The following is a 56325-nucleotide window of genomic DNA, read 5'->3' on the forward strand; positions in this document are numbered from 1 at the left end:
CGCGTCTCACCGTGCTCTCCCATGTCGTACGCCGCGTACGGCTCGCTGAACTCAAGGCGTAGCAACTCGCCAGACCCATGCGCCATGAGCGGCGGCACTCCCTGAAAGTGCAGCCAAAAGTGCACCAAACTCTCCACGTCACCATCACGTTGGCCCTCGTGCCAGTGTCGAGCCTCCGTTACCGCGACGAGGTTACGACCGATGACCTGCTCAATCAGCTCACCCATGTCCCAGCACGCTACTGGTCAGGCTTGACCTGCCTACCAGGCACGGAGAGCCCTGCCTCCCTCCCGAAGCGCGCGGTTGCCATCCCGTCTGCCGTCGGCCCGCCCTCCTGGGGAGCGGGCCTCCGCCCGGCCCGCCACGTCAAACCGTGACCCCGCCGCGGCGGACCCGGCGTGCCCTACCCCTACGCCGCGTCGCTCCGGCGCGGCGCGGCCGACTGCCGGCGACGAACCCCCACCACTTCCACACCCGACTCGTCTACGGCGGCCCCGGGCTCCCCGCTCCCGTGCCAGCCGCCGGGCATCAGGCGGGACGGCCGCAGAGCGACAGCGGCAACGGCTGGCACGCGCCCAGGCGGCGGCGCGTGCGGTCCGTTGCGGGCCACCTTGATCGATGTAAGGAAGGTTCTCACACTCGGCCGGCGGCCGGCCGGGCCTTGCCCTGCGAAGATGGCGGCATGGACCGCTTCGAAGGCCGGTGCTGGCTGGACTGGTGGGCGAACTCCTCCACCCTGCTTGGCAGCGTCGAGGTGGACGTCGTAATTGCCGCCGTCACCGGCGGGTGGGAGGCCGACGGTCGTCTGGTCAGCGAGAGCGACGAGGACCCAGAGGCTGTTGCATTCCTGTGCGAACTCGACCCCGTCTTCACGCTGCGATTCGAAGACGAGAGTGTTGTCGCCGTGACCATTCATCCCACGGATGGGCATCGCCGCTTTAGCCTCACCGAGTACACCGGTCCGGTCCAGCGATCGGTCGTCAACCGCACCGCCCTGTAGGCACCGCCGGACCTAACTGGCTCGACAGCAGTTTCACGGCACGTTGATGTGTCGGTACCCGGTGCGAGTCTGGCCTTCGTCGAGCACGCCAGCGCGGCCTTCCCGGCAGATCGCTGGACTCGACGTCGGAGATACTGAACGGCCTTCCTGTCGCTGATGCGGGCCACGTCCCGCTGGCTCTCGATCGCACCGGCCCCCATGCTGGTCCTCTGAATCCGCTGAGCGACCCAGCAAGGCCTTTCCTACCGTCCACGATGGCTTCGAATTCGCACCTTTCCACGGGTGGGGCTAGCCTGCGGCGACCCCCCGATCCGCCTCACCGGCACCATCGCCGCCGTCGACCGGAACACCGGCCGCATTACCGGCCAGCTGCACACCGATGAGCTGCCCGACCGGATGCTGTACAAGGCGTGCGGCAACTGCCGCGGATCGGCGTGCCCGGACTGCACCTGGGTCTACCAGGGCGACGCCTACCAAGTCGTCTGTCGCGGCCTGACCGGCGGCAAGGGCGTCCCCGCCTCGGTCGACCGGCACCCGGTCGTCTTCGCCACCTTCACCACCCCGTCGTTCGGCCCGGTCCACCACCGGCGTCTCGCGCCACACCTGCCGCAGCCGGCAACGTTGCGACTGCCGCCCCGCGCCCTGCCGCGCCCGCAGCAGCGCCGGCACGTGCGAGCACGGACGTGGCGACGCACCAAAATCGAACGCCGCCTCGCCCCGCGCTGCCGTCAACGCGGCATCCCCAAGGTCGGCTGCGCCACCCACTCGAAAACCCTTGTCTAAGACAAGAGTTATTGCTAGTATTTCCTTGACAGAAACAAGGGGATGGGGTGAGACTGGATGAGTAATCGGATGGACCAGATCGTCGCAGCGGCGGCGCGGCAGGGCTTCAGCGTCCGCCAAACGCGCACCGGGACATGGATCTTCAGCAAAGGGATCACGACCCTGACGTTCGAGCACGCGCCACACACTTCTAAATAGTGGATGGACCTGCTCCACACGCTACGCGGCCCCCACCCCATCCGGATCCGACAGGAACAAGGGGATGGAGGAATCCAGTATGACACCCCAGCAGTGGCACGCCGCCGTAACCATTCGCCGCTGGAACGCGCAGCCCAGCGACGACCAACTCGCCGAGATCACCCGCGTCCTGCCTGGCTACGGCATCATCGTTGACACCGGCGTTGACCGGGTACGCCTGGAGATGACCATCGAGGCGAGCACCGTCCGCCAGGCCGCCGACGCGGCCGTCCGCGCGGCCCGGACCGCGCACAGCCAGGCAATCAGCAGTGCACCCGAGGTCACCGCCCTACGCGTCATCACCGCCGAGGACCACGAACGGGAGATCTCCCGACCACACCCGATGAGCCTCGTTGGCAACGCCGAGATCGCCCGCATCCTCAACGTGTCACGGCAGCGGGTCGAACAGCTCGCCCGGGAGAACGAGGCGTTCCCGGCCCCGGTCGCCCGGCTGGCCGCTGGCCCCGTATACACCCGGGGCAGCATCGACGCGTTCAACACCGGCTGGCAGCGCAAACCGGGCCGACCGAAGACGACCTAGACACCACAACGCCCCGCCCGGCTCTGAGGCCAGGCGGGGTGCGGGCAATAGGAGCCCGTCCTAGCCATGGTCAGTTCGGGACTGCGGCGGCAAACTCCGCTGGGGCGGTGGCGGTCAGGCTGGCGACCGCCCAGCGGTCGCCCTCCACCACAACCGCCCCGAACTGCCGCATGGAGTCAACCCACCCGGATTGGGCGGCACCCGGGGCGAACACGGCAACCGTCACCTCATCGCCGCCGCCCATCGTGCAGGTGCCCATCTCGTACCGCCCCGGATCAAGTGCGATCTGCGCTCCGCCGCCGCATCCGGCGGACCACATGAGCGCTACCACACCAAACACTGTGCTCTGTGCTGCCGGGGTCGGCGCGTGACCCCACGTAACGGGGTCCGGAGTCCGGTTGCCGCCCTGGGCGGTGGCTAGGACTAGCCAACTGAGCGCCAAGCCGACAAGGACGCCAATCAAGGATGCGATTAGGTCCCGGCGCACCGTCGGTCCCCTCGTCGGCGGGCTACCGCCACAGTAGTGATCACGATCGGTGTGCAGTTCACTACCGGACCCTACGCCGGGTTGTCAAACCAGGCCGCTGTGACACGCGCCGACCGGGGGCGCACCAGTCGGGACGACAACACGGCGCGGCCCCGCCCTCCCGACCTGGGAAGAGCGGGGCCACCTGCTTTGGTGGGCTTACCTTGGTGGGTCGAGGGTCCAGGTGTGTGGTCCGTTGGGTGTGTCGATCCAGAGGGTGTGGGTGCCGTTGGAGTAGATGGTGAGGCCCAGGTGGTCGTGGGTGGGGCGGCCGGCGTCGGCCCACCGGCGGCATGCGCTGGTTACCGCGTCCCAGATCCTGCGTGGTCCGCCTTGCGCGACGGTGACGGTCGTGCCCTGGGTGTGGATTCGGGCCCAGGAGCCGGTGTCGGCGTCGACGAGGCAGTGGACCTTTTCCCCGTCGGGGAGCAGGGTGCAGTGGTAGATGCTTGGTTCGGCGAGGCGCCACCAGAACTCACCGTGTGGGTCGCCGAACAGCGCGACATCGCGGTGGTGGCCCGGTGATGTGGTGCCGGTGCTACCCATGCACAGTGACACCATGTCTGCCACGGTCGGTCCGACGGGTCCGTCGGCGGGTCGGGCCTCGATGAACGCGGCTACCTGCGGTAGGAACCGGCCGTGACCCGTGCCGGTGTCGTCGACTCGCAGTGGTATGACGCCGTAGGACAGGTTGGCCAGGACCAGCCCGCCGGGTTTGATTTGTCGTAGCCAGGCGGCTGGTACTCGGCGTACGGAGCAGGTGGCGATCAGTCGGTCGTAGGGTGCCCGCGCTGGGTATCCGGCCAGGCCGTCCGCGGTGACCACGGTCGGCTGGTAGCCGGCGTCGGTGAGGGCGGTGGTGGCGGTGGCAACCAGGTGCGGGTCGATGTCAAGGGAGGTGACCGCCGCGTCCCCGAGTAGGTGGGCCAGGAGGGCGGCGTTGTAGCCGGTGCCGGTGCCGATCTCCAACACGGTCATGCCGGGTTGCAGGTCGAGGGCTTCCAGCATCACCGCCATGACTCCGGGCTGGGTGGATGAGCTGGTCGGCCGCCCGTCCGCGCTGATTTGGGTGACGATGGCTTCGTCGCCGTATACGGCGGCGAGGTAGGCGTCCTGGTGCTCCGGTCGGGTGGCGTGTAGCACATCACCGACCTGCCCGTGGGAGTTCACGTCGTAGACGGCGGGGGCGAACGGGTGGCGGGCGACCGACGCGAACGCTCCCGCTACGGTGGGGCTGGTCAGATGTCCTGTGGTGTGCAGGTTGGCGACGAGGTGTTGTCGTCGTTGCCGGTAGCCGGCGTCGGTGAGGGTCACGGCATCTCCAGGTACTCGGCGATCGCGGCGGCGATGGGTAGCCCCGTCTCGGCTTCGATCCAGGCCCACTGGCCGCCCGGGTTCACCTCTAGAAACACGTAGTCGCCGGTCGGGGTGACGATCAGGTCGATTGCGGCGAACGCGAGGCCCAAGGCATTGGTCAGGGACAGGAGCTGGTCGGTGAGGGTGTCGGGCAGTGTGACCGGTGTGTAGGTGAGATTGTCGTAGTCGGTGCGCCAGTCGATGCGGGCGGCGTCGGAGTGCGCGTCGATGCGGGCGGCGAACACGTGCCGTCCGATGGTGGTGACGCGTAGCTCGTGGTCTTTCGGTATCTGGTGTTGGAGCAGGTGCGCGGTGCCGGTGACCGCGTCGGTGATCTGCTCGGCGGTGACTGGGGTGGTGGCCAGTGCCATCAGGTGTCCGGTGTCGGTGTCGAGGTAGGGGCGCACGTGCAGCGGTTTGTAGATCGCCCCGTTGGGGGCGGCGGCGACGAAGGCCCGCGCTGCCGGCGCCTCGTTGGTGATCAGCGTGTGGGGGGTGGTCAGGCCGCAGCGGGCTGCGACCGCGAGTTGCACGGGTTTGTAGTCGGCTGCCGCCATGTGGTGGGGGTGGTTGACCCATCGCACTGGCAGCGCCGCCACCAGGCCGCCGAATCCCATGCGGGCTTCCTGGGTGGCCCACCGCCGTTCGTAGTCGTTGAGGCCATCGGCTAGCCGGAACGGGCCGGGCCGCCGGTAGTAGACCGCGGTGACATTCTCCAGCCGGGTTTGCCGGTGAGCGTCGGTGAGGACGCCGGACCAGCCGCCCTGGCCGCCGTTCTCCGCGGCCAGGGTGAGGAGTTGGGGGAAGTCGCCGGTGTCGACGCGATGTACCTGCGCGTCCCGGGTGTGCAGCGCGGTGATGACCAGGTCGGCGGTCACGTCGCGGGGTTCGGTCAGCACCAGGATCGTCACGGGTGTCAGTCCTGGTAGGTGTCCGGGGTGGAGTCGTTGAAGTTTTGGTGATCGTAGGAGGTCTTGCTGTTCGTGGCGACCTTCTGCGTGGTCTGCGGCTTACCCAAGGTGGTGCCGTCGACACCGATCACGGTCTGCGTCACCGGGTCCAGGTGGGCGTCGGTCAGGTCAACCACCGGAACCTCAGCACCAACCTGCGTGGACAGCGTCAACCCGAACGGGCGAGCCGGGCTCACCCGTCCCTGCTCGGTACGGCTGTCGTAGAGCGGCAGCAGGCAGCGGTCCGGGGCGAACGTCGTCATAGCGACCTCCATCATTGAGGGGTTTACCTTGCGATTCGTGGTGCTCCGAGCAGGTCCCGCCACCACCGGCGGACGGTCGCGTCGGCCGGCGTCAACGCCGGCTCCCGGCGCGTTGCGGGGGCGCCCACCCGTCCTGCCCGAGTGTGGCTAGGTAGTCGTATGCGGTTTCGGTGGGCGGGCACGGCCATGCGGATCGGCAGATCGGGCACCGGTCGACGCGCGGCCAGTGTTCGGTGATGATCCGCCGAGCGGACAGGATCATCCGGTTGCGTAGCTGGACCGTCGACAGGCTGCCGGAGCGCGGCCGGGCGTGGGTGGCCATCACCGGCGGCGGTTGGCCCGTTGCCGGGCGAGCGGGGTCAGTAGTGGCCGGCTGTCGAAGATGACTGTCGGCTGGTTGTGCAGCGGGGAGTAGGCGCCGGCCCGCGCCACGTACCGGGTGGCGGGGCCGACCGCGTCCAGCCGTGCGGGCCGGCGGCGGAGTCGGCGGAGTAGCCGGATCATGCGCGTGCTCCCCTCGATCAGGTCGAGGCGGCAACGGCATCAGTGTCACCACCCAGGATGATCCTGCGGTGACGCGGTGCTACTTGTCAGGATGGGCGCTGTCCGTTACCGGGTAGCGGACAGGCGGCGGACAGCCTCGGTGACCTGCCCAGCCAGCGCCCGTGACGCGGTGGCGTCAGCGATGGCGCGAGCCTCGTCTAGGACCTGCCGGGCGGTGCTGGTGTCCCCGGCCTGCGTGTGCGCCACCGCGAGGTGCACTAGGTGCCGGCCGTGCCAGTCCGACCCGCGGGCGTCCTCACTCGCCCCGGCGACCCCGGCGGTCAGCAGCCGCAGGGCTCGATCGTTGGCCCGGTCGTCCCGGGCGCCCAGGTACCGCCACACAATCCCCTGCTGCACGGAGAAAAACGCGGGCGTGTACCAGTAACCCCACGGCGACAAGGGCTGGCCGGTGGCCTGCTCAGCAAGATCGGCAGCCTCACTCAGGAGGCCGATCACCTCGCGTGGGTGGGCGTCGGCCATAGCTAGGCCGCGGGCGCCCTGCCCGGCGGAGTACGCGCGTAGCGCGGTGTGGACCGCATCGTCTCGCCGGGCCGCCCCGGACAGGCCGATCATGGACGGCAGATCCCCGCACCCCTCGGCTTGATGGCCTTGAAATGAGAGCACAGCGGCGATCAGGTCCCGGTTTCCGGCCTCGGTGGCCCATTGCAGCGCACGCCTGAGCCACATTGTTGCGGCGCGGTCATCACCGGTGGCAATCCCTAGCCACCCGGCGAATTGGGCCCATTGCGCGGCCATATCCACAACCGCCGGCCGGACCTGATGGCCGGCGTCTCGCAGCAGAGACACAACGGTGTCGAGCTGCACGCGGACCGGGTCGACAACCAGCGTCGACCCGATGCTGTCCTCCAAGCGCCGGTAGCTGGCGAGCAGGTCGGCCAGGGCATCCACTGCGCCGTGATCGACCCGGCGGGGATGCTGGGCCGCGTATAGGGCGCGCTCGCTGGGGGTGGGCATGTCAGCTACGAGAGCGGCCAGGGCCCCGCCCGCAGCTAGGGCGTCGTCCAATCGCGTGGCGACATCCACCGTTGGCCTGGTGCGGCCGGTCTCTAACTGGTGCAACAAACTCTTGCCGTAGCTGACCGCCACGCCCAACTGCCGCAATGTGAGACCGCGTGCTTCGCGCCGCTGACGCAGCTCAGCGCCGAATCGCGGGTCCACGATGGTGCGCGTCGGTGCCGGCATCGGTTCTCCCAGGTAGCGGTCTGGGGTGGCGGGCGCCGACCGCTACAACCGGCGCCCTGCCGCCATCGACGGTACTCCCTGCCCGCACGTCACGCCGTCACCTGTCCGTATGGATGTTCCGGCGCGTCACGGCGTACGCCCTACCACGAAATGGTGGTTCCGAACAGGTTCGAGCTGTCCGCTACTTCATTGCGGACATTCAAAACGTCATTAGGGCGTCAAAAAACATTCGTCGATATGACTTGTCGACTGTGGATATGCTATTAAACTCGTTCGGGCTGATCAGTGATCACGAGCAACGGTGACGGGGGCTTCCGTACGGGGGTGTGGCCCTCGGTCGCGCACCATCGCCGCCCAGGTGCGGGCGGTGATCCATCGACACACCCACGAGCAGTCTTTCCATTCACTCGTACGTGTGTTCGACTAGCACGCTCCTCATCGGCACTCACCCGGAGGTCTTCGACAGCGCCATGAACTACCCCTCCCGCCCCCACCGTCGCCCCGCCATGCCACTGGTCACCCGCGTGGCGAACGCCGCCACCGCCGCCTACCAGCGCGCAATGACCAGCAAGCGCAAACGCCTGTACCAGCAGGAGATATACCGACTCCGCCAGGAGGTGCAGCGGCTTCGGGGCGAGGTCCGGGCCTGCTCCGATGTCATTGACACGATGGGCCACGACATGGAGGCGCGGCGCCGGGAATTCGTCCTGGGCGAACTCTCCCGAGTAGACGCCCACAGGCGCACGGTGGTCGTCGATCAACGGCGCCTGTTGGAGGTGCACCTTCGCGAACAGCTTGCCGCCGAACTAGAGGATGCGCTGCTGTCGGGCTTCGAGACCGGCTACAAGGCTGGACTCGCAGACGGTCCGCCGCCAGGGGCGCAACAGCGTCGACTCACAGGCGACTCATGATCTCTACCACCGGATAGTAAGAGGGCCGGTTGGAGTTCTCCAACCTGCCCTCTTACCTGCAAATATTCAACGTGGGCGATACTGGGATCGAACCAGTGACCTCTTCGGTGTGAACAAGGTCAACATCTGCCGCGTACGTAGACGTTTGGCTATCAACCCTGGTCAGGCTCTTGGTGTTCGTTGGTCTGGCGAGGTGCGCAAGGCGGCTAGCTGGAAGATCATCTCCCCGGTTTCTCCCAGGGCTAGGCATGTGCTGCCGTGTCGCCCGGTACGCGCTGGGCTACTGCTCGTCGGTTCGCTGGGTCGGCCGCTTCTCGGCGATCCACGCCACTACCGCATCCCGCTCCCAGATCCGCCCGGTCGCCAAGGTGTCCAGCGGTGCCGGGAATCCGGGGCGCGCCACGATCTCCGATGCACGCTGCCGGCTGACACCGCCCAACAGTTGTTGGATTTCCGACATGCCCGCGAGCCGCATAGATCCGACCGTACGGACTTGCCGAGCAGCAGCCCTGTCAAGTTGACGGGCTTGACACCTGTAAGGTGGACGGCAGCCGCTGTGCCGGTGGTGGAGGACCCGAACCCGCCGCCGGTACGGCGAACGCCCTGCCCGGTCGGTACCTCCGAACCCTGCCGGGCAGGGCATCCTTCAAGAAGAGGAGCTCGTATGCCTGCCGAGGAGCACGGCCACACACGGCTGCAACCACGTCCACCGGAGCCTGGCCACGAAGTGTGGATCACCCGTGACGCCTCGGTGCAGTTCGCGCGACAGTCGAGCTTCGTGTTCCGGGTGATCTCAGTGTGTCCGCAGCCCACGTACCCGGGTTGGGTGTGGCTGACCGGCTACCAGCTCGACGGCCAGGGCCACGCTGTCGCCCGCCGGGAGATCTACGTCCGGCTCGCCGGTCTACGCCGGGTTTCTCGCTCTGACGCGCGGCTGAGGTCGTAGTCGGCCGCGTGTCACGAGCCCGGCACCCCGCGGCCGCTGCCACAGTGGCGCAGTTGACCTCAACCGCACCCTCCGGCGGGCTCGGCTCCTGGAGGGTTTACCTGGTCCACGACGGTCACCTCCTCCCTCCCAGGTGCCATGTTTTGACCTCAACCGCACCCAACGGCGGGCTCGGCTCCTGGAGGGTTTACCCGGTGCGCGACGGGCGCCGCCCCCTTGCCAGGTTTCTTGCGAGTGTTCTCCGGTCAGTGATCACTAGAGCTGTACTGCGACGGGGCTGGGCAGTAACTCCGTGGGCGCGACTGTGCTGTGGGAGAGGAAGGGGGCGGGGTGTCCCCCCCGTCCCCTGGTGGCCTATCGGGCGATGCGGTCCAGCTCGTTGATGACCCGCTGGGTGGCGTGCTCTCCGCCTGCGAGCAGGAGCCGCAGGATTGGTCCGGTGCTGTCTTGGTCGAGTCGTACGGCCCGGTAGATCTGGGCGCGGAGGGCGGCGAGTTCCTGGGCGGTGGCCGTGGTGTTCATGGGGTCCTCCTGGTTTCGGTGGTTGTTGACGGGTCCCCTGAATCGGTTCTGCCCCGGGGTGACAAGGTGGAGCGCCCTACGGACGAACGACCTTGTCGCCCCGGGGCAGAACCGATACACCGAAGGCGGCAGCAACCGGCGGGACCAGGAGGACCCCAACCCGGCCCAGTCGCAGCCTGGACGGGTTGACGGGTTGCACCGGCAGCTCCGACCACGCCGCGTGCGCCGGGACGTGACCGGCCGCCAGGCCGCACGCGCGGCCCGGCGCTGACGCGGCGGCGGGCCGAAGGCCCGCCCTTGACCATGCAAAACTACCGGCGTCACATTGAGGAGCATTTGCTTCCGACGTTCGAGCACACGGCTATGGCTGACATCCTTCCGGCGGACGTCACGATGTGGGAGAAGAAGGAGCGGGCGGCCGGCTACGCCGAGTCAAGTATCAAGACCTGGCGGGCGACGCTGCACCTGATCCTGGCCGACGCGGTTGAGGAGGGGATCCGGGACTCCAATCCGGCGTCCCGGCGCCGTGGCAGGGGCAAGCGGGCGGGGCGGTCTCGTAGTCGCGGTCCGGAGAAGGCGGTAACCACAGCGCTCGGTGTTCTGTTGATCGCAGAACGCGCGGCATTGCTGTCGGGCCGTGACGATGAGTTCGTTGCCATAGTCACGAAGGGGTTCACCGGCATGCGCTGGGGTGAACTGGTGGGGCTGGAAGCCGGCTACGTTCGTCCGGCGGAGATCCGGGTTGAGTGGCAGCTCTACGAGCTTGACTCCGGCGAGTTGCACCGCTGCCCACCCAAGGATGACTCGCATCGCACAATCGACCTACCGGCCTGGCTGGATCGGCTGCTGGCGGAGCATGCGGCTCGCACCCGAAGGAAGGCATGCGGGTGTCATCAACGCGCATATGTCTTCAGCGGTCATCGTCCCCCGAAGGGCATGGCTCGTACGTCGGGACCGACCTTAGTGGATGTTGCTCGCCGGGCGGGTGTCTCGTCGGCCACCGCGTCGGCCGCCCTGAATCATCCTGAGGTAGTGCATGGGGCGACTCGCGAGCGGATCACCGCGGCTATCGCGGATCTCGGCTACGTCCGTGGCGGCGCTTCTGGGGAGTTGGCTGCGCACTGGCGTCGGACGAACTTCGCCACCTGGTTGTTTCAGCCGGCGGTGACTGGCTGGTATCCGACGAAGGGACGGCTGAAGGTTCGGCCGGTTCCGGTGCTCGGGGAGCCGTGGCCAGGCATTCCGGTTCGGGGACGCAACGCGGCGGGCCGCGCTGACGCGTGCTGGCTGCCGGTCGCTCCGGGGCTGACCCCGCACGGGCTACGGCACACGCACAAGACGCTCATGGAGGAACTGGGCACACCGGCGAAGCTGGCGGATGAACGGATGGGCCACGCGGACGGCTCCGTTCAGGCCCGCTACACGCATGTCACGGCGGTGATGCGAGCCCGGCTGCTCGACGGCCTGACGCAACTGTGGGAGACGGCAGTAGCCGAGCGGCGAGCAATGGCACCCCGGTCCCCCGTGGCCGTCCTGAACCGACTGCTGACCGAGGAAACTGAGTCGGCCGTAAAGATCGTCTCCCAGACTTCTCCCAAGCGCCGGTGAGAGAAACGAAAGAGGCCAGCTCCCCGATTCGGGAACTGGCCTCTTACCTGCAAATATTCAACGTGGGCGATACTGGGATCGAACCAGTGACCTCTTCGGTGTGAACGAAGCGCTCTCCCGCTGAGCTAATCGCCCGTTGGCTTGGATGACTCTACCTGATCGCCGATGTCGACCCCAAACCGAGGCTCAGCTCGCCTTGAGGCGATCCAGCACCCAGGCCACCACGTCGATGCCGACGCTGTACTTGAGCGATAGCCACACGACGGTCGACACGAAAACGAGACCGACTGCGCCGATCACAAACCGTACCGGGAGTGACTGCCGCGTAACCCAGTTGGTCCAGCTGTAGACATGTCGGCGGGTGAAGGTGAGCAACCGCCGCGCCCAGTGGAACTCCACCGCCCAGATCCCGAGGCCGGCGATCACCAGCAACCAGCCGGGGCCCGGCAGCGGGATCAGCGCGATTCCGACGGTCACGACGATGGCACCTGTGATCGCGACAAAGACCTTCAGGGCAAGTCGGCCGGTGGGGTTGGCCCGAATCAATGCGAGGGTGGTCGAGACTCGTTGGCGCCACCGCGGCCGTTCTCGCTGGTCGTCAACTAGCGCCGCCCCCGCTGCCGGTGCACCCAAATCCGAGCCGGGTCGGACCGGCTTACTCCGCTGTTCGTTCGACACCCCGCACCCCCGCCGTTCGGCCGCCTGGGTCACGATGATCGGCCGACCCGACGGCGTGACACGATCCACTGAGGATCACTCTGTCACTTTTCCTCCCCCCAGTGTGGCGCGCGCCCGTCACTGCGACCGTGGACTGGACGTTACCGGAGTAGTCGACGACTGAAGCACCTGATGCCAAGCGGCACCGCGGACGGGCGGAACCGGAAAATCCTACAGGAACTTTCACATTCTGGGGAACACTCCGAAGACCTTCCCACCACTGGGTGAAGTCAGCGTATGGCGGAGCGTAGCTAGGGGCAGCACCTGAGTATGGGAAAAGCGGGACACGCGCGTTCCGCAGCGGTGCCGGGGGGAGAACGTCCATGAGTGTCATCCGACCGACGACCGTAGAGGTCGAGACGTCGCTAAGGCTCGTCGCACCTGACGCCACGGCCTTGCCGGTGCGCGCCAGTCTGCGCTACGACCCTGCTGACCCGTATGCGGTCCACGTCCTGTTCCATGCGGAATCGGCCGGTGGCGAGGCGGTCAGCTGGTCGTTCGCACGGGAACTGCTGGTGACCGGCCTCGATGAGCCGGCCGGCATTGGCGATGTGCGGGTCTGGCCCTGGGCCACCCCGCGCGGGGACTTCGTCGCCCTGGCGTTGTCGTCCCCGGACGGCAACGCCCTGTTTGAGGTGCCGCGGAGCGTCTTGGTGCGCTTCCTGCGGCGGACCTACGTCGTCGTCGCGCGCGGCCGCGAGGCCGAGCACCTGGACGTCGACACGGCGGTGAACCGGCTGCTCGCCGGACGCTGAGATCGAAAGGACCGGAATCTGGAACGGAGAACCGGAATCTGGTGATCGGTTGGCCGGGGCCGCGCGGAGCTGCCGAGTCCGCGCGACCCCGGCCACCTCAGTCGGTACGCGAGACGGCCCACCACCGGATCGAGCCCAGCTCAGCCGTGAGTGGTGATGCCGCCGTCAACCGGGATGACCGCGCCGGTCAGGTATGCGCCGGCCCGCGACGATAGGTAGATCGCGGTGCCCGCCATGTCCTCCGGCCGGCCGATGCGGCCCAGCGGCACCTGCTTCTCAATGGCGGCCCGAGAAGCAGGGTCGTCCAGGGCAAACGCCATCATTTTGCTTTCAAACGGGCCCGGGGCGATCGCGTTGACGGTGATGTTTTCAGCGGCGAGTTGGTGGGCGAGGCTGCGGGTCAGCATGTGCACGGCCGCCTTCGTGGCGGAGTACGCGTACACCTCCATCCACGGGACCCGGATCCCGTCCACGGAGCCGATGTTGATGACGCGGGCGGGCTCTTCCGCGGTGCCCGCCGCGCGCAGTACGGGCAGCAGCGCGGTGGTGAGCCGAAAGATGGCCTTGACGTTGACCGCCCAGAGCTTGTCGAATGCGCTCTCCGGGTAGGCCTCAAGTGGTGCGCCCCAGGTGGCACCCGCATTGTTGACCAGTACGTCGAGTCGGTCGTGCCGCTCTCGTACGGCGGCGGCGAGCGCCTCGGCACCGGCGTCGCTGCTGAGGTCGACGGGGACCGCCGTGCACTGGCCCAGCGTCGACAGCTCGGCGGCGACCGCCGTGCAGACGTCCGCCTTCCGGGCAGCAATGATCACCTTGGCGCCGGCCCGTACGAAACCTTCGGCGATCATTCGGCCGATCCCGCGCGAGCCGCCGGTGACCAGGACGGTCTTGCCGGAGACCGAGAATAGATCCGTCATGCCCATCCCTTTCACCATCCATCCCTACCGCTCGGTAACGTAATCGCCTCGCTCAGTCCCCACAACCCTGCCGTCGCCCCGACTCCGCCGTGCCGACGGCAGGGGCGACTCCCTACCGGGAGTCCGTCGATGCTGGGCCCGCTGCACAGCACGGGGGCGCACGGCGAGGACGGTGATGCGGGAATCGGCGTACCGGGCTACCGTCGCAGGTGATGTTCTCTGCTGTTCATCGCTCCCCGGACGCCGCCGTGAACGACGCCGCGGTGAACGCGGCGCTCGGCTTCGGTGACCTGGTGGCCGATCCGGCGTGGCGGCGTCCGATCCTGCTGGCGGAGGACCTGCTCCTGCTGGTCACCGCGGGGCGGGGCCGCGCTGAGGTGGATTTCTACCCCTTTCCCTGCCACCCGGGCACACTGCTGCGGGTCCGGGCGGGCCAGGTGCTTCGGTGTGGGCCATCCAGCCTGGGTGCGATCGTGGTGCGCTGGACGCCGGCGGCGCTGCACGGCTTCGACGCTGACCCCGAGGCGGCCCCGGCCTGGCTTGAGCTGACCGGTGCGGACGGGACGGCCATCAGTACCGGGGTCCATCAGCTCGCGGTGGACTGCGAACAGCATCGCGGGGAGCCCGCCGCGCTGCTCCGCCACCAGCTAGCGGCGCTGCTGCTTCGGCTGGCCCTGCTGTCAGACTCCAGCCGGGGACCGCAGGCGGCGTCGCGCACCGAGACCGGCACCTTCCGACTGCTCTGCCGCGAGTTGGAGCAGGGCTACCAGCGCAGCCGCCGGGTGGAGGACTACGCCGACCGGGTGGGCTGCTCGGTTCGTACCCTGACCCGCGCCTGCCTGGCGGTCACTGGGCGCAGCGCGAAGCAGGTGGTGGACGATCGGGTGGCGTTGCAGGCCCGCCGCCTACTCGCGGCGACGGACGAGCCGGTGGCCCGAATCGGCCAGCGGCTCGGTTTCGCCGAGCCGACCAACTTCGGCCGATTCTTCACCCGAGAGGTCGGAGTCAGCCCGGGTGCGTTCCGCGCCGCCCGGGACGTTCCGCCCCTGGTACGCCCACGCCCGCCCGCCGAAGCTAGCGGCGGTCAGCTACCGGTGCCGGGCCAGCGCGATGACCACGTCACCGCCGAGTCGACCGTGCTCGGGGTCGCGAACGGCGGCGCCGCGCCGCAGTAGCCCGGTGAGCGCCCGCTGCACGTCGACTGACCGGTACGCGGTCGCGGTCAGCGCGTGTCGACGCAGTTCGGTGACGGTACGGGGGCCGGAGCGGGCCAGTTCGGCGAGGAGTTCCTGACCCAGCGACTCGGGGTCGGGTGCGACGTCGAGCAGCTGCCCGCTCGGGTCGGCGGGGTCCCGATAGCGAACGGCGGTGTCGTCGTCCACTGCCCACAGGTTTTCCTTGAACGCCTCCAGGCTCCGGTCGTGGCCGGTGCCGAAGGCGAGCCGCCGCGCGGACGACCCGTCCACCGCGACCAGGTCAACCTGGGTGGTCAGCGGGAAGCCGGCGCCGGCGAGCCCGGCCCGCACCGAGCCGGCAGGGCCAGCAGTCGGGGACGCGGCACCGGCAGGGCCAGCAGCGGTGGCGGCAGCACCGGCAGCCGAAGAGGCAGCAGCCGGGGAGGCGGCAGACGCGGGTTTCGCCTCGGTGACCAGCAGGAGCTCGGCGGGGCGGCCGGCGGCGCTGGCCGCCAGCACACCGGGGTCGGTGGCGCCAGCCCCGTCCAGGTACGACAGCAGCGGCGCTCCCGTCGCGCCGGCCGCCTTCACCGCGACCGGCAGCCGGGCGGGCCCGCCCGGCACCAGGTGTACGGCGATCTCGGCCGGTAGGGTCGCCTCGATCACGCCCAGCCGGGCCGGAAGTTCCTCACTTCCGTCGGCGAGCACCAGCACGGTGAGCTGCCGTCCGCGAAGCTGGCCGGCGTGCTCGGCGAGCACGCCGAGTACCGCTGCGGCGGAGTCGGTGGCCGCGAGCAGGGCCCCCGGACCGTACGCGAGCGCCACGACGCTGGGCCGGCCCCGCGCAACTGCCCGGGGTAACCACGCTTCGAGCTGCCGGCCGAGCAGTTCCCGTACCACCCCGTCCATCACGTCATCGGTTTTACCGTACCGGGATGGGCCGGGGGCGGCGGGGCCAACAAAAGCAGCGCGGCGGCAAACCCAACCGGCGCGGGGCTTGTACATACCGTTGCTGGTTAAGCACGATGGGGCGTGCCTTCTGGCTTCGGTGAACTGACTGATCACGCGCACCATCTGGTGGCTACCGGCGACCTCGCCGGCGCCCAGCGGCTCCTCTCCGACGCGTTGGCCGACGCCGACCCACGGCCGACCAACGCCAGCACCGAGTTGGCCGAGTTGGCGAGCCTGCAGGCGCGGGTGCTGGTGGGGCTCGGCGATCCGCAGGCCGCGCGGAGTTGGGCCGCCTACGCGTACGCGGCCAGCAACCACCTGCACGGCCGTTCGGACGAACGGACTGTCGCGGCTGCCGCCACCCTGGCTGCGGTGCTGCACCGGGTCGGTAGTTGGTCGCGGGCGGCCCGGATCTACCAAGAGGTGATTATCGAGCTGACCGCCTTGGACGGTCCGGAGTCGCTTCGCGTTCTCGCCGCGCACGCCGATCTGGCCACGCTGGAGTACGCCCGCGGTCAGTGCCAGGTGGCCCGCGACCGGCTGGCCGACGCGTGGGAGCTGCACCGCGAGGTGTACGGCGATGGGCATCCCAGCGGCATCAAGATGCTTGCCCGCCTCGGCGCGATGCAGCGCGATTGCGCGTTGGTCGGCCCGGCGCAGGAGAGCCTGGGGCTGGCTGAGGAGTTGTGCCGGCAGCACCTGGCCGCCACGGACCCACTGGCGGTGCAGGTAGCCGCGCTGGGCCGGGCGAGCGCCGACCCGGAGCACCGCTGCGTACCCTACGGGCGGGAGGCCCCGATCGTGCCGGCTGCTCGGATGCCCCCGCCGGGAGACGGGCCACTCCTCGAGGGCCGGCCGCTATCTGGGCACGATCCGCTCCCCGAGGAGAGACCACTGCCCGACAGGTCGCTCTCCGAGGACGGATCACTCCCCGACGACGGACCGCTACCCGACGGCAGGCCGCTGCCTTACGACGGGCTGCTATCCGATCACGCGCCACTGGATGAGGACGGGCCGCAGCATCCAGCGCAGCCCGGGTATCGGCCGACCGACCTGTATTTCCCGCCCGAGCCCGAGCCCGAGCCCGAGCCCGAGCCCGAGCCCGAGCCCGAGCCGGACCGGCCGGTGGCCGAGGAGCACCCGGCGGCTGGGTATGCGCCGCCGCCGACGGTCCCGACGCCCCGGCTACCGCTGGAGGGTTCCGCGTTTCACGAGCCACCCGAGCCCTTCCCGCCGGATTCACCGGTCGGCGAGGACGAATACGACCCGTGGTGGCGCGAGTTGTCGACCGACCAGTGGGGTGGCGCCGTACCCCCCGCGGTGTTGCCCCTGACCCACCTGGAGGAGGCCGATGGGGTCCAGCGGGTCGGACCCCACGGGGTGCCCGACGCCCCGGCGGACCAGCCGTCGCGGCTGTTGCCGGTGCCGGTACCGCGCGCCACACCGCCGTCCCGACACCGGCTGCCGCTCGTGGTGGGTGCGGTGGTGGTGCTGCTGGGGACAGCCGCGGTGATCGCCGGGGTTTCCCGGTTCGAAGGGTCGGCACCGCCGCCGGCGACGGGTCCGGTAGCCGAGGCACCGACTACCCCGGCGGTCACTCCTGGCGCACCGCCCGGTGCGGTGACCCTGACCGACAACCGGGACAACGTTGCCCTGCGCTGGACCTACCCGGAGGGCGGAGCGGGCCCGGTGGTGGTCTCGGGCGGTCAGCCCGGCGAGTCGCAGACCGTCTTCGCCAACCTGCCGGCCGGCAGCACCGAATTCGTCGTGTACGGGCTCAACGGTGGCGTCGACTACTGCTTCGCCGTGGCGGTGGTGTGGTCAACGGAGACGATCGGCCGGTCCGAGGAGGTCTGCACCGACCGCGGTTGACACCACGTCCACCACGTGGCGGCCACGTCCGCCACTCGCACAGGGGGCGCGCGATGCTCACTGGCCGCGGCCGCTACTCGGGGGGTAGCGCCGGCAGCGTTACCCGGACGCGCAGGCCCGGTGGCGGGTCGGCGTCGTCGAGGTCGACCCGACCGTCGGCCCGCCGGACAAGTTCGCGCACGATGGCGAGTCCCAGGCCGGCGCCGCCGGCGTCCCGGTCGCGCGCGACGTCCAGCCGGGTGAACCGACCGAAGACCCGTTCCCGGTCCGCCGCCGGGATGCCGGGCCCGTCGTCGGTCACCGTCACCCGGTGGTACGTGGGCCCGTCCGGCTCGACGCCGAGCAGCACCCGACTGCGGGCGTGCCGTACCGCGTTGTCGACCAGATTGACCAGCACCCGACGTAGCTCGTCCGGCTCACCGACCGCCCAGAGCGGCGCCGCCGACAGTGCCAGGTGGACACTCTCGGCCGGGTAGCGAGCGGCCACCTCGGCCAGCAGGGCACCCAGGTCGACCGGTCCGGTGCCGCGGGCGGGCGGGGCCTCATCGAGGCGGGCGAGCAGCAGCAGGTCGTCGACGAGCCGGCCGAGCCGTTCGGTGTCGGCCAGCAGGTCCACCGAGACGGCCGGCCAGTCGGTCCGCTCCCCCAGCCGCTGCGCGACCTCGAGTTCGGTTCGCAGGTTGGTCAGCGGGCTGCGCAGTTCGTGCGCGGCGTCGGCGACGAACGCCCGCTCCCGGTCCCGGCTGGCGCGCAGCCGATCCAGCATGTCGTTGAGGGTCACCGCGAGCCGGTGGATCTCGTCCTGCGACGCCGGTACGGGTAGCTGGCCGCGCCCGTCCCGATCGGTGATTTCCTCGGCGCCCCGACGCAGCGCCTCCACCGGGCGCAACGTCGCGCCGACAGCGCGCCAGGCCACGAGGGCGAGCAGACCCACCAGCGGCGGGAAGCTGACCAGCAGGATGGTCTGGACGACGTGGATGCTCTGCCGCACGTCCACCAGCGAACGGGCGACCAGCACGGTGAGCGGGTCCGCGTCGGTGCCGGCCGGGACGGCCACCACCCGCATCGGCCCGGTCAGCCCCATCCGTTGTCCCGGCACAGTGATGCCGGCTCTGGCGGTGCGGTCGACCTGGTCCGGCCGGACCATCGGCACCAGCCGGTCGGCGTCGATGGAGGCGGCGCGGACCCGACCCTGCGCGTCGATCACCTGCACCCGTACCTGACTGCCGGCGACGGGCAGGGGGTCGGGCAGGGCGTCCTCGGCGGCCAGCAACGCGATGGCGTCGGCGGTGCGCAACGCCTCCGTGTCAACGTTGCGATGCAGGGTCCAGTTGAGCACTGCCAGTAGCACCAGGCCGCCGACGGCGAGCCCCGCCGACACACCGAGTACGCCGATCGCCATCAGCCGTCCGCGGAGGCCGAGGGGGGTCCAGGGCCGGCCACGCGCCCTTCGCCCCGCGGTAGGTGGGGGGCCGCTGCCGGGGCGGGGACGCTCGGCGGGGGCGGCGGGTCCGGTCATGTGGTGACGAGGCGGTAGCCGGCCCCGCGGACGGTCTCCAGGCGGTCTCGGCCGAGCTTGCGGCGCAGGTAGCCCACGTACACCTCCACCGCGTTCGGTGCGGTCTCGATGCTGGCGTCCCAGACGTGGTCCAGGAGTTCGATTTTGGAGACCACGGTGTCGGGGCGGCGCATCAGGTAGTCGAGCAGGGCGTACTCCCGGCCGGTCAGGGCCACCTCAACGCCGTCTCGGGTCACCCGCCGCCGGGCCGGGTCCAGCCGTAGGTCCCCCACGGCCAGCACCGCCGGCCGCTCCGGCGCGCCGCGGCGCAGCAGTGCGCGCAGCCGGGCTAGCAGCACCACGTACGAGAAGGGCTTGGTGAGGTAGTCGTCGGCCCCGCAGTCCAACCCGTCGGCCTGGTCGTACTCACCGTCCTTGGCGGAGAGCATGAGCACCGGCAGCCAGCACCGCTCGGCCCGCAGCTGGCGGACCACCTCGTAGCCGGAGAGGCCGGGCAGCATCACATCGAGGACCATCGCGTCGTAGTCGCCGTGCCGGGCCGCCGCCAGGCCAGCCGGCCCGGTCGCGGCGATGTCCACCACGAACCCTTCGGCCTGAAGCCCCCGCTGCAGGGCGGCCGCCAGCCGCGCCTCGTCCTCCACCACCAGCAGTCGCACGGGTCAAGGGTGCCACCGGGCCACGCACGTCGGAAGCGCCACTTTCAGAGGACGGGATCGGATGGTGGAGCCGACGGCGGGGAGGTGGATGTGTGCGGAGGTACGTCACAGGTGGTAGATCGCCATGGGATGTCCGCCGAACTCGTCAACGGCGATGTCGAGTCCGTACACCTGCCGTAACACCGCGGTCGTGATGACCTCGGTCGGCTTCCCGGCGACGTGGATGCGCCCGGCACGCATCGCGACGATCCGGTCGGAGTACGCGGCGGCGAAGTTGATGTCGTGCAGGACCAGCACGATGCGTTTGCCGAGATCGTCGGCGGCCCGTCGGAGTAGTCGCATGGTCTGCACACAGTGCCGGAGGTCGAGGCTGTTGAGTGGCTCGTCGAGCAGGAGATACTCGGTGTCCTGCGCCAGCGTCATCGCCAGGAAAGCTCGCTGCCGTTGCCCGCCGGAGAGTTCGTCGAGGAACCGGCCACCCACCGGATCAAGATCGAGATAGTCGATGGCACGGTCGATGGCTTCCCGATCGCTGGGGCCGAGCCGGCCCCGACCGTGCGGAAAGCGGCCGAAGGCGACCAGATCCCGTACGGTGAGTCGGGCGGTGAGGTGGTTGTCCTGCCGCAACACAGCCAGCCGGCGGGCCAGCAGCGCGCCTCGGGTGGTGGTCACGTCCAGTCCGTCGACGGTGATCGTGCCGCTGTCGATCAGCAGGAGGCGTCCGATCATCGACAGCAGGGTGGATTTACCCGCACCGTTGGCACCGATCACGGACGTGATCCCCGGATGCCCAAGCTCGATGCTCACGTCGTCGACGACGGCGGTGTCCGCGTACCGCTTGGTGACCGACTGGAGAACTATCACCGCGTGCCCTTCCTGGTGACAAGGATGAGGAAGAAGATTCCGCCGACGAACTCGATCACAACCGCGAGCACGGTGCCGAGGTCGAATACCCGTTCGAGCAGCAAATGGCCGCCGACCAGGAAGATGACCGCGAGCAGGATGGCTGCGGGGATCGTGTGCCAGTGCCGGTGACTGCCGATGAGGTGATAGGCGAGGTTGGCGACGATGAGCCCGAGGAAGGTGATCGGCCCGACGAGCGCGGTGGAGACCGCCACCAGGACCGACACCAGGGCAAACACGATCGCGACGAGTTGCCGGTGGTGCACGCCGAGCCCGATCGCGTGGGCTCGGCCGAGGACGAGGACGTCAAGCTGCCGGCCGATCAGCACGAGGCCGGCAGCGGCGAACGTGATCGTCACAGCGGAGAGACCGAGGAGACGTTCCGACACGCTGAAGCTCGCGAAGAAGGCGTCCTGCAACACGACGAACTCCGCCGGGTCGATCATCCGTTGCAGCAGGTGGGTCACGCTGCGAAAGAGCACGCCAAAGAGGACACCGACCAGGACCAGCAGGTGGATACTGCGTCCCGCCCCAGTGAAGATCCATTGAAACAGTGCGGTGGCGAACAGGACCAGCACGACGATCTCGACCGTCCATCGCAGCACCGGGTCGGTGGCGGCCAGCGCGCTCGCCCCGAAGAGGTAGACCACCACCGTCTGAATCAACACGTACAGTGCGTCCAGACCCATGATCGCCGGAGTTAGGATGCGGTTCTCCGTAACGGTCTGGAACAGGACCGTCGCGGTGGCTACGGCCACCGCCACGAGCAGCATCGCCGCGAGTTTGCGCGTACGGAGCTGCACGACGTAATCCCAGGAGCCGGTCACGTCGGTGAACAGGTACGCGGTCACGAGGAGAACCGTTACGCCCGTCAGGGCGAGGATCCAGAAGCAGACCCGGTGTCGCCGGACGAAGGGAGCTACCCCGGTGACGGCTTGGCTCAGAGTGTCAGTGGGCATGTTCAGAGCTCCTGAGTAGCAGGTACAGGAACACCGCCGCGCCGACGACGCCGGCCACCACACCGAGCGGGATCTCGTAGGGATATCGCAACACCCGGCCGATCAGGTCGCACACCAGCACGAAGGCCGCCCCGACGACGGCCACCCAGGGAATCGTCCGGCGCGCATTGTCCCCCAGCAGCAGGCTGACGATGTTCGGCACGATGAGCCCGAGGAACGGGATGGCGCCGACGGTCACCACGACGACCGATGCCACGGTGGCCACGATCGTGACGCCCAGGGCGAGCAGCCGCCCGTAGTGCATGCCGAGGTTTGTGGTGAAATCGCGGCCCAGGCCGGCGACGGTCAGGCGGTCGGCCGCGACCCAGGCGGCGGCCGTCGCGGCGAATGCCACCCACAGCAATTCGTACCGGCCACGCAGGACGCCGGAGAAGTCTCCGGTCAGCCAGGTGTCCAGGGTCTGGAGCAGATCCAACCGGTAGGCGAAGAACGTCGTCACCGCTCCGATGACCGAACCCAACATGATGCCGACCAGCGGCACCAGAATGACCGTGCGCACCGGAAGCCGGCGAAGTAGCAGGAGGAACAGGGCGGTGCCGACCAGGGCGAACCCGATGGCCACGGCCATCTTGCCGGTCAGCGGCAGCCCGGGTGCGCTCACCGTGACCACCAGTAGGCCGAGGGCGGCGGCTTCGGTGGTTCCGGTGGTGGACGGCTCGACGAACCGATTGCGGACCAGCATCTGCATGATCAGCCCAGCGATGGCACTGGCTGCTCCAGCAAGCACCAGCGCGATGGTGCGGGGCAGCCGGGTGGCGGCCAGCAGCAGTGCCGCTTCGCCGTCCGGCCCGCCGCGCAGCAGGCTGCCCGGTGTCACGTCGGCGACGCCGACGAAGACGCTGACCAGCGCGAGCGCCGCCGTCAGGGCGACGCCCGCGACCAAAGCCCCGGGCGTCGCCCCGATACGTCGAATCACTTGGCGAGGCCGGTGGTGACCTCGTCAATCATCTGGTTCACGGCGTTCAGCCCACTCATCACGATGTACCACGGCACCGGGTCGAGGTAGACGACCTGCTGCTTGGACCAGGCGGTGGTCCTGGCGACGACCTCGTTGTCGAGAACCTCCTGTGCGGTCTCCGTGCCCTCACCGGTGGCCGCGTCCCGATCGACGACGAAGAGCCAGTCAGGGTTGGTCTCCAGGATGAACTCGAACGAGATGGGGTCACCGTGGGTGGCGGCCTCGACATCGGCGATGGCGGGTGTCACGCCGAATTCGTCGTGCAGCCAGCCGAAGCGGGAACCTGGTCCGAATGCGGTGACCTCGCCGGCGCTGGTGAGCACGATCAGGCCACGGCCCGCGTCGGCGGCGCTCTCCTTGGTCTTGCTGATCTTCGTGCTGACGTCGGCGAGCGCTGCTTTGACCTCATCCTGCTTGTCGAAGATCGTTCCCAGCTTCTCGGTGTTCGTCACGAAGCTCGACGTGAAACTCGTCCAGTCGAGGGTCAGGTCGACGGTGGGGGCGATCTTGCTCAGCTCGTCGTAGGCCTTCGCCGAACGGTTCGCCACGACGATCAGGTCCGGCTCGGCGGCGTTGACGGCTTCAAAGTCGGGCTCGAACAGGGTGCCCGCGTTGACATACTCGTCGCCGTTGTACTTGTCGAGATAGGACGGCAGATTGCCCTTGGCCACCCCTGTCACCGGGACGCCCAGCACGTCGAGTGTGTCCAGGCTCGCCAGGTCGAACGTGATGACCTTCTCGGGGTTGACCGGCACCGTGGTCGAACCCTGCGCGTGTTCGATGGTCACGGTGCGCTCGCCCGCTGCTGTCGAGTCGGCCGGCTCTCCCGCTTCGCCGCCGCAGGCGGTCAACGTCAGAGCGAGAGTGGCGGCGAGACCGACGTTAACGAGGGGGAATCTCATGTGCTTGCTCCGGGATTCTGTGGCTGACACTCGCCAGCGGATTTAGGTGAGGCTAACCTAACCACGATCAACTGCTGGCGCAATCGCCTGCTGTTTTGCTCACATGACCGCATCGGTTCGGCCCTACCGATGCCTGATCACACTCGATCGCCTACTCAGCGTCCGCACAGGTTGTGTCCGGCAGGATGGTCGGCAGGAGGTGCCCGATGTCCGTTCTGACAAGCCGTCCCGCCTTACGGTGGCTGGTCCCGGTGGCCGCCGTCGTGACCGTCATCGGCGGCGGCGCCGCGCTGGGCCGTTTCGCCGCCGAAGCCGAGCCGAGCCTGCCGCCCCGATCCGCCGCCCAGCTTTTGGTCGATCTCCAGACCGCCCGCTTCGAGGGTCTGTCCGGCACCGTCGTGCAGCGGGCCGACCTCGGTCTACCGCCGATCGCCGGGTTACTCGCCGAGGACGGCCCGGCCAGCCTGCTGACCGGCTCCCACACGTTGCGGGTCTGGCACTCCGGGCCGGACCAGCAGCGGATCGCGTTCGTGGACACGCTCGGGCAGCGGGACTACATCCGCAACGGGCGGGACGTGTGGCTGTGGAACAGCCAAACGAACACCGCTATCCACCAGGTGCTGCCCGAGGGCGCAGAGGCGGCGAACCCGCCGGAGATGCCGGCGACGCCGCAGGAGGCTGCCGCGCAGGCCCTCGCCGCGGTTGATCCGACGACTGAGGTGAGCGTCGGACGGTCCGCCACGGTCGCCGGGCGGGACGCCTACGAGCTGGTGCTGGAGCCCCGGGACACCGCCTCCCTGGTGCACCAGGTCCGGATCGCCATCGACGCGACCGAGCACCTGCCGCTACGGTTCGAGGTCTTCGCCGAGGGTGGGGATCCCCCGGCGTTCGAGCTGGCGTTCACCCAGATCGACTACGCCCGGCCGGATGCCGACCAGTTCACCTTCAATCCACCGCCGGGTGTTCAGGTCACCGAGCAGAAGAGCGACTGGGGGCATCCCGAGCAGCGGGAGAAGGCAGGACCGACCAACGACGGCGGGCAGCCCGACCTGCGTACCGTCGGCACGGGCTGGGCCACGGTGGTGGTCGCGGAGGTCGACGAGGGGCAGCATCCCGCCGCCACCGAGGAGGCACCCGACCTGGACCTGCTCGCCGGCCAGTTGCCGGCGGTCCAGGGTGACTGGGGCAGCGGTCGACTGTTCCGCAGCGAGCTGATGACGGCGCTGCTCACCGACGACGGCCGGCTGATCGTGGGGGCGGTCTCCCCGGAGCGGCTGTACGAGGTGGCTCAGGGCTGACGTTTCGTCGCCGACAACCCCGGGGCCCGCACGCGCGGGGGCCCCGGGGTTGTTGTTTGCCCACACCCTCGGGGCGTTGCCCACGCCGGCCGTGCCGCGCCCACGCCTGGCTCTGTCGTGGAATCGCCATGGGCACCACCGACGGTCGTGTTGCCCGGTATCCTGACCAGTTCAGGGAACAAAAAAGAACGGCACTAAGCCGTTCCTACGGGCAAGGGTAGCGAATTGCGAGATGGCTTGTCAAGCAACTCCGGCGTTTCACAGCACTCCGGCGGTCCTGGCGATTCGCCGATGAACGACGACGAGCTTGGCCAGGAGCAGGAGTACGTCTCGATGCTCTACGGCCGGCTGGACGCGCTGCGGGAACAGGCCACCCACCGGCTGGCCGAACAGCTCCGGGCGACCGGTGGCACCCTCCAGGCCCGCTCCCAACGCGACAGCGCGGTACGGATGTACGGCGAGCAGGTGGAGCAGTACTCGGCGGTCGAGCAGGGCCTGTGCTTCGGCCGACTGGACACCGACGACGGCGGCCGGCACTACATCGGCCGGATCGGCATCTTCGACACCGACGGCGACTACGACCCCCTGCTGATCGACTGGCGGGCCCCGGCGGCGCGCGCCTTCTACCTTGCGACCGCCGCCAACCCGCAGGGCGTCCACCGACGGCGGCACCTGCGGACCCGGCAACGCAAGGTGACCGGCCTCAACGACGAGGTGCTCGACCTGGCTGCCGCCTCCCCCACCGCCCACGAGGAGCTGACCGGCGAGGCGGCGCTGCTCGCGGCCCTCACCGCCGGCCGTACCGGCCGGATGCGGGACATCGTCGAGACCATCCAGGCCGAGCAGGACACGGTCATCCGGGCCGAACTGCCGGGCACGCTGGTGGTGCAGGGCGGTCCGGGCACCGGCAAGACCGCGGTGGCGCTACACCGGGCGGCCTACCTGCTCTACACGCACCGGCGGGAACTCGCCACCCGGGGCGTGCTGCTGGTCGGGCCGAACGCGACGTTCCTGCGCTACATCTCTCAGGTGCTGCCCGCCCTCGCCGAGACCGGTGTGCTGCTGCGTACCCAGGCTGACCTCTTCCCCGGGGTCACCGCGCGCCGCACCGAGGTGGCCGAGGCCGCCGCGCTGAAGGGCCGCGGGGTGCTGGTGGATGTGCTCGCCGCCGCGGTCCGGGACCGGCAGTGGGTGCCGGACGAACCGCTGGAGATCGAGCAACCGCAGCGGGAGATCCTGCTGCTGCACCCGGAGACCGTCCGGGACGCCCGGGACCGGGCCCGCCGCTCCGGCCGGCCACACAACCTCGCCCGGGCGGTCTTCGATGTCGAGGTCGTGCACGCGCTCGCCGCGCAGGTCGCCGAGCGCATCGGCGCCGACCCGCTGGGCGGGGAGAACCTGCTCGAGGAGGCCGACCGCGCCGAGATCCGGCGGGAGCTGCGGGACGACCCGGAGGTACGGGCGGCGCTGGACCAGCTGTGGCCGCTGCTCACCCCGCAGCAGCTGCTCGCCGACCTGTACGCCGACCCGGTGCGGATCGCCACCGCCGCGCCCATGCTGACCGAGGCCGAGCAGGCCCTGCTGCACCGCCGGCCGGGGGGTTGGACGCCGGCCGACGTGCCGCTGCTGGACGAGGCGGCCGAACTGCTCGGCGAGGATGACCGCGCCGCCGCGGCCCGCCGGGAGCGACTGCGGACCCTGCAACGGGAGTACGCCGAGGGGGTGCTGGAGATCGCCCGTGGGTCCCGGTCAATCGACGTGGAGGACGAGGCGGACGGGGGCGAGATCCTTGGCGTCACCGACCTGCTCGACGCCGACCGACTGGTGGAACGGCAGGAGGAGGGGGACCGGCTGACCACCGCGCAGCGGGCCGCCGCCGACCGGAGTTGGGCGTTCGGCCACATCATCGTGGATGAGGCGCAGGAGTTGTCGCCGATGGCCTGGCGGCTGCTGATGCGCCGCTGCCCCAGCCGGTCGATGACCATCGTCGGTGATGTGGCGCAGACCGGCGCGTTGGCGGGCACCGCGTCCTGGGCCGACGCCCTCGAACCGTACGTGGCGCGGCGTTGGCGGCTGGCGGAGCTGGCGGTCAGCTACCGCACCCCCGCCGAGATCATGGCGGTCGCCGCGGAGGTGCTTGCCCAGATCGACCCGACGCTGCGCCCACCCCGGTCGGTACGGTCCACCGGGGTGCCGCCGACCGACCGGACGGTGGCACCGCAACGGCTGGCGGCGGAGCTGGTGGATGCGGCGACCGCTATGGCGGCGGCCCGCACCGACGGACGGCTGGGGGTGATCGTGCCGGCCGCCCGCGTCACCGACCTGGGTGCCGCCCTGGCGGATGCCATTCCGGAGGCCACCATCGGTGAGCAGCCCGACCTCAAGAGCCGTACCGTCCTGCTCACCGTGGCCCAGGCCAAGGGGCTGGAGTTCGACGCGGTCCTGGTGGTTGACCCCGACGGGATAGTCGCCGAGTCCCCGCGCGGTCGTAACGACCTGTATGTGGCGCTGACCCGCGCCACCCAACGCCTGACGATTCTGCGCCCCACCTCCTGACCGCCGTCTGGACCCGTCGGATCGGGGCTATCGCGCCCGGCCAGTGACCGGGTACGCCGACGGACCGGGGCTACCGCGCCCGGCTAAACCGGGTACGCCGACGGACCGACGGCCTGGCCCGAACCGGGCCAGGCCGTCGGGGCTGCGGGTCGGCGGGCTGTCAGTCGTCGGAGAGGTTCGCGACGTGCACGCCCGGACCGGCCGCGTCGCTCGTGGAGCCGGCGGTCGGGGTGCTCAGGCCGCCGGTGGTGGCGTCCCCCGTCGTGGTCGGGGCGACCCGGCCCCGGTGCCGTTCCGGTTGCCGGGCCACCCGGCGAACGCTGGCCGGGCCGGCGGTCCCGCCGGTCGTCGTGATCGCGCCCTGGCCCCGGGTCGGACCACCGTCGCGCAGTACCTGCGGGTCGATCCGGCTGTGCGCCGGGTCGCCCGGATCCTCGTCCTGAATGACCCGCTGTACGTCGGTCTGCGGCACGGTCACCTCGTCCAGGACGCCCTCGCCGTACCGGTCGCCGGCGATCCGCTCCTCGGCCCGCCGGGTGGCCTCGTTCCGTGTGTCGTCGGTGCGCACGTCGCATCACCTCGCAGACTCGTCGGAAGTCTCCTTGAGTTCCCGCCCCTGGGCCGGCCAAACCCGCCGGTACGGCGGAGGCGGGGTTACTGCCCCCGACCGGTCGGGTAGACCCAGGGTGCCCCCGCCACGAACCGTGCCGCGGCCGAGACGCGGTAGCGGGGCGAGGGATCTCAGGTACTCATCAAATCCGAGGAGGACCAGATGAGCACAGAGGCTGCATCCACCAGACCGAGGAACCGGCCCCCGGCGGAGGCCCAGAGCCGGGAGCGGATGTCGGAGTTCCAGAGCCGGGACCGCTTGCAGGACGCACCTACCCGGCCGATGCGGGCGATGGACAACGGGCACCGGGAGCAGATGTCGGCTCCGGACACGGAGACGAAGAACTCGTTCCTGACCACCGAGTTCTGGATCTACGCCGGTGCGGTCACCCTGGTAGTGATCTCCGCCTTCTGGCGTGGGTCGGGCACCAACGGGTTGAACATCAACGACCCGATATTGGCGTGGTGGTTCCTCTCCGCCCTGACCGCCGCGTACCTGATCAGTCGGGGGTTGGCGAAGGCCGGCTCGGACCGGCGGCTCACTGGTGAGCGGGGCATGGCCCAGCGTTAGCCGATAGCGACGAAAGGGTGCCCGCTGGGATCTGTGTCCCGCGGGCACCCTTTGTCTGGATGACTGTTCGAGGTCCGGGTTACTCCTCGAAGCCGAAGTCCTCGGCGAAGTCCCCTTCGATCGCGTCCTCAATCATCTCACCGGCGATCATGCCGCCGGCCACACCGAGGGCGGCACCGGCGATCACTCCGCCCATGCCCATCCCCCGCTGGCCGTGCTGCTGCGGAACGCCGAAGCCCTGCGCCCGCAGGCTGCCGTAGCGGGAGGTCGTCTCGCGCAACCACCCGTCCACCACCTGCATCCAGTCCACCCGGTCGGCGTCCTGGTGGGCGACCTGGTAGCGGCCGAAAACATCCTGCCCGGAGGTGAAGAAGCCGCCGCGCTTGTCGCACTCCAGGATCACGTCCACACCGTGGGGGTTGGTGACGAACGTGAGCTCCACCTCGGTGATCGTCTGCGCGTACTGCGGGGCGGCGAAGAACTCGATCTCCTGGTAGAACGGCAGCGTCTGCTGCACCCCGTAGAGGGAACCGCGCTCCAGGTCGGCGTTCTTGAACCGGAAGCCGAGCCGGGTGAACGCCTCCAGGATGCGCTCGTGCACCGGCAGCGGGTGCACGTTGACCTGGTCCAGGTCGCTCTTGTCCACGGCGCGGGCGATCGCCAGCTCGGTCCGCAGACCCATCGTCATCCCGTGCAGGCGCTGGCCGTACACGTCGGTGATCGGGGTCTCCCACGGCACCGGCAGCTGGAACGGGATCGACAGCTGCTGCTTGGGCGCCAGTTGCAGCGGCCCGGAGACCGGCATCCGCTGGAACTCCATGAGCCCCGCGTACTCGGTGTCGTGGCCCTCGATCTCGACCCGGGTGACCAGGCCGACGACAATCTGCTCGATGGCTGCCGGCGAGTCCCCGCCGATCAGGTTGACCTGGCCGTCGAGGGCCAGGCCGGGCCGGGTGTTGGGGTTCGTGAGGACGGTGTCCACGCTGGGTCCGCCTACGCCTAACGCGCTCAACATTTTCTTGAAGACCATCGGAACTCCCGCTGGGTCTGGTGTCGCACTCTCCTGGAGCCGACGGTGACGGTGTGCACCGTACCGGATGCTGTCGAGAGGCCGTCGCAAGTCTCCCACCAGCGCCGGGTCGGCCGCCACCTCCACCGGACGCTCCCGTTGCTGTGGACGCTACCCGGCATCGGCCACCACACCCACGGTCCGGCTCGCCGACGGGCTAGGCGAAGTCGAACTCGCCGTCGCGCACGCCCCCGACGAACGCCGCCCACTCCTCGGCCGTATAGATAATCGTGGCCGCCTCGGGGGCCTTGCTGTGCCGCACCGCCACCCGACCCGACCCGTCAAGCAGCGGCCCCGCCTCGACGCAGTTGCCGCCGTGGTCCGGGCTCTTGGTGCTGATATGCCAAGCAACGTCGGGCATGGTGTCGCTCATGACAACTCCTCCGCAAGTGCAGAAATCAGCCTCGCCGACTCGCGCACGGTGAGCGCGGCCTCCCGGAGGCGATCGTACGCGCGGACATATCGCAACGCCTTGTCCGACTCCATGAAGAGCCGTCCGCCAAGCGTCTCGGCATGCGCGACGTCGGTGTAGGGCGGAGGCATCTTGAAGAGCCAGAACGTGCCGTCCAAACCCGCGTGCAGACCGAGGGCGGCGGACAGGACCCGAATCTCGACCGTCGGCTTCCTCGACGCCTGCACCAGGTGGTCAAACTGAGCCGCCATTACTTGCCGGCTCATCACCGGACGCCGTAGGGCCGATTCCTCAATGATCACGGCGAGTCGCGTAGCAGTGGGCTGCTCCAACAAGCGCTGCCGATCCATCCGGAGCTGAACCCACTTCCGAATCTGCACCTCGCTGGTGGAGCTCGCCTCCGCGTTCCGGATCACCGCCTCGGCGTAGTCCCTGGTTTGCAGAAGACCGGGTATGAGCAAGGAGGCGTAGGTGCACACCTGCTCCGCTCTCGACTCCAGCCAGGGAAAGTCTATGAACGACGTGTCATAGATCGTCTGGTCGAAGTCGTTGTCCCAGCGGTCAACCCGCCAGGCATCCTGTGCAAGCTGGATGATCCGGGTTCGTTCCCGCTCGTCGTAGACCCCGTAGAGATCCAACAGTTCCACGACGAGATCTCGACGGAAAGGCCACTCGGCTCGCTCGTACCGTGCCAGCGATGAGAAGTCCCGCTCCAGGAACTGGGCCACGTACTTGAGCGTCAGACCACGTCGCTCGCGCAGCTCCCGCATCTGCTGGCCGAGCCACTGTGCCCGAAGCGTCCGCACGAAGGCTTCTCTCTTGACGGCCATGCTCACCTCTCCACGCATCCTGCCGAAATGGATCCGTTGGTGTCGTTGCACCAATGCCGAGGCCACTGGAAATGTGGCCTTCGGGTGAGGGTGATCACCGGCCCCCGGGGACGCCCGGTGCAAACACGGCAACCGCGGCTGTGCCAACAGCCGAGAAGGTGACGAGAGACGGCCTGGCGTGTGGCAGACGCATACCGGCTCTCGTCGGGCCTCAACGTGGAGCCGCGATAAGCGCGCATTACGGCTCCGACCGACTTGACGAATACCTATCACGGAAAGGCGGGTCCGCGCGACCCTGCCTCGCTGCGAACTGACACCACCCACCGGCAGCCCGGTGGCCGTACCGCCGAGGAGGGCTGCGGTCGTCGGGCGGGGCGGCCCTGCGCCGGAAATCTCCCCCCTCCGTCCAGGGCCGCCCCTTCCAACCAACGAAGGGAACCGATCAATGCGACACGGCACCGTCTACGGCGGCACCGAGCAGCTTCACCCCCGCCTCGTGCGCGAACGGAACTTCGCCACGGTGGGCCTCGGCCGACGCGGCCTGGATCCCCAGGAGGTACGGCACTTCCTGCACCGGGTCGCGCACGAGCTGGCCACCTTGCGGCAGGAGGTGGCTCGGCTCCACGACGAGAACACCCGGATCAAGCGGGCGCTGCGCGACTGGCAGAGCGCCCAGTCCCGACGACGCACGCCCTGACCGACCCCAGGTGGCTCCCCGATCTGCCCGCGATGCTCCTTACCTCCAGATCATCTTTTTGCCCCTGGTGTCGCGGTTCTTCCGAACGCCCCGGCCAGGGCCGCGCCGGTGAGGGTGAGCAGGAATCCGACTGCGAGGATGGCAGGCAGCCTGACACCCGTCACTGGAAGGATGGGCTTTCGGACCATGACGGCCGTGGGGTTGGATGTTGAGGCTGGGCAATGGTCGTCGCCGTTGTAGCGCGCCTGGATGCTGTGTGTGCCAGGTGTCAGATGTGTGACCGTACGGGTTGCGGTGGCGGTGGGGCTGCCGGACAGAGGTTCAGTACCCAGGACCTTCGTGCCGTCCAGGAAGGTCACGGTCCCCGTCGGGGTGCCGCCGGTGCAGGTCACGGTAGCGGCAAGAGTGACGAGTTGATCCGGTTTCGGGTTCGGTGGGGACGCCTGCAAGGTCGTGGTTGATGTCGGCCGGACGATAGCCAGACTGTGGAAGCCGCCGCCGGCGATGGCGGTGATCGTGGTGCCGGCCGGTAGATCCACCGCAACCGGGCTGCTGCTGTTGACGGTGGTCCCGTCACCCAACTGGCCGGAATCGTTGGCGCCCCAAGCCAGCACGGCGCCGGCGGAGGTCAACGCCAGACTATGGACGGCCCCGGCGACGGCGGTGATCGTGGTGCCGACCGGCAGATCCACCGCAACCGGGCTGCTGCTGTTGGTGGTGGTCCCATCGCCCAACTGGCCCGTGGCGTTGAGGCCCCAGGCCAGCACGGTGCCGGCGGAAGTCAACGCCAGACTATGGCGGTCGCCGGCGGCGACGGCGGTGATCATGGTGCCGACCGGCAGATCCACCGCAACCGGGATACTGCTGTCGGTGGTGGTCCCATCACCCAACTGACCCAAGTCGTTGAGACCCCAGGCCAGCCCAGCGCCGACGGAGGTCACCGCCAGACTATGGAAGCGGCCGCCGGCAAGCGCGGTGATCGTGGTGCCGACCGGCAGATCCACCGCAACCGGGATACTGCTGTTGGTATTGGTCCCATCACCCAACTGACCGGAACCGTTGGTACCCCAGGCCAGCACGGCGCCAGCGGAAGTCAACGCCAGACTATGGAAGCCGCCGCCGGCAAGCGCGGTGATCGTGGTGCCGACCGGCAAGTCCACCGCGACCGGAGTACTGCTGTCGGTGGTGGTCCCATCACCCAACTGGCCAAAGTTGTTGTAGCCCCAAGCCAGCACAGTGCCGGCGGAGGTCAACGCCAGGCTGTGGGAGTTGCCGGCGGCGATGGCGGTGATCGTGGTGCCGACCGGCAAGTCCACCGCGACCGGAGTACTGCTGTCGGTGGTGGTCCCATCACCCAACTGACCGGAACCGTTGCCGCCCCAAGCCAGCACAGTGCCGGCGGAGGTCAACGCCAGACTGTGCAGGCCGCCGCCGGCAAGCGCGGTGATCGTGGTGCCGACCGGCAAGTCCACCGCAACCGGGATACTGCTGTCGGTGGTGGTCCCATCACCCGACTGACCGGAAGCGTTGGAACCCCAGGCCAGGCCGATACCAGGAGGGCCCGCTGCCGTCGACGGCACGCCCTGCGCGAGCGCGCGCGCCGCGCCGACCGAAGTTGTGCCCAGCACGGTCACCAACATCAGCGACACCGCGCACAGCCCCCGCAGATTCGCGGGCCGGGCCCAGCTTCTTCTCCCGTCCGCAGCCTTGCCGGCCCAGAAACTCGCCACTTGCCCCTACCTCAGCCTTGTCGAAAGCTCACCTGCCGCAAGGTATAAGCGAACGAAGCAGACATAAGTGACGAATGACCTGGAGCCGAAGAACAGTCCAGCGTCAGCGCTGGAGGAAACCACCGCCGGCACGACATCCGCCGGGAACGCGAAGGGAGACCCGGGACACCCACCGCCGCACCTGGCGACGACCGCGCAACCGCACGACCATGACCGCTGGGCCACGTTGCTGGAGCAGCTGGGTAACGCGCTCACCCGGGCCTTTCTGCGTTCGCCACGCCCATCGAATCACGTGATCGGGGTCGGTCAAGACGGTCCGCAGCGGCGGCTCGACGTTGCCGTTCCACAGCACCTCGCGCCGCCAACGACGAGCCATGGTGCGGGCGATCACCTGCCGCATCACCAGCTGCCGGGGATGGTCCAGCCACACCACCAGATCGGCTTTGCCGGAGAGTTTGTCGCCGAGCTTGGCGGTGTACTGCCATTCGGTCACCCAGCGCGGACCAGCGGCAAATCGACTCACGTCGTCAACGAAGCTCGGGCGCGGCACCCAGTTCTCGCCGTGGTGCAATGCGTCCAGCTCCACCCGAGGGAGCTGCCATGCCTCGGCGAGCAACGTCGCCAGGCTCGTCTTTCCCGCTCCAGAGGTACCTGCGACCAGGACTCGGCTCGGCCGCCAGGGTAGCGGCTCACGCCAGCTCAGTAGCGGCATGGCGGCATCCTACGGGCCCGGCCAGTGACCTCCGCCGCTGTTGAGTCCGGGCCGGTGGTCCGCGCAGTCCCAGGGCCACGCCTGCTGGCTCATTGTGGATGGTGTCCTGGTCGGCGTCGGCGGGCGAGGTGGATGAGGGCGGCGCCGGCGAGGATGAGCAGGGTGGCGACGCCGACGGTGGTGGACAGGTTGGAGCCGGTGATGGGGAGGTCCGGGTCGGTCGGGGTGTCCGGGTCGGTCGGGGTGTCCGGGTCGGTCGGGGTGTCGATGGTGATGGTGGTGGCCTCGGACTGGCTGTTGGGGCAGGTGTTGGTGCTGGCGTAGTGAGCGGTGAGGGCGTGGGTGCCGGGTGGGAGCGCGGTGGTGTGGGTGGCGGTGTTGCTGCTGCCCAGGGGCACGGTGGCGAGGTCGGTGCTGTTGCTGCGGAAGGTGACGCTACCGGTGGGGGGGTCGGTGCTGCAGGTGACGGTGGCGGTGAGGGCGATGTCCTGATCGGCCGCCGGGTTTCGGGGTGAGACCCGCAGGGCTGTGGTGGACGCTGGTGGCGGTGCGACCAGGGTCAGACTGTGGCTGCTGCCGGTGGAGACGGCGGTGATCGTGGTGCCCGGGGGCAGGCTGGCCGCGACGGGTGTCCGGCGAATGGTGGTGGTTCCGTCCCCCAACTGGCCGATGATATTGCCGCCCCAGGCGAGGACGGTACCGACAGAGGTGATCGCCAGGCCGAAGAGATCACCGGCGGTGACCGCGGTGATCGTGACGCCGGGGGGCAGGCTCACCGAGCCGGGCGTGTTCCGGTCCCTGGCGGTCCCATCACCCAATTGACCCCAGTCGTTGCTGCCCCAGGAGAGAACAGTGCCGACCGAGGTCAACGCCAGACTGTGGGTGAGGCCGCCGGCGACGGCGGTGACCGTGGTACCCGGGGGCAGGCGGACGTGAACGGAAGCGTCGCGGTTGATATTGCTCCCGTCGCCCAACTGGCCTACGAAATTGTTGCCCCAGGCACGGGCGTTGCCCGCCGAGGTCACCGCCAGACTGTGCGAGCCACCACCGGCGATAGCGGTAACAATCGTGCCCACCGGTAACCCCACCGCCACCGGCGTACTGCGGTTCGTCGTGCTCCCATCGCCAAGCTGAGCGGAGGAATTGTCACCCCAGGCGAAGACGGTGCCGGCCGAAGTCAACGCCAGACTGTGCACACCACCGGCGGCGACCGCGGTAATCACCGTGCCGGGCGGGAAACTCACCGCCACCGGCGTACTGCGGTTCGTCTCGGTCCCGTCACCCAACTGACCAGTCGAATTGTCACCCCAGGCAAGGACGGTGCCGGTCGAGGTCAACGCCAGACTGTGGTTGAAGCCGGCGGCGACGGCGGTGACCGTGGTGCCCGGCGGCAGGGGGACGTCAACGGGAGAGCTGCGATTGATGGTGCTCCCGTCGCCCAACTGGCCAACACGGTTCCTGCCCCAGGCGAGAATGGTGCCGGCCGACGTCACCGCCAGACTGTGCGCGTCACCGCCCGCGACAGCGGTCACCTCAGCACCGGCGGGCAGGCCCACGGGGATGGGTACGGTGCGGTAGTTGTTGGTGGTTCCATCCCCCAACTGGCCGTAGTAGTTGAAACCCCAGGCGAGGACGGTATCCGACGCGGCAGCGGTCGGGGACGGCGTACGCTGCGCGGCTGACGTGTGTTGCGCGGCGGCGGACGACACGCCGCCCGCCGGAACCGCCGCCACCACCAACGCGAGGCAGAACCACCCGGCGCTGGCTCGCACCGCCCGACCTGCTCCAACACCACGGCCCGGTTGCTGGCAGAGTCCCCGCATCGTCCATACCCTTCTTCGGCCGAACCTCACCGCAGGTGGCGTGACGTCGGCCGGCGTTGACCAGTGAGGCGAATCAGAGCGGCACCGGCCAGAATGCACAGGGCGGCAGCACCGACGATGGTCGGCAGGTTCGGGCCGGTGATAGGCAGATCAGGATCGTCAGGTGCGGTGTCGATGGTGATCGCAACGGGTACGGATCGACTCTCCGGGCACGTGTTGGTGCTGACGTAGTCGGCGGTGAGGCTGTGCTCGCCCGGCGTCAGCGTCGTGGTGTGGCTGGCGATGCCATCGGCGGTCAGGGGTGTGGCGGCCAGCACGGTGGTGTTGTCGCGGAACGTGACCGTACCCGCAGGCGTGTCGGTGTTGCAGGTGACCGTAGCGGTGAGGGTGACCTGCTGATCCGCCGTCGGACTTCGCGGCGTGACCCGCAACGTGGTGGTCGAGAGCGGCGGTAGCGCGACTACGGCGAGACTGTGCTGAAGGCCGGCGGCGACGGCGGTGACCGTGGCACCCGCCGGCAAGCTGACCGGCACCGGCGTACTGCTGTCGGTGGTCGTCCCGTTGCCCAGTTGACCATGCGGGTTGTCGCCCCAGGCGAGGGCGGCGGCGGCTGAGGTCAACGCGACGTTGTGATTACCGTCGTGGGCCGCGACGGCGACGACGGTGGTACCCGGGGGCAGGCTCACCGCCACCGGTGTGCTGCGGTTGGTGATGGTGCCATCACCCAGCTGCCCGAAAGTGTTGTTACCCCAGGCGAGCACAGCACCGACGGAGGTCACCGCCATGCTGTGGAAGCTGCCGGCGGTGATGGCGGTGACCGTCGCACCCGCGGGCAGGCTTACCGCTCCAGGCGTGCCGCGGTGGGTGGTGGTGCCATCACCCAGCTGCCCGAAATTGTTGTTACCCCAGGCGAGCACAGCACCGACGGAGGTGACCGCCATGCTGTGGAAGTGGCCGCCGGTGACGGTGGTAGCCGTGACACCCGCCGGCAGGCCAACCGGCACCGGCGCACTGCGGTTGCTGGTCGTCCCGTCACCCAGCTGCCCGAAGATGTTGTCGCCCCAGGCAAGCACGGCGCCGGCAGCCGTCACCGCCAGACTGTGGAAGCTACCGCCGGTGACGGCGGTGACCGTGACACCCGGTGGCAGGCTAACCGACACCGGCGTACTGCGATGAGCGTTCGTCCCGTCACCCAACTGACCGAAGCTGTTGCCGCCCCAAGCGAGCACGGTGCCTTCGTCGGTCAACGCCAGACTGTGGGTACCGCCGGCGGCGATGGCGATGACCGTGACACCCGCCGGCAAGCTGACCGACACCGGCGTACTGCTGTCCATGGTCGTCCCATCACCCAGCTGCCCGGCGGCGTTGCCGCCCCAGGCGAGCACGGCACCGGCCGAGGTCAATGCCAGGCTGTGTCGATTGCCGGCGGCGACGGCGGTGACCGAGACACCCGCCGGCAAGCTGACCGACACCGGGGCAACGCTGTCAGCGTTCGTCCCATCACCCAGCTGCCCGAAGAAATTACTGCCCCAGGCGAGGGCGGTTCCTGGGACGACGGCGGACGGTGCCGGCGTGCGCTGCGCGACCGGCGTCTGGTGCGCGACCACCGGCACCGCACCGACCGCCTGGGTGACCGTCACGGCCACCGCGAGGGCGAACCACCCCCCGACGGTCTTTCTCGCCGAGCGCGCTCGGGCGGCACGCCCTGCCGGCTGGCGGAACCTTCGCACCGCTCGACACCTCCGAGCGAACCACACCCGCAAATAGGACGAAAGCTATCTTCGTCGGCCTATTGCGTAAAAGCCAGGAGAAACGCGCGGAGTGAAGTTCGCGGGCAACCGAGACCGGGCGATCCGTACCCCTTGACCTGGAACGGCTAGACGCGGACCAGAACCTTGTCGTCAACCACGTCGAAGGTTGTGTTCATCCCGGCCTCGGCCGTGATCTCCGCCAGGTAGTCGCGGACCGCACGGCCCTCGGGCGTGTCCGCCCGGTACGGCACCGGCTCGTTCTCCTCATTGATCACCACGGGCAGGATCTCGACCCGGGTGATGACGCCGCCCGCGATGTGCAGCCGGACAATCGCCGAGTTCCGGCCTTCCGCCGCCAGGTCCCGGCCGGGGTTCAGCTCCTGGTGGAACTGGTGGGCCTCCGTGAACCACTCCTGGCTGAACGACTTCCACCAGCTCTCGTTGAAGTCGAGGGCGAAGTTGCCGAGGCTGTAGCAGATCACCTTGCCCTGGTAGATCTCGACCGGTTTGAGGATGTGCGGATGATGCCCGAGCACCGCGTCCGCACCGGCCTCGATCGCGGCATGGGCCACCACCGGCTGATAGTCCGCGAGCTTCGAGCGCTGGAAGTGCAGACCCCAGTGGAACGACACGAGCAGCACGTCCACCTCGTCCCGCAGCCGGGAGATATCCGTGGTGAGCGCCGCCAGGTCGGCGTCGTTGGTGTGCGTGGAGATCAGGGCCGGGCCGCCGGGCTGATCGGGCTCGTACGCTTCGTAGTGCGTCATCGCCCGGATCGGCGCCACCCCGTGCTTGTTCCGCCCGGCGTAGTAGCCGTCCGGCGCGACCGAACAGTAGGCCAGGAAGCCGACCCGGGTGCCGTCGCGCTCGACGATCCCGGGCCGCCGGGCCTCGTCGATGTCGGCTCCCGCGCCCACCACGGTGATGCCGTCGCGCCGGAGCCGCCCGATGCAGTCGAGCAGCGCGTCGGAACCCCAGTCGCCGGTGTGGTTGCTCGCCATCGAGATGACATTGAAGCCCGCGTGCGGGAGCGCGGCGTAGTTCGACACGTCGTGCGGGACAGCGCCGCGTGGCCCGGAGGAGCCCCGGGACCCCTCGTCGGAGTACGCGGTCTCCAGCTGACCGAAGGTGATGTCGGCCTCGACCAACTGGTCCCGCGCGTGCCGGAAGATCTCGTGCGGACAGTCCCGCGCGATGAGCAGATCGCCAACGGCGGCGACGACGAACCCCTCAGAGTCACCCACAGCATCGACGCTAACACTGTTGGTAACTGACCACCGGTGGATCGCGGCGCGTGCTGCACCGATCCCGCCCCGGCGCCACACCGCCCGGACTAGCCTCGGGACATAAGGCCGAACGCGGTGCCTGCGGAGGTGATGCCGACATGGCGGCAGCCAGTGATGCGCCGGTGCTCGCCGCCATCGGCTCGGAGCGGGACCTACCGCTGGTCGACCTCGCCGCACGGGAGGCCGCCGCGTTCGGGCATCCCCTCCGACTGATCCACACCTTCGACTGGGGAGCCGCCTTCAAGGCACCGTCGATCGCCGGCACGCACGACGCGGCAGCCGAACTCCTCGATCGCGCCGCCAAGGTCGCCCAGAAGATCGACGAGACACTGTCGGTGCGCGAAGACATCGCCGAGGGCTCAACCGTGGAGACGCTGATTCGCAAATCGGAGACGGCCTTCCTGATCGCCGTCGGCGACAGCGGCATGAGCACGCGAGAACCCGGCTGCTCCATCCCCGCCGACACGCCGGTGGTGCAGGTCGTCGCCCGGGCCGGCTGCCCAGTGCTGGTGGCCCGCCAGGACACCCCGCCGAAGGGGCCGGTGCTGGTGGGAGTGGACGGCTCGGTCGGCTCCCGCCAGGCCCTGAAGTGGGCGTTTGACTGCGCCGTCCGCCGGGCCGGCCGCCTGGTCGCCGTCCGGGTGGTGGAGCGGGGCCACGACGACGCACCGGAAATCCTCGCCGAGGTGGTGACACAGGTCGGCGGCCCGGAACCGGCGGTGCCGGTGGAGTGTCACACCATCCGGGGCGCTCCGGGCGATGTCCTGGTGGAGCAGTCCCGATCCGCGCAGCTGGTGGTGGTGGCCGCGCGCGGCCACCAGCCCGGCCGCGGAATGATCGGCTCAGCCTGCCAGGCCGTGCTCTACCACTCGCCCACGCCCATGGTTGTGGTGCGAGGACTCGCCCCGGCGGAGAGTCCGTGAGACCCGGGACCAACGCCTCTTAACCCGGCAGTAGCCGTCGGCGAGGCTAACCACAACGCCCCGGATGCGCCACACCCGACCGAGAGGCTCAGGTAAGCATGAACATCGCAACCGCCCAGCACACTCCCCTGACTGAAGAAGAACTACGCCGGCTGGACGCGTACTGGCGGGCGGCGAACTACCTCACGGTCGGGCAGATCTACCTCCGCGGCAACCCACTGCTGCGCGAGCCGCTCACCGTGGACCACATCAAGCCACGCCTGCTCGGGCACTGGGGCACCAGCCCCGGCCTGAACCTGCTCTACGCGCACCTCAACCGGGTCATCGTCGCCCGCGACCTGAACGCCATCTACATCACCGGTCCCGGCCACGGCGGTCCCGCGATCGTGGCGAACACCTGGCTGGAGGGCACCTGGAGCGAGCTCTACCACGGCACCGGCCGAGACGAGGCCGGCATGGCGCAGCTCTTCTGCCAGTTCTCCTTCCCCGGTGGCATTCCCAGCCACGTGGCCGCGGAGGTACCGGGGTCGATCCACGAGGGAGGTGAGCTCGGGTACGCGCTCAGCCACGCCTACGGTGCCGCGTTCGACAACCCGGACCTGCTGGTCGCGTGTGTGATCGGCGACGGCGAGGCAGAGACCGGGCCGCTGGCCGGTAGCTGGCTGTCGAACGTGTTCCTGAACCCGGCCCGCGACGGCGCGGTGCTCCCCATCCTGCACCTCAACGGTTACAAGATCGCCAACCCGACGGTGTTGGACCGGCTCCCCGAGTCCGACCTGCTGGATCTGATGCGCGGTTACGGCCACGAGCCGTACCTGGTTGCCGGGGACGATCCGGCCACGGTGCACCAAACACTCGCCGCGACCATGGACCGGGCGCTGGACGAGATCGCCGCCATCCAACAGCGAGCCCGCTCCGGTGGCAAGATCGAGCGCCCGCGCTGGCCGATGATCGTGCTCCGTACGCCGAAGGGCTGGACCGGCCCGCGCGAGGTTGACGACAATCGGGTGGAGGGCACCCACCGCGCGCACCAGGTGCCGCTGCCGCAGGTACGCCAGGACCCGCAGCACCTGGCCGAGTTGGAGCGCTGGCTTCGCAGCTACCGCCCGGAGGAGCTCTTCGACGCGACCGGGGCACCGGTGGCCGAGCTGTTGAACCTGCCGCCGAAGGGCGACCGCCGGATGAGCGCCAACCCGGTCGCCAACGGCGGGCAGGTACTGCGTGATCTGGTCCTGCCCGACTTCCGTGACTACGCGGTCGACGTGCCGCGCCCCGGCACGCCGGCCACCAGCGCCACCGGCGCGCTCGGCAGCTGGATCCGCGACATCATCGCCGCGAACCCGGAGACGTTCCGGCTCTTCGGCCCGGACGAGGTCGCCTCCAACCGGCTCGGCGCCGCCTTCGAAGTCACCGACCGCGCCTGGGTGGCGGCCACCGTCCCCGGGGACGAGAACCTCTCCCCCGACGGTCGGGTCATGGAGGTGCTCTCCGAGCACCTCTGCCAGGGCTGGCTAGAGGGGTACCTGCTGACCGGCCGACACGGCCTCTTCACCAGCTACGAGGCGTTCATCCACATCGTCGACTCGATGGTCAACCAGCACGCCAAGTGGCTGAAGGTGACCCGGGACATCCCCTGGCGACAGCCGGTGGCCTCGCTGAACTACCTGCTCTCCAGCCACGTCTGGCGGCAGGACCACAACGGCTTCTCGCACCAGGACCCGGGCTTCATCGACCACGTCGTGAACAAGAAGGCCGAGGTGGTCCGGGTCTACCTGCCACCGGACGGGAACACCCTGCTCTCCACGATGAGCCACTGCCTGCGCAGCCGGCACTACATCAACGTGGTCGTCGCGGGGAAGCAACCCCAACCGAGCTGGCTGTCGATGGACGAGGCGATCCTGCACTGCCGGCGCGGGATCGGCATCTGGGACTGGGCCAGCAACGACGACGGTACGGAGCCGGACGTGGTGCTCGCCTGCGCCGGGGACGTCCCGACGCTGGAAACCCTCGCGGCGGTCGACCTGCTGCGCCAGCACCTGCCCGAGCTGAAGGTCCGGGTGGTCAACGTGGTTGACCTGATGCGCCTGCAACCGTCGAGCGAGCACCCGCACGGGCTGCCGGACTCGGAGTTCGACACCATCTTCACCACCGACAAGCCGATCATCTTCGCGTACCACGGCTACCCGTGGCTCATTCACCGCCTGACCTACCGGCGGACCAACCACTCCAACCTGCACGTGCGCGGCTACAAGGAGGAGGGCACCACCACCACTCCGTTCGACATGGTGATGCTCAACGACCTGGACCGGTTCCATCTGGTCATCGACGTGATCGACCGGGTACCCGGGCTCGCCGCGCGGGCCGCGCATCTGCGGCAGGAGATGGTGGACGCCCGCCAGTCGTGCCGGGACTACACCCGCAGGCACGGCGCCGACGACCCGCGGGTGGCGCAGTGGCGGTGGGTCCGGGAGACCGACGCCGGCCGGAGCGACTAGCGGTGAACGGAACCGAGATCCTGGTCGGCTACGACGGCTCGCCGGACGCGGTCCGGGCCCAGGAGTGGGCGCTGGCCGAGGCCGCCCGGAGTGGGCGGTCGGTGCACCTCGCGTACGTCTTCGAGTGGCTCACCATGGCCGGGTGGACCGGCCCTGGTGGGGGGCCCAGCATCTGGCCCGACGACACCGCTCGACGGCAGGCGGAGGAGCTGGTCCGGCGGGCCGCGGCGGACGCGACCGGCCCGGAGCTGACCGTCACCGGTGAGCTGTACGAGGGGCCGCCCGCGCTGGTGCTCCAGGAGCTCTCGGCGCGGGCCGGCCTGCTGGTAGTCGGTTCGCGCGGGCTCGGCGGCTTCGCCGGCCTGCTGGTCGGCTCGACGGCCGGATCGGTGGCCGCGCACGCCCACTGCCCGGTGGTGGTGGTCCGGGGGGACGCCGACCGCCGGGAGCGGACCGGGCACGTCGCGGCCGGGGTGGACGGCTCGGAGCAGTCCCTGCTCGCCCTGGGCTTCGCCGTCGAACAGGCCGCCGCCCGGAAGGTAGCGCTGCACGTGCTGCGCGCGTGGCGTCCGCCGCCGGGTCAGCGTCCACCGGCCGCCCCGGATGCCCGGGCGGACACTCGGGCGGTCCGCGCCGAGCTGGAGGAGTCACTGGCCCGGTGGCGGCGGGCGTTCCCGGATCTCCAGATCACGGTGGAGGTGGCCGAAGGCAATCCGACCGAATTGCTCGTGACGGCCAGCCGCAACGCCCAGCTGGTCGTGGTCGGCAGCCGAGGCCGCGGCGGCCTGGCCGGGATGCTGCTCGGCTCGGTCAGCCAACAGCTGCTGCACCACGCGCACTCCCCGGTCGCCGTGGTCCGCGAACGCTGAGGCTGGTCCCGGCCGGCTGCGGTGGTCACCGGGGGCGGGACGCGCTCTCGGGTGCGTCACCGCCGCAGAGTGGCCGGGCCGAGCAGGGCACGCAACGCGTTGAGGATCACCAGCACGTCGATGCCCTCCTGCAGGAAGGCACCGGCCACCGGCGGCAGCCGGCCGAGGGCGGCGGCGAACATGGCCAGCACGGCGAGGCCCATGCCCACCGTGGCGCTCTGCACGGCGATCCGGCGCGCGTACCGGGCGATCTCCACGGCGTCGGCCAGCCGCTCCAGCCGGTCAACGGTGAGCACCGCGTCGGCGACATCCGCCGACGCGGTGGCCCCGGTGGCGCCCATCGCCACGCCGACATCCGCGGTGGCCAGGGCGGGGGCATCGTTCACCCCGTCCCCCACCATCACCGTGACTGCCCGGTCCACCTCGGCGCGGACCCGGTCGGCCTTCTCGGCCGGTGCGCAGCGGGCGAGGACATCGTCCACCCCCACCTCTCGGGCCACCCGACTGGCGGTGGCCGGGCGGTCACCGGTGACCATGACGATCCGGCGCAGCCCCGCCGCCCGCAGCCGGCCGACGGTACGCGACGCGTCGGACCGGACCGGGTCCGCCAGCAGGATCACGCCGAGCGGCCCGTGGTCCGCACCGACCCACACCAGTGAGTGCCCGGCCTCCTCGGCGCGGTCCCGGGCCGAGGCCGCCCACTGTGGCGGTGTGCCGTCGAGCTGCCCCACCCATAGGTCACGGCCCTCCACCCGCCCGCGTACGCCCCGGCCCGGCTCCTCGGTGACCCCCTCCGGCTCGGCGAGGTCGAGCTCCCGCTCCCGCGCCCCCTCCACCAGGGCGGTGGCCAGCACGTGTGGGGAGAGCTGTTCCACGGAGGCGGCGAGGCGCAGCACCTCGTCATCCGTGATCCCCGGGGCCGGCACCGTCTCGGCCACCTGGGGGCGCCCGGCGGTCAGGGTTCCGGTCTTGTCCACCAGCAGGGTGCGGGCCCGGCCGAGCAGTTCGAGCGAGCCGCCGTCGCGGACCAGGACCCCGTGCCGGGCGGTACGGGACAGCCCGGAGACGATGGCGATCGGGGTGGCCAGCAGCAGCGGGCAGGGCGTGGCCACCACCAGGACCGCCACCGCCCGGACCAGGTCGCCGGAGACCAGCCAGCCCAGCCCGGCGAGCAGCAGGGTGAACGGAACGAAGGCGACCGCGTACCGGTCGGCCAGCCGGACCGTCGGCGCTTTCTGCGCGGTTGCCTCCCGGGCCAGCCGCACGATCCCGGCGTACGTGCTGGAGGCCGCGTCCGCGGTCGCCCGCAGCCCGAAGGCGGCGCCGGCGTTCACCACGCCGCTGCCCACCCGGTCCCCCGCGACGCGTTGGACCAGCCGCGACTCTCCCGTCACCACCGACTCGTCGAGCGTGGCCGCCGCCGCGAGCTGCCCGTCGACCGGTACCACGTCGCCGGGGCCGACCAGCAGATCGTCGCCGGCGACAACCTGGTCTGCCGGGACCACCTCGATCGTCCCGTCCGAGGCACGTCGGCGCGCGGTACGCGGGGCGTGGGCGAGCAGCGCGCGGAGGTCGCGGGTCGCCCGACCCTGGGCGTACGCCTCCAGGGTCCGACCGGTGGCCACCATCACCGCGATCACCGCCCCGGCCAGGTACTCCGCCACGATGAGCGCACCCGCCAGCGCGAGGACGGCGATGATGTCAACGCCGTACCGCTGGTGCCAGAGCTCGCGCAGCATCGACCCGGCGGCCGGCACCAACGCGGCCACGGTGGCGGCGGCCCAGAGCAGGTCCGCGAGGCCGGACCGGCCGGCGAGCCACGCCACCACGCCAGCGAGCACCAGCGCGGTCAGCCCGCCCAGCGGCGCCCAGAGCAGCCAGCCGCCCGGCCTGGACCGCGCCGGCTGCTCGGGCACGCACTCCGGCTCCGCCGCCATCACCGAAATCGTCCCAGCGGGTCGACCGGAGTGGGCGGTGCATCGCAGAACCCACCGGGTCGAAAGTCGTCCCAGTGGGTCGGCGAGGTGGGCGGTGCGTCACAGAACCCACCGGGTCGAATGGTCCGGCGGTGACGGGACCTGCGCCCCATGTGATTGGCGGACGAATGTCGCAGGATGGATCGGCAACCGCGCCCGGGTGCCCTCCGGGTGCGGCACGATGTGTTCGAGGGAAGGGTCGAGAGCATGAGCCAGACGGACCACGCGCTGACCACCGCGCTCGCGCAGGCCGCCGCGACCGCCGGTCGCGCCCCCTCGGTGCACAACACCCAACCGTGGCGGTGGCGAGTCCTACCCGACGCGCTGGAGCTGCGGGTGGTCCGCGACCGGCAGCTCACCGCCACCGACCCGGAGGGACGGCTGCTCGTCCTGAGCTGCGGTGCGGCGCTGCACCACGCCCGGGTCGCGTTGGCCGCTGAGGGATGGCAGGCGGGGGTGGAGCGGATCCCCGACCCGGATGATGCGGACCTGCTGGCCCGGCTCACCGGCCTGACCCGGGTGGGGACGGACCCCGAGGCGATGCACCTGGTGCAGTGCATGCGAATCCGGCACACCGACCGCCGACCGATCGGTGACGAACCGATCACCGACTCGGCCCTTACCGAGATCACCGAAGCGGCCACCGCCGAAGGGGTCCGGCTCCAGCAACTCGATCGGGACCAGGTGTTGCAGCTGGCGACCGCCGCCTCCCAGGCCGACACCGTGGGGTCGGAGGATCCCCGGCTGCGCGCGGAGCTGGCGTACTGGACCAGCCGGGCCGACGACGTCGGTCTGCCGGCGGCGGTGTTGCCGGAGTCGCCCCCACAGACCACCGTGCCCGGCCGGGACTTCGGCCGGGCCGGCACGCTACCGGTGGGGCCCGGTCATGATCAGGCAGCCGCGTACACGCTGCTCTACGGCGATGAGGACGAGCCCAGCACCTGGTTGCGGGCCGGTGAGGCGCTGTCGGCGGGTTGGCTCACGGCGACCCGGCTGGGCGTCTCGGTGGTGCCGTTGAGCGGGGTGATCGAAGTGCCGGGCACCCGCGCGGAGCTACGCGGGGTACTGGCCGGCATGGGACACCCGTATCTGGTGCTGCGTCTGGGCCGCGCGGATCCGACACACGCCGGTCCGCCGCACACGCCGCGGCTCCCGGTGGAGCAGGTGGTGGACACCACAGCGGTCCGCGGAACCTGACGGGCGTGTCACGTCCCTGATCGGCGGCGTTAGCATCGGCCGGTGACACCCAGTCCCGAACACGAACCGCACGCCACCCCTTCGCTCGGGTTGACCCCGTTGTCCCGGGTCCACCTGGACGAGCTGCTGCAGGAGATGCTGGAGCGGGTCAGCCAGGTGGTCACCAGCCGGGAACGGCTGCGGGCCCTGCTCGACGCGGTGGTCGGCATCAGCACCGACCTCGACCTGCGCAGCACGCTGCAACGCATCGTCGAGGCGGCCTCCGAGCTGGCCGGGGCCCGCTACGGCGCGCTCGGCATCCTCAGCCGAGACCGGACGCTGCACGACTTCGTCATCCACGGTCTCGACGATGAGCAGCGCGCCAAGATCGGTGACCTGCCGCACGGCCGCGGCGTCCTCGGCCTGCTGATCGACGATCCGCGCCCGGTGCGGATGCCCGACATCACCCAGCACCCCGCCTCCTACGGCTTCCCGCCGCACCACCCGCCGATGCACAGCTTCCTCGGGGTCCCGGTGCGGATCCGGGACAAGGTCTTCGGCAACCTCTACCTGGCCGAGAAGCGGGACGCGGCCGAGTTCACCGAGGACGACGAGGAGATCGTGGTGGCGCTGGCCGCCGCGGCCGGGGTGGCGATCGAGAACGCCCGCCTCTACGAGCTGGAGCACCGGCGGGAGCGGTGGCTTGCCGCCGCCGCCGAGATCACCACGCTACTGCTCGGCGAGGTCCGCCGTACCGACGCGCTGTCGCTGGTGGCGCGGCGTGCCCGGGAGGTCGCCGAGGCGGAGCTGGCGCTGGTGCTGCTCTACGACCCTGGCGCGGACACCTTCACCGTGGACGTGGTTGACGGCGCGGGTGAGCAGGCCGCTGCCCTGGTCGGCACTGTCCTGCCGGCCGCCGACACCAGCTTCGGCGCCGCCGTCATCCACGGCCGGCACGACCGAGTGGCGGACCTCGCCTACGCCGCGCCCTGGCCGGCGCTGTTGGACACCGGGCCGGCGGTGCTCTCTCCACTGGCAACCGCGGACACCCTGCACGGCGTGCTGGTGGTGGCGTACAGCGCCGACCACAATGAGACCAGTGAGGACGACCTGGCGCTGCTCGGCAGCTTCGCCGCGCAGGCCGCGTTGGCCATGGAGCGGGCCCGGGGCCAGGAGGAGCGGGAGCTGCTGGTGGTCCTGGAGGACCGCGAGCGGATCGCCCGGGACCTGCACGACGTGGTGATTCAGCGGCTGTTCGCCACCGGCCTGCAGCTGCAGAGCGCGGTACCGATGAGCACCCGCCCCGAACTCGCCAACCGGATCAACGCGGCGGTGGACGACCTGGACGCCACGATCAAGGACATCCGCCGCACCATCTTCGAGCTGCGCACGCCGATGACCGCGCAGCTGCGCTCGGAGATCCGGGACGCGGTCGAGGATGCCGCCGAGTCGCTGGGTTTCCGACCCGCGCTGGAGTTGGCCGGCCCGATCGACAGCGCCGTCTCGGACGAGCTGCGTCCCGATCTCACGGCCGTGCTGCGGGAGGCGCTGTCGAATGCGGTGCGCCACGCCCGGGCCCAGCGCGTCGCGGTCACCGTCCGGGTGGCGGCCGGTCAGGTTTCGGTGACCGTCACCGACGACGGGGTTGGCTGCGATCCGGCCGCCGCCCGGGGCGGGCTGGTCAACCTACGCGAACGCGCCGAACGCCACGGCGGGGTCTTCGAGGTACGACCGGAGCACCCGCACGGCACCCGGCTGCACTGGTCCGTGCCGCTGGACAGCTGAGCCACCAGCGGCACCGGATCCACCCCGCCGGTCAGTGGGTCTTGCCGAGCAGGCGGGTGGCGAGTACGGCTGCCTGCGTCCGCCGCTCCAGGCCGAGCTTCGCCAGCATGCTGGAGACATAGTTCTTCACGGTCTTCTCGGCGAGGAACATCTTGCCGGCGATCTCCCGGTTGGTCAGGCCCTCGGCCACGTACTCCAGGATCCGCCGCTCCTGCTCGGTCAGGGATTTCAGCTCCCGGGGCTGCTCGACGCCGCTGCGGATCCGCTCCAGCACCCGGGTGGTGATCGCGGGGTCGAGCAGCGACTGGCCGGCGGCCACCCGCCGGACCGCGTCCACCAGATCGGTGCCGCGGATCTGCTTGAGCACGTAGCCGGCCGCGCCGGCCATGATCGCCGCGAATAGCGCCTCGTCGTCCTCGTACGAGGTGAGAATCAAGCCCTTGATCGACGAGTCCAGGGCCCGGATGTCCCGGCACACGTCGATGCCGTTGCCGTCGGGCAGCCGCGCGTCGAGAATCGCCACGTCGGGCCGGAGCGCCGGGATGCGGCGGGCCGCCTCCTGCGCCAGGCCGGACTCGCCGACGACCTCAATGTCACCGCTGGCCGTGAGCAGGTCGGCAAGGCCACGACGGACGACTTCGTGGTCGTCGAGTAGGTACACGCGGATCATCTCTTGTTTCTACCTTGCCGACGGCTGTTCTGCAGGGGTCGAAGGTCCCGACCCCGCACCGGCCGGGCACCCGCTCGGCGATTCCCACCCCAGAAGAACGGGCAAGAGTGACAATACGGACATTGCAGGCCGACAGCGCGGACACCGGGAAGCGCCGAGTCCGGGGCAGGACAGTCGGTCCCGTAGGGAAGGGACATCCGGCCCTGGGCCCCGGGCCCCGCCTGAGAGACGGTGGACGAAGCAGCAGACGTGGCGCGCCAGCGGAGGGGAGCGACACCATGGACGCTTACTACACCGTATCGCAGCTACGTGCCGCCGCGGCCGACGCCATTCGCGCCCCGTCGCTGCACAACACGCAGCCGTGGCAGTTCCGCCTGCGCGACGGAGGGATCGAGGTACTGGTCGACCCATCCCGACGGCTACCCGCCACCGACCCGAACGGCTGGGGTCTGCGCATCGCCGCCGGGGCAGCGCTGTTCAACCTCCGGCTGGCCCTGGCCGTGGCCGAAACACCGGCGGCCGTACGGCTGCGCCCGTACCCGGCCGAGCCCGACGTGGTGGCCCGGCTGGTCCCGGACGTGCCGCGCCGCCCCACCCCGATCGAACAGGCCCTGCACGCGGCGATCCCCCGCCGGTTCAGCAACCGCGCCCCCTTCCAGCCCGACCCGGTGCCCGCCGACGCCCGGTGGCGGCTCACCGAGGCGGCCCGAGCCGAGGAGTGCTGGCTGGAGCTGCTGATCGGCACGAGCGCGGTGAACGCGTTCGCGGAGATCGCCCGGGGCGCCCACCGGGTGCTGGAGCGTAACCCGTCGTACCGCGCCGAGCGGGAGAAGTGGGTCCACGACGACGAGGCCCCCGACGGGGTGCCAGCGACCGCCGGCGGCCCGCCGTTCGAACCGCAGGACCTGCTGCCCGCGCGTGCCTTCGGCGGCCGGGAACGCGCCCCCGGCCGCGACTTCGAACCGGAACCCCTCGTCGCGGTGCTCGGCGGCCCCGGCAACACCGCCGTTGACCAGGTCATCGCGGGACAGGCCCTACAACGCACGCTGCTCACCGCCACCGACGCCGGGCTCTCCGTGTCGATGCTCTCCCAACCCATCGAGGTACCATCCGCCCGGGAGCAGCTTCGGCTCTCGCTGGGCCGCTACGGCACCCCGCAGATGGTGATGCGGATCGGGTACGGCCAACCCGGCTGGCCCACCCCCCGCCGCGACGTTGACGAGGTGCTCGACCTGACCGTCCCGCAGCTCTGACCGCCCGGCCGCCCCCGCTGCCGCCGGACTCGGATCGCGGGGCGCGGTGCGGCGGCGCGGTCCCCCTCGAGCGCGGGGCGACCCGCACGGTCACCCTCGAGCGCGGCGCGGCGGCACGGTTACCCCTCGAGCGCGGGGCGACCCGCACGGTCAGCGTCCGGCCGACAGCAGCGCCGCCTCCCGGGCTGGTTCCAGGCCCACCGGGGCGCGTTGCGGACGGCCCGCGCGAGGCGGCACCGCGCCAACCGCCCGCAGCCAGGACCAGGTGTCGGCCACGGTGTCGGCCACCGGGCGGCAGACCAGCCCGGCGGCGTACGCGGCCCGCACGTCACGCTCCTGCAGCCAGCGGTACGGGTGCCCGGCCGGAATCCAGATCGGCAGGTCGTTCCAGGGCACCACGCCCGCCGCCAGAATCCGCTCCGGTTCGACCCAGCGCAGCCGGGCGTCGGCCCCCGTCACCGCCACACAGGCGGCCAGCAACTCCCCCATCGTCGCGTGCCCGGTACGGCTGACCACGTTGAACGTCCCACCGGGCACATTCGGGTCGAGCAGGAACGCCGCCAGGTCGCGGACGTCGACGTACTGCAGGGCGAGGTCGGCCGGGCCGGGCGCCAGCACGGCACCGCCACGGGCGATCCGCTGCAGCCACCACGGCAACCGACCGATGTCCTCACCCGGTCCGAGGATCAGGCCGGCCCGGGCGATCAGCGCGCGCTCGCCGTAGACCTCCCGGACGGCCCGCTCGGCGCCGGCCTTGTTGACCGCGTAGTCGGCCTCGGCGGCGTCGGACGCGGCGTCAACCACCGGAGCGTCCTCCGCCGACCCCAACGCCACCGGCTCGGCGTAGACCGAGCCGCTGGAGACGTAGCCGTAGCGCCCGACCTGCCCGGCCAGCGCCCGGGCCGAATCCCTGGCGGCCCGGGGCGCCCCATCCCAGGTATCAACAACCAGATCCCACTCCTGGCCGGCGAGCGCGGCCAGCCCGCCCGGTGCGGTCCGATCGCCCCGTAGCCGCCGCACACCGGTCGGCGTCGTCCCATGGCGACCCCGGTTGAAGACCGTCACCTCCCACTCTCGGCGCAGCGCCGCACCGACCACCGCCCCGCCGACAAATCCCGTACCACCCAGCACCAGCAGTCTCATGTCTCCACCGTGCCGGCCCGTGACGGCTACGCCTACCAGGTTCTGCCGCCAGCAGTTCTGCTGAGGGCAGAAGACCGGTCCCGATCACAGGCCGTGCGCCCGGCGCGGCCCGTGATCGGGACGTGCACCCGGCGCGGCCCGTGATCGGGGCGCGCACGCGGCGGCGGACCGCGACGTCAGGTGGTGTGGACGCCAACCTCCTTCAGCGAGTAGCCCCAGTCGGTTCCGCGCTCCTGACCCTGGATGCGGACGTAGCGAGCCGACGTCGGGTCAAAGATCGCCGTGTCCAAACCACCGTCACCATCCGATACAGCGGAGACGGTCTGCCAGGAGCTGCCGTCGGCGCTCACCTCGATCCGGTACGCCCGGGCGTACTCGCCCGCCCACTCCAGGGTGACCCGTCGAATCTGCTGTGCCGAGCCGAGATCCAACCGCAGCCACTGGTTATCACTCCACCAGCTCGCCCAGCGGGTCGTCGGGTCGCCGTCCACGGCTCGACGGGGCGCGTAGGTGGTGAACGGCTTCCACGCGGTCGAGCTGGCCGAGGCGGACGACCCGGTGGCGAGGTTGACGCCCGGCGCGTGGCCTTCCGTGGCACCCCACATGCCCAGGTACGACTCGGCACCGCGCAACAGGTCGTCCACCACCGCCTGGCCGCCCAGGACCCGGATCTCCTCCACCCAGTCCGGCACCAGCCCGTAGTGGGGTGCACCGTCAACGTTGATGTCCCAGGTCCGGTCACCGGTGGTCTGCCGGTCGAGGACGGCACCGCCGAACGCGGACTGGTACGGATACTGGACCGGGTTCGGGGTGTCCGCGCCCCGGGGGCCGGGCCAGCTGCCGAAGCCGTTCATGTCGGTGCCGAAGCCGTACCCGACGTCGTAGCTGTCGCGCAGCTCCTTCGTCCGATCCGCGTCCGCGATGAACCGCTCGGCACCGTGCATGTACTGCGTGATGAACCCGCCGAGTTGGTAGACCCGCTCGCTCCAGAGCAGGTCCATCCAGCTGTGCGACGAGACCACACCGGGGTACGACACGGACTCGAAGATGTCCAGGGCCCGGCCGGTGGCCTTGACGCTCATGTGGTCGATCTCCACCAGCATGTTGCGGTCCATCATGCCCCGCAGGGCGTACTCACCGAGTCTGGTCAGCCCGCGGACGTTGCACCGCGCATCCGACGAGTACGACGGCATCTCGACGTCGGACGGGAGCAGGTCGCCCAGCCCAGCGAGGTCTCCGGAGGCGATGGGGTTGTCCTGCTGCGGCCCCCGGCACTCCTCCGTCGTCCAGAAGGTCCCGGTCGACAGGAACTGCCCGGCGTTGACCGCGATCCCGGTGGTCCCGGAGTCGAATCGGACACCACAGAGCGCGTTGTCGAACTTGTGGCACAGGAACATGCTGCGCACGCCGAGCTCGTGCAGCTCGTCGAGCCCGCGATCGATGTCCTCCTCGTCGCATTGGGAGGTGTCCAGGATTTGCTTACAGCCGAATGGTTCGGAGGTTTCGACCCCCAGGACGACGGCGAGCTTGCCCTGCTCGATGACCTCGCGGGCCTGGTCGCTGTCGGTGACGACGCGGAACCATCCCTGGCCCGCTCCGCCGTACATCTGGTCGATGTAGTCCTGCATCTCGTACGTCTTGGCGGCCTGGAGCCGAATCGAGGTCATCTCGTCGCAGCTTCGGTCCTTGAAGAAGTAGACCGAGCAGATCACCCCGTTGGTTACCAGGTGGTTGACCATGATCCGCTGGCCGCCGCGCCAGGCGCGCTCGATCCAGGCGTAGTAGTTCTGCTGGTGGGTCTGCGAGTCGTGGGCCGGCCAGTCCGCGAACGTCGGCCAGCCGTCGGGGTCGTGCCGGCCGTCACCACCGTTGGTGAGGAAGTCGAACAGGGCCAGGGAGCCGTCGGGGTAGTGCTCCGGGCAGTCCTTGAGCGCGTCGGCGATGCCCGCGTCGGAGAAGGGTTTGCCGCAGAGGAGCCGCCCACCGAAGGCCTCGTTGGACATGATGTGGTTGTGCGCGTCCACGAAACCGCGCACCTGACCCTGGGCGTCGGTGCCGGTGAACGGCGCTCCGGTGACCCCGATCGCGGAGTCGGGCGCCGGCCGGTCGGTCGGCGTCCACCAGTCGGGCTCCTCCGCCGCGCTGGGTGCCGCCGTAGTGAGCAGCAGGGTGATCACGGCCAGCAGGACGGTCGCCAGCAGGGATCGTTGTCGGGTCGCTCGGCTCGCCATCAGCGGTCGTCGCCGCCGGGTCAGGAGAGACATTGTTCCTCCAGGGCAGAACTCGGATCGGTGTGCGCAACACCGAAAGGCGATCCGCCGTGGCTCCCCGGGTGTCCAGGTGTGGCCTCCCCGGGGTGTCCGGGTGTGGCCGGATTGGCGGTAGCGGGCCGTTACCAGCAGGTCTTCCGGTGCTGCCCAACCGGGCGTTTCGGTGAGATTACGGACCGCGGCCGAGCAAGTTACCGTGGAGTAGCTGACATATTGCAACATTTGAAACTAGCTATTAACAGATCGGCTACGGCCAGCCACGACGGCCGGCACGGCGGGCAGGCCACCCCACCCGCCCACTACACCCGGGTCGACCGAAAAGCCGGAACTATCCCTTGCCGCAGCTCACGAAAAATAAACGAATATCTATCGATAGAAGGCCTGGACGACGAGCTGGATACGCCCGGAACGAGGTCGCCAGCGGACTGGACTTGGATGACCTCAACCGTCCGGTAACTCCCGGCCCGTGCAGCAGCGCCTCGCGGACCGCACCTGCACATTCAATGGTGGGCGATACTGGGTTTGAACCAGTGACCTCTTCCGTGTCAAGGAAGCGCGCTCCCACTGCGCCAATCGCCCTGAACCACCGCAACCCAGCGATCTAGGGCTGACGGTGTGAACGAGCGGACGACGGGATTCGAACCCGCGACCCTCACCTTGGCAAGGTGATGCGCTACCAGCTGCGCTACGTCCGCGTGTCACCGAACCGTGTCGGCGACGGGTTCACTCTACCCGACGGCAAGATCGCCGAGATCGGACCCCCGGCCACGTCGGCTCAACCGATCTCGCCGGCCGCCAATAGCTTGATCAGTGTCGGACGGGCACCGCGAACAGCCCAGCCGCTTCCGTGGCCGCCAACTCCCGATCCACTGGCACGATCGCCACACCCTGACCAGACGCCAGAACCCCAACAGTCCTGATCAACACGCCCCGAACCGACAACCACCACCACTACACACCATGCTCGAGAGTGCCTGGATCGCCTGCTGCCCATCTTCCCCATTGGCGCTGCCACGACACACAAGCGGAAGGAGCTGGAAAGCCACCCTCGATCGGAGAGGGACACAACGGTCGGCAGCCGGTCGTAATGTAGGGGATTACGACCATTTCCAGTGCTACCGAGATGTCCGCTATGGTGTCTTGCTAGAAGTGGCGAGTTGCCGCGGACATCGCCCGGACTACGTGAAGCGCCGACTCCGCACGAGAGAAACGGGGAGGCCGCACAGGTGGAGGCACCGGAACTGGCCCGAGTCGACCAGACCCTACGGCAATTGTGTGCAGAGCACGGGCTGGGCTGGGTAGTGCACGCAACAGACGCCGCCGTCGCCGAGGGCCATGCCGAATCGGTAACCGAGGGTAGCAGTAACCACAATCGACGACGCGGTTCCTCCGCCTTCGGGTACGGCCTACGGCCAGACGAACGCAGCCGGATCGAGCCCGAGATCGTGCAGCGGCCATACACGGACGAGGAACGGGTATTGCTGCTACTCGATGCGATGCTCGTGATCTACAGTGAGCTTCCGGACCTTCGCGCGGAGACAGTGCGCGTGCTCACCGACGGCTTCCAGGGACGAGTCGCAGTGCCACACCAGATCGTCACAGCTCTCGACGAAGACACCGAGGAGGCCGTCATCCTCTGGCAGCCCGAGTTGGCCGGTGGTAGGCAGAACCGACAGCGGGTCATCGGCGCGCTGACCGCCCTACGACAGGCGGTGGTGTCGGAGTGACAGATCCCGTTGGCGCTCTGCTCACCGAACTGGCGGACGCGATGCAGAGCGTGACGACGCCGTTCACCCGGGCCGACGAGGCGGATCGGATCTACGAGGGCTACTTGTTTGCACAGGTGATCGCCGCAGCGGCCGAGTGCGGCGGTCGGGTTACCTACGAAGACTGCTACGAAAGGGAAGTGCGGGACCTTGTTCTACGAGGCGCCCCTGGTGTCATCCATGCCCGGAAGCGGCCGTTCACACACGCGGTCTTGTACTTCGGTGCTGCTCGTCCGATCGAGGTTCATATGCGAGTAAAGGTCCGGTCGAAAAACTTCGACGGCGAGTCAGACGTGCTGCTCATTGACACCAAGGCGGCCCGCAACAGCCGAGACACACAGCAGTTGCCGAAGCCTCCCGGGTGTGTGCTGACAATCGAGGGCAAGTACTACCCACTCGGCGTACCGCGCGACGAAGCGCTGAAGTACATCGGAATGCGGAACAGCTTCCCACAGTCGATGGCGAGCCTGTTCGTCACCAATTCGTTCTCGACACATGCGAATAAATGCCTCATCCATGCTCAACGCCTGCCGTTCGAGTTCGGCGCGGTGCCCGGGACCCGGTTCCAGACCTACGTTCGCGCGCACATCCGCGAGGTGCTCAAAAGGTGGGTGGGCAGATTCGACTTGGCCCATCGGGTCTGACCCACGGGGACGAGCCCCCGCCACTCACCCCGACTTGACTCACGGTCTGCTGATCCCCCGGTCTACCGGTTCCAGCCGACTAGTTGACGTATTCCACAATTAGCGGGCTCGCCACCAGGCAATCAACGTCACCGCCGGCCGCCGGTAGCAGCGCGCTGACCCGGGCCAGACCGGTCACCCTGGCGGCCGTGCTGACCGTGGGACGCTGCGCGTCCAGGGCCGCGAGCAAGTCCCGGACGCCGTTCCGGGACAGCGGCCCACTCGTCGCCTCCGGCGAA

Annotated in this window: 53 protein-coding genes, 3 tRNA genes and 1 pseudogene (2 of these 57 running past the window's edge); 21 read left to right on the top strand and 36 right to left on the bottom strand. The window is 69.7% G+C overall.

Going from position 1 to position 56325, the window contains the following annotated elements; all coding sequences use genetic code 11:
- Positions 1-227, bottom strand: partial view of a hypothetical protein gene (locus B116_RS25905; protein WP_027659634.1) — the 5' portion only. The gene continues 247 nt to the left of window position 1, outside the view; the window shows 227 of its 474 coding nt (coding positions 1-227); its start codon is at positions 225-227; the stop codon falls past the left edge of the window.
- Between the two features lie 455 nt (positions 228-682).
- Between B116_RS25905 and B116_RS0107155 the strand changes: the two genes are divergently transcribed.
- The 3 genes from B116_RS0107155 to B116_RS0107170 all read left to right on the top strand — a co-directional run bounded on the left by B116_RS0107155 (position 683) and on the right by B116_RS0107170 (position 2561).
- The gene (locus B116_RS0107155; protein WP_027659635.1) at positions 683-1000 is read left to right on the top strand and encodes a hypothetical protein; all 318 of its coding nucleotides are present in this window, start codon (positions 683-685) and stop codon (positions 998-1000) included.
- A gap of 282 nt (positions 1001-1282) precedes the next feature.
- On the top strand, positions 1283-1783 hold the full coding sequence (locus tag B116_RS0107160) for a replication initiator (protein WP_027659636.1): 501 nt from the start codon (positions 1283-1285) through the stop codon (positions 1781-1783).
- A gap of 277 nt (positions 1784-2060) precedes the next feature.
- Positions 2061-2561, top strand: coding sequence for a hypothetical protein (locus B116_RS0107170; protein ID WP_027659637.1), 501 nt, complete (start codon positions 2061-2063; stop codon positions 2559-2561).
- Positions 2562-2631: 70 nt separating this feature from the next.
- Here the strand turns inward: B116_RS0107170 and B116_RS28950 are convergent, their stop codons facing one another.
- The 7 genes from B116_RS28950 to B116_RS0107205 form a co-directional block, all read right to left on the bottom strand.
- A complete protein-coding gene (locus B116_RS28950) occupies positions 2632-3048 on the bottom strand; it encodes a hypothetical protein (RefSeq protein WP_397540616.1) in 417 nt (138 codons plus the stop codon).
- Positions 3049-3246: 198 nt separating this feature from the next.
- Entirely contained in the window at positions 3247-4401 is a 1155-nt protein-coding gene (gene tgmC / locus B116_RS0107180; RefSeq protein WP_027659639.1) for an ATP-grasp peptide maturase system methyltransferase, read from the bottom strand.
- Positions 4398-5354, bottom strand: a complete 957-nt coding sequence (gene tgmB, locus B116_RS0107185; RefSeq protein WP_027659640.1) for an ATP-grasp ribosomal peptide maturase — start codon at positions 5352-5354, stop codon at positions 4398-4400. Before tgmB ends, tgmC begins: the two co-directional genes overlap by 4 nt.
- Before the next feature lie 5 nt (positions 5355-5359).
- Positions 5360-5656, bottom strand: a complete 297-nt coding sequence (gene tgmA / locus B116_RS0107190; protein ID WP_027659641.1) for a putative ATP-grasp-modified RiPP — start codon at positions 5654-5656, stop codon at positions 5360-5362.
- A gap of 91 nt (positions 5657-5747) precedes the next feature.
- Positions 5748-5978, bottom strand: coding sequence for a hypothetical protein (locus B116_RS28150; protein ID WP_027659642.1), 231 nt, complete (start codon positions 5976-5978; stop codon positions 5748-5750).
- A complete protein-coding gene (locus B116_RS0107200; RefSeq protein WP_027659643.1) occupies positions 5978-6160 on the bottom strand; it encodes a hypothetical protein in 183 nt (60 codons plus the stop codon). Before B116_RS0107200 ends, B116_RS28150 begins: the two co-directional genes overlap by 1 nt.
- A gap of 105 nt (positions 6161-6265) precedes the next feature.
- Positions 6266-7402, bottom strand: coding sequence for a helix-turn-helix domain-containing protein (locus B116_RS0107205; protein WP_027659644.1), 1137 nt, complete (start codon positions 7400-7402; stop codon positions 6266-6268).
- Between the two features lie 506 nt (positions 7403-7908).
- Between B116_RS0107205 and B116_RS0107210 the strand changes: the two genes are divergently transcribed.
- Positions 7909-8313: a hypothetical protein gene (locus B116_RS0107210; RefSeq protein ID WP_027659645.1), complete on the top strand. Its 405-nt coding sequence runs from the start codon at positions 7909-7911 to the stop codon at positions 8311-8313.
- A gap of 280 nt (positions 8314-8593) precedes the next feature.
- Here the strand turns inward: B116_RS0107210 and B116_RS0107215 are convergent, their stop codons facing one another.
- Positions 8594-8788 (bottom strand): hypothetical protein, encoded by a 195-nt coding sequence (locus B116_RS0107215; protein ID WP_018223125.1) that lies wholly within the window; start codon positions 8786-8788, stop codon positions 8594-8596.
- Between the two features lie 189 nt (positions 8789-8977).
- Between B116_RS0107215 and B116_RS0107220 the strand changes: the two genes are divergently transcribed.
- Positions 8978-9259, top strand: a complete 282-nt coding sequence (locus B116_RS0107220; protein WP_050591837.1) for a hypothetical protein — start codon at positions 8978-8980, stop codon at positions 9257-9259.
- 354 nt (positions 9260-9613) lie between these two features.
- Here the strand turns inward: B116_RS0107220 and B116_RS27795 are convergent, their stop codons facing one another.
- Positions 9614-9781, bottom strand: coding sequence for a hypothetical protein (locus tag B116_RS27795; RefSeq protein ID WP_018721639.1), 168 nt, complete (start codon positions 9779-9781; stop codon positions 9614-9616).
- A 300-nt stretch (positions 9782-10081) separates the two neighbouring features.
- Here B116_RS27795 and B116_RS24795 point away from each other — a divergent pair.
- A pseudogene (locus B116_RS24795) lies at positions 10082-11389 on the top strand (LacI family DNA-binding transcriptional regulator); the annotation flags it as partial.
- Positions 11390-11452: 63 nt separating this feature from the next.
- Here B116_RS24795 and B116_RS0107235 read toward each other — a convergent pair.
- Positions 11453-11524 (bottom strand) — tRNA-Val (locus tag B116_RS0107235).
- A 51-nt stretch (positions 11525-11575) separates the two neighbouring features.
- Positions 11576-12136, bottom strand: a complete 561-nt coding sequence (locus B116_RS0107240; RefSeq protein WP_018721663.1) for a TIGR02611 family protein — start codon at positions 12134-12136, stop codon at positions 11576-11578.
- 293 nt (positions 12137-12429) lie between these two features.
- Between B116_RS0107240 and B116_RS0107245 the strand changes: the two genes are divergently transcribed.
- Positions 12430-12861, top strand: a complete 432-nt coding sequence (locus B116_RS0107245; protein ID WP_011905498.1) for an SsgA family sporulation/cell division regulator — start codon at positions 12430-12432, stop codon at positions 12859-12861.
- Between the two features lie 140 nt (positions 12862-13001).
- Here the strand turns inward: B116_RS0107245 and B116_RS0107250 are convergent, their stop codons facing one another.
- Positions 13002-13778, bottom strand: a complete 777-nt coding sequence (locus tag B116_RS0107250) for a RhlG family 3-oxoacyl-ACP reductase (RefSeq protein WP_027659647.1) — start codon at positions 13776-13778, stop codon at positions 13002-13004.
- A 212-nt stretch (positions 13779-13990) separates the two neighbouring features.
- Here B116_RS0107250 and B116_RS24800 point away from each other — a divergent pair, with 212 nt between their 5' ends.
- A complete protein-coding gene (locus tag B116_RS24800) occupies positions 13991-14953 on the top strand; it encodes a helix-turn-helix transcriptional regulator (protein ID WP_033667404.1) in 963 nt (320 codons plus the stop codon).
- Here B116_RS24800 and B116_RS0107260 read toward each other — a convergent pair.
- Entirely contained in the window at positions 14867-15862 is a 996-nt protein-coding gene (locus tag B116_RS0107260; RefSeq protein WP_027659648.1) for a hypothetical protein, read from the bottom strand. The two genes, B116_RS24800 and B116_RS0107260, sit on opposite strands and share 87 nt — an antisense overlap.
- Before the next feature lie 123 nt (positions 15863-15985).
- Here B116_RS0107260 and B116_RS0107265 point away from each other — a divergent pair, with 123 nt between their 5' ends.
- The gene (locus B116_RS0107265) at positions 15986-17776 is read left to right on the top strand and encodes a tetratricopeptide repeat protein (RefSeq protein WP_027659649.1); all 1791 of its coding nucleotides are present in this window, start codon (positions 15986-15988) and stop codon (positions 17774-17776) included.
- 73 nt (positions 17777-17849) lie between these two features.
- On the opposite strand, the gene B116_RS0107270 is transcribed toward B116_RS0107265, so the two are convergent.
- The 6 genes from B116_RS0107270 to B116_RS0107295 form a co-directional block, all read right to left on the bottom strand.
- Positions 17850-19178, bottom strand: a complete 1329-nt coding sequence (locus B116_RS0107270; protein ID WP_027659650.1) for a sensor histidine kinase — start codon at positions 19176-19178, stop codon at positions 17850-17852.
- 113 nt (positions 19179-19291) lie between these two features.
- The gene (locus tag B116_RS0107275) at positions 19292-19951 is read right to left on the bottom strand and encodes a response regulator transcription factor (RefSeq protein ID WP_018721669.1); all 660 of its coding nucleotides are present in this window, start codon (positions 19949-19951) and stop codon (positions 19292-19294) included.
- Positions 19952-20056: 105 nt separating this feature from the next.
- Positions 20057-20815 carry an iron ABC transporter ATP-binding protein gene (locus tag B116_RS0107280; RefSeq protein ID WP_018721670.1) on the bottom strand — a complete coding sequence of 253 codons (759 nt, stop codon included), beginning with the start codon at positions 20813-20815 and terminating at the stop codon, positions 20057-20059.
- Positions 20812-21813 carry an iron chelate uptake ABC transporter family permease subunit gene (locus tag B116_RS0107285; RefSeq protein ID WP_027659651.1) on the bottom strand — a complete coding sequence of 334 codons (1002 nt, stop codon included), beginning with the start codon at positions 21811-21813 and terminating at the stop codon, positions 20812-20814. The genes B116_RS0107280 and B116_RS0107285 overlap by 4 nt, the downstream gene beginning before the upstream one ends.
- Positions 21803-22789, bottom strand: coding sequence for an ABC transporter permease (locus B116_RS0107290; protein ID WP_026321607.1), 987 nt, complete (start codon positions 22787-22789; stop codon positions 21803-21805). Before B116_RS0107290 ends, B116_RS0107285 begins: the two co-directional genes overlap by 11 nt.
- Positions 22786-23733 carry a siderophore ABC transporter substrate-binding protein gene (locus B116_RS0107295; RefSeq protein ID WP_027659652.1) on the bottom strand — a complete coding sequence of 316 codons (948 nt, stop codon included), beginning with the start codon at positions 23731-23733 and terminating at the stop codon, positions 22786-22788. Before B116_RS0107295 ends, B116_RS0107290 begins: the two co-directional genes overlap by 4 nt.
- 206 nt (positions 23734-23939) lie before the next feature.
- Here B116_RS0107295 and B116_RS0107300 point away from each other — a divergent pair, with 206 nt between their 5' ends.
- Both B116_RS0107300 and B116_RS0107305 read left to right on the top strand, forming a co-directional pair.
- On the top strand, positions 23940-25031 hold the full coding sequence (locus tag B116_RS0107300; protein ID WP_027659653.1) for a LolA family protein: 1092 nt from the start codon (positions 23940-23942) through the stop codon (positions 25029-25031).
- Positions 25032-25322: 291 nt separating this feature from the next.
- Entirely contained in the window at positions 25323-27587 is a 2265-nt protein-coding gene (locus tag B116_RS0107305; protein WP_027659654.1) for a HelD family protein, read from the top strand.
- Positions 27588-27747: 160 nt separating this feature from the next.
- On the opposite strand, the gene B116_RS0107310 is transcribed toward B116_RS0107305, so the two are convergent.
- Positions 27748-28155, bottom strand: a complete 408-nt coding sequence (locus B116_RS0107310; protein WP_018721676.1) for a hypothetical protein — start codon at positions 28153-28155, stop codon at positions 27748-27750.
- A 273-nt stretch (positions 28156-28428) separates the two neighbouring features.
- On the opposite strand from B116_RS0107310, the gene B116_RS0107315 reads away from it, so the two are divergent.
- Entirely contained in the window at positions 28429-28767 is a 339-nt protein-coding gene (locus B116_RS0107315; RefSeq protein ID WP_018721677.1) for a hypothetical protein, read from the top strand.
- 79 nt (positions 28768-28846) lie between these two features.
- On the opposite strand, the gene B116_RS0107320 is transcribed toward B116_RS0107315, so the two are convergent.
- The 3 genes from B116_RS0107320 to B116_RS0107330 form a co-directional block, all read right to left on the bottom strand.
- Positions 28847-29923, bottom strand: a complete 1077-nt coding sequence (locus tag B116_RS0107320; protein ID WP_188116005.1) for a sporulation protein — start codon at positions 29921-29923, stop codon at positions 28847-28849.
- A 70-nt stretch (positions 29924-29993) separates the two neighbouring features.
- On the bottom strand, positions 29994-30209 hold the full coding sequence (locus B116_RS0107325) for a DUF397 domain-containing protein (RefSeq protein WP_018253406.1): 216 nt from the start codon (positions 30207-30209) through the stop codon (positions 29994-29996).
- Positions 30206-31078, bottom strand: coding sequence for a helix-turn-helix domain-containing protein (locus B116_RS0107330; protein WP_026321609.1), 873 nt, complete (start codon positions 31076-31078; stop codon positions 30206-30208). The genes B116_RS0107325 and B116_RS0107330 overlap by 4 nt, the downstream gene beginning before the upstream one ends.
- Positions 31079-31523: 445 nt before the next feature.
- On the opposite strand from B116_RS0107330, the gene B116_RS0107335 reads away from it, so the two are divergent.
- On the top strand, positions 31524-31775 hold the full coding sequence (locus B116_RS0107335) for a DivIVA domain-containing protein (protein ID WP_018721680.1): 252 nt from the start codon (positions 31524-31526) through the stop codon (positions 31773-31775).
- A 50-nt stretch (positions 31776-31825) separates the two neighbouring features.
- Here B116_RS0107335 and B116_RS0107340 read toward each other — a convergent pair whose 3' ends face one another.
- The 5 genes from B116_RS0107340 to B116_RS0107360 form a co-directional block, all read right to left on the bottom strand.
- Complete coding sequence (locus B116_RS0107340) at positions 31826-33505, bottom strand: RCC1 domain-containing protein (RefSeq protein ID WP_027659655.1); 1680 nt, start codon at positions 33503-33505, stop codon at positions 31826-31828.
- Positions 33506-33608: 103 nt separating this feature from the next.
- On the bottom strand, positions 33609-34217 hold the full coding sequence (locus tag B116_RS24805; protein ID WP_033667376.1) for a P-loop NTPase family protein: 609 nt from the start codon (positions 34215-34217) through the stop codon (positions 33609-33611).
- 89 nt (positions 34218-34306) lie between these two features.
- Positions 34307-36040 (bottom strand): RCC1 domain-containing protein, encoded by a 1734-nt coding sequence (locus B116_RS0107350; protein ID WP_027659656.1) that lies wholly within the window; start codon positions 36038-36040, stop codon positions 34307-34309.
- Between the two features lie 26 nt (positions 36041-36066).
- Complete coding sequence (locus tag B116_RS0107355; protein WP_027659657.1) at positions 36067-37770, bottom strand: RCC1 domain-containing protein; 1704 nt, start codon at positions 37768-37770, stop codon at positions 36067-36069.
- A gap of 146 nt (positions 37771-37916) precedes the next feature.
- Positions 37917-39035, bottom strand: coding sequence for a CapA family protein (locus B116_RS0107360; RefSeq protein ID WP_027659658.1), 1119 nt, complete (start codon positions 39033-39035; stop codon positions 37917-37919).
- Positions 39036-39175: 140 nt separating this feature from the next.
- On the opposite strand from B116_RS0107360, the gene B116_RS0107365 reads away from it, so the two are divergent.
- The 3 genes from B116_RS0107365 (at position 39176) to B116_RS0107375 (ending at position 43364) form a co-directional block, all read left to right on the top strand.
- Positions 39176-40000, top strand: a complete 825-nt coding sequence (locus B116_RS0107365) for a universal stress protein (protein ID WP_018721690.1) — start codon at positions 39176-39178, stop codon at positions 39998-40000.
- Positions 40001-40098: 98 nt separating this feature from the next.
- Entirely contained in the window at positions 40099-42495 is a 2397-nt protein-coding gene (locus tag B116_RS0107370) for a phosphoketolase family protein (RefSeq protein WP_018721691.1), read from the top strand.
- A 2-nt stretch (positions 42496-42497) separates the two neighbouring features.
- The gene (locus tag B116_RS0107375; RefSeq protein WP_027659659.1) at positions 42498-43364 is read left to right on the top strand and encodes a universal stress protein; all 867 of its coding nucleotides are present in this window, start codon (positions 42498-42500) and stop codon (positions 43362-43364) included.
- A 56-nt stretch (positions 43365-43420) separates the two neighbouring features.
- On the opposite strand, the gene B116_RS0107380 is transcribed toward B116_RS0107375, so the two are convergent.
- On the bottom strand, positions 43421-45301 hold the full coding sequence (locus tag B116_RS0107380; RefSeq protein ID WP_027659660.1) for a heavy metal translocating P-type ATPase: 1881 nt from the start codon (positions 45299-45301) through the stop codon (positions 43421-43423).
- A 246-nt stretch (positions 45302-45547) separates the two neighbouring features.
- On the opposite strand from B116_RS0107380, the gene B116_RS0107385 reads away from it, so the two are divergent.
- Both B116_RS0107385 and B116_RS0107390 read left to right on the top strand, forming a co-directional pair.
- Positions 45548-46537: an Acg family FMN-binding oxidoreductase gene (locus B116_RS0107385; protein WP_397540627.1), complete on the top strand. Its 990-nt coding sequence runs from the start codon at positions 45548-45550 to the stop codon at positions 46535-46537.
- A gap of 42 nt (positions 46538-46579) precedes the next feature.
- Entirely contained in the window at positions 46580-48301 is a 1722-nt protein-coding gene (locus tag B116_RS0107390) for a sensor histidine kinase (protein WP_027659662.1), read from the top strand.
- A gap of 31 nt (positions 48302-48332) precedes the next feature.
- On the opposite strand, the gene B116_RS0107395 is transcribed toward B116_RS0107390, so the two are convergent.
- Positions 48333-48971 (bottom strand): response regulator, encoded by a 639-nt coding sequence (locus B116_RS0107395; RefSeq protein ID WP_018253417.1) that lies wholly within the window; start codon positions 48969-48971, stop codon positions 48333-48335.
- A 278-nt stretch (positions 48972-49249) separates the two neighbouring features.
- Between B116_RS0107395 and B116_RS0107400 the strand changes: the two genes are divergently transcribed.
- Positions 49250-50224 carry an Acg family FMN-binding oxidoreductase gene (locus B116_RS0107400; RefSeq protein WP_018721696.1) on the top strand — a complete coding sequence of 325 codons (975 nt, stop codon included), beginning with the start codon at positions 49250-49252 and terminating at the stop codon, positions 50222-50224.
- 150 nt (positions 50225-50374) lie between these two features.
- On the opposite strand, the gene B116_RS0107405 is transcribed toward B116_RS0107400, so the two are convergent.
- The 4 genes from B116_RS0107405 to B116_RS0107420 all read right to left on the bottom strand — a co-directional run bounded on the left by B116_RS0107405 (position 50375) and on the right by B116_RS0107420 (position 54332).
- A complete protein-coding gene (locus tag B116_RS0107405; protein WP_027659663.1) occupies positions 50375-51367 on the bottom strand; it encodes an NAD-dependent epimerase/dehydratase family protein in 993 nt (330 codons plus the stop codon).
- 176 nt (positions 51368-51543) lie between these two features.
- Complete coding sequence (locus B116_RS0107410) at positions 51544-53598, bottom strand: discoidin domain-containing protein (protein WP_027659664.1); 2055 nt, start codon at positions 53596-53598, stop codon at positions 51544-51546.
- Positions 53599-54141: 543 nt separating this feature from the next.
- Positions 54142-54216, bottom strand: a tRNA-Val gene (locus tag B116_RS0107415).
- Between the two features lie 43 nt (positions 54217-54259).
- Positions 54260-54332: transfer RNA gene (locus B116_RS0107420), tRNA-Gly, on the bottom strand.
- Between the two features lie 531 nt (positions 54333-54863).
- Between B116_RS0107420 and B116_RS0107425 the strand changes: the two genes are divergently transcribed.
- Positions 54864-55364 carry a hypothetical protein gene (locus B116_RS0107425; protein WP_027659665.1) on the top strand — a complete coding sequence of 167 codons (501 nt, stop codon included), beginning with the start codon at positions 54864-54866 and terminating at the stop codon, positions 55362-55364.
- Positions 55361-56047: a hypothetical protein gene (locus B116_RS0107430; protein WP_018721700.1), complete on the top strand. Its 687-nt coding sequence runs from the start codon at positions 55361-55363 to the stop codon at positions 56045-56047. Before B116_RS0107425 ends, B116_RS0107430 begins: the two co-directional genes overlap by 4 nt.
- Before the next feature lie 79 nt (positions 56048-56126).
- Here B116_RS0107430 and B116_RS28610 read toward each other — a convergent pair whose 3' ends face one another.
- Positions 56127-56325 carry the 3' portion of an SAVMC3_10250 family protein gene (locus tag B116_RS28610; protein WP_263404863.1) on the bottom strand. The gene runs 155 nt beyond the window's last position, so 199 of the gene's 354 nt are visible here — the last part of the coding sequence; its start codon lies beyond the right edge, outside the window — the gene reads right to left on this strand; its stop codon occupies positions 56127-56129.

The sequence above is a fragment of the Salinispora fenicalii genome, assembly GCF_000514815.1.
GTDB classification, from domain to species: Bacteria; Actinomycetota; Actinomycetes; order Mycobacteriales; family Micromonosporaceae; genus Micromonospora; species Micromonospora fenicalii.

Excerpts from the sequence above, each read along its gene's own strand:
- B116_RS0107245 (WP_011905498.1), top strand. The coding sequence starts at position 12,430 with ATGAGTGTCATCCGACCGACGACCGTAGAGGTCGAGACGTCGCTAAGG.
- B116_RS0107395 (WP_018253417.1), bottom strand. The coding sequence starts at position 48,971 with ATGATCCGCGTGTACCTACTCGACGACCACGAAGTCGTCCGTCGTGGC.
- B116_RS0107325 (WP_018253406.1), bottom strand. The coding sequence starts at position 30,209 with ATGAGCGACACCATGCCCGACGTTGCTTGGCATATCAGCACCAAGAGC.
- B116_RS0107365 (WP_018721690.1), top strand. The coding sequence starts at position 39,176 with ATGGCGGCAGCCAGTGATGCGCCGGTGCTCGCCGCCATCGGCTCGGAG.
- B116_RS0107210 (WP_027659645.1), top strand. The coding sequence starts at position 7,909 with ATGCCACTGGTCACCCGCGTGGCGAACGCCGCCACCGCCGCCTACCAG.
- B116_RS0107295 (WP_027659652.1), bottom strand. The coding sequence starts at position 23,733 with ATGAGATTCCCCCTCGTTAACGTCGGTCTCGCCGCCACTCTCGCTCTG.
- B116_RS0107410 (WP_027659664.1), bottom strand. The coding sequence starts at position 53,598 with ATGGCGAGCCGAGCGACCCGACAACGATCCCTGCTGGCGACCGTCCTG.
- B116_RS0107385 (WP_397540627.1), top strand. The coding sequence starts at position 45,548 with ATGAGCCAGACGGACCACGCGCTGACCACCGCGCTCGCGCAGGCCGCC.
- B116_RS0107330 (WP_026321609.1), bottom strand. The coding sequence starts at position 31,078 with ATGGCCGTCAAGAGAGAAGCCTTCGTGCGGACGCTTCGGGCACAGTGG.
- B116_RS28150 (WP_027659642.1), bottom strand. The coding sequence starts at position 5,978 with ATGGCCACCCACGCCCGGCCGCGCTCCGGCAGCCTGTCGACGGTCCAG.
- B116_RS0107305 (WP_027659654.1), top strand. The coding sequence starts at position 25,323 with ATGAACGACGACGAGCTTGGCCAGGAGCAGGAGTACGTCTCGATGCTC.
- B116_RS27795 (WP_018721639.1), bottom strand. The coding sequence starts at position 9,781 with ATGAACACCACGGCCACCGCCCAGGAACTCGCCGCCCTCCGCGCCCAG.
- B116_RS0107205 (WP_027659644.1), bottom strand. The coding sequence starts at position 7,402 with ATGCCGGCACCGACGCGCACCATCGTGGACCCGCGATTCGGCGCTGAG.
- B116_RS0107155 (WP_027659635.1), top strand. The coding sequence starts at position 683 with ATGGACCGCTTCGAAGGCCGGTGCTGGCTGGACTGGTGGGCGAACTCC.
- B116_RS0107170 (WP_027659637.1), top strand. The coding sequence starts at position 2,061 with ATGACACCCCAGCAGTGGCACGCCGCCGTAACCATTCGCCGCTGGAAC.
- B116_RS0107315 (WP_018721677.1), top strand. The coding sequence starts at position 28,429 with ATGTCGGAGTTCCAGAGCCGGGACCGCTTGCAGGACGCACCTACCCGG.
- B116_RS24805 (WP_033667376.1), bottom strand. The coding sequence starts at position 34,217 with ATGCCGCTACTGAGCTGGCGTGAGCCGCTACCCTGGCGGCCGAGCCGA.
- B116_RS0107200 (WP_027659643.1), bottom strand. The coding sequence starts at position 6,160 with ATGATCCGGCTACTCCGCCGACTCCGCCGCCGGCCCGCACGGCTGGAC.
- B116_RS0107380 (WP_027659660.1), bottom strand. The coding sequence starts at position 45,301 with ATGGCGGCGGAGCCGGAGTGCGTGCCCGAGCAGCCGGCGCGGTCCAGG.
- B116_RS0107350 (WP_027659656.1), bottom strand. The coding sequence starts at position 36,040 with ATGCGGGGACTCTGCCAGCAACCGGGCCGTGGTGTTGGAGCAGGTCGG.
- B116_RS0107370 (WP_018721691.1), top strand. The coding sequence starts at position 40,099 with ATGAACATCGCAACCGCCCAGCACACTCCCCTGACTGAAGAAGAACTA.
- B116_RS0107215 (WP_018223125.1), bottom strand. The coding sequence starts at position 8,788 with ATGCGGCTCGCGGGCATGTCGGAAATCCAACAACTGTTGGGCGGTGTC.
- B116_RS0107400 (WP_018721696.1), top strand. The coding sequence starts at position 49,250 with ATGGACGCTTACTACACCGTATCGCAGCTACGTGCCGCCGCGGCCGAC.
- B116_RS0107300 (WP_027659653.1), top strand. The coding sequence starts at position 23,940 with ATGTCCGTTCTGACAAGCCGTCCCGCCTTACGGTGGCTGGTCCCGGTG.
- B116_RS0107250 (WP_027659647.1), bottom strand. The coding sequence starts at position 13,778 with ATGACGGATCTATTCTCGGTCTCCGGCAAGACCGTCCTGGTCACCGGC.
- B116_RS0107220 (WP_050591837.1), top strand. The coding sequence starts at position 8,978 with ATGCCTGCCGAGGAGCACGGCCACACACGGCTGCAACCACGTCCACCG.
- tgmA (WP_027659641.1), bottom strand. The coding sequence starts at position 5,656 with ATGACGACGTTCGCCCCGGACCGCTGCCTGCTGCCGCTCTACGACAGC.
- B116_RS0107405 (WP_027659663.1), bottom strand. The coding sequence starts at position 51,367 with ATGAGACTGCTGGTGCTGGGTGGTACGGGATTTGTCGGCGGGGCGGTG.
- B116_RS0107260 (WP_027659648.1), bottom strand. The coding sequence starts at position 15,862 with ATGGACGGGGTGGTACGGGAACTGCTCGGCCGGCAGCTCGAAGCGTGG.
- B116_RS0107285 (WP_027659651.1), bottom strand. The coding sequence starts at position 21,813 with ATGCCCACTGACACTCTGAGCCAAGCCGTCACCGGGGTAGCTCCCTTC.
- B116_RS0107270 (WP_027659650.1), bottom strand. The coding sequence starts at position 19,178 with ATGGCGATCGGCGTACTCGGTGTGTCGGCGGGGCTCGCCGTCGGCGGC.
- B116_RS24800 (WP_033667404.1), top strand. The coding sequence starts at position 13,991 with ATGTTCTCTGCTGTTCATCGCTCCCCGGACGCCGCCGTGAACGACGCC.
- B116_RS0107335 (WP_018721680.1), top strand. The coding sequence starts at position 31,524 with ATGCGACACGGCACCGTCTACGGCGGCACCGAGCAGCTTCACCCCCGC.